The 57,500-nt window shown below is 57.6% G+C and carries 47 protein-coding genes, 2 rRNA genes and 1 pseudogene (1 of these 50 running past the window's edge); 12 read left to right on the plus strand and 38 right to left on the minus strand.

Annotation, left to right across the window (positions count from 1 at the left end):
- Positions 1 to 276 precede the first annotated feature (276 nt).
- The 16 genes from FJ145_01170 to FJ145_01245 form a co-directional block, all read right to left on the minus strand.
- Positions 277 to 1,290 carry a hypothetical protein gene (locus FJ145_01170; protein MBM4260033.1) on the minus strand — a complete coding sequence of 338 codons (1,014 nt, stop codon included), beginning with the start codon at positions 1,288 to 1,290 and terminating at the stop codon, positions 277 to 279.
- A gap of 27 nt (positions 1,291 to 1,317) precedes the next feature.
- A complete protein-coding gene (locus FJ145_01175; protein ID MBM4260034.1) occupies positions 1,318 to 2,445 on the minus strand; it encodes a hypothetical protein in 1,128 nt (375 codons plus the stop codon).
- 113 nt (positions 2,446 to 2,558) lie between these two features.
- Positions 2,559 to 4,328, minus strand: a complete 1,770-nt coding sequence (locus tag FJ145_01180) for a thiamine pyrophosphate-binding protein (protein ID MBM4260035.1) — start codon at positions 4,326 to 4,328, stop codon at positions 2,559 to 2,561.
- Between the two features lie 125 nt (positions 4,329 to 4,453).
- Entirely contained in the window at positions 4,454 to 6,220 is a 1,767-nt protein-coding gene (locus tag FJ145_01185; GenBank protein ID MBM4260036.1) for a thiamine pyrophosphate-binding protein, read from the minus strand.
- A gap of 311 nt (positions 6,221 to 6,531) precedes the next feature.
- The gene (locus FJ145_01190) at positions 6,532 to 7,236 is read right to left on the minus strand and encodes an ABC transporter ATP-binding protein (GenBank protein MBM4260037.1); all 705 of its coding nucleotides are present in this window, start codon (positions 7,234 to 7,236) and stop codon (positions 6,532 to 6,534) included.
- Between the two features lie 5 nt (positions 7,237 to 7,241).
- Positions 7,242 to 7,970 carry an ABC transporter ATP-binding protein gene (locus tag FJ145_01195; protein ID MBM4260038.1) on the minus strand — a complete coding sequence of 243 codons (729 nt, stop codon included), beginning with the start codon at positions 7,968 to 7,970 and terminating at the stop codon, positions 7,242 to 7,244.
- Positions 7,967 to 8,983: a branched-chain amino acid ABC transporter permease gene (locus FJ145_01200; protein ID MBM4260039.1), complete on the minus strand. Its 1,017-nt coding sequence runs from the start codon at positions 8,981 to 8,983 to the stop codon at positions 7,967 to 7,969. Before FJ145_01200 ends, FJ145_01195 begins: the two co-directional genes overlap by 4 nt.
- Positions 8,977 to 9,849: a branched-chain amino acid ABC transporter permease gene (locus tag FJ145_01205; GenBank protein MBM4260040.1), complete on the minus strand. Its 873-nt coding sequence runs from the start codon at positions 9,847 to 9,849 to the stop codon at positions 8,977 to 8,979. Before FJ145_01205 ends, FJ145_01200 begins: the two co-directional genes overlap by 7 nt.
- Before the next feature lie 123 nt (positions 9,850 to 9,972).
- Positions 9,973 to 11,193, minus strand: a complete 1,221-nt coding sequence (locus FJ145_01210; protein ID MBM4260041.1) for a branched-chain amino acid ABC transporter — start codon at positions 11,191 to 11,193, stop codon at positions 9,973 to 9,975.
- Positions 11,194 to 11,325: 132 nt separating this feature from the next.
- A complete protein-coding gene (locus FJ145_01215; protein MBM4260042.1) occupies positions 11,326 to 12,450 on the minus strand; it encodes a mandelate racemase/muconate lactonizing enzyme family protein in 1,125 nt (374 codons plus the stop codon).
- A 109-nt stretch (positions 12,451 to 12,559) separates the two neighbouring features.
- On the minus strand, positions 12,560 to 13,996 hold the full coding sequence (locus FJ145_01220) for an MmgE/PrpD family protein (GenBank protein MBM4260043.1): 1,437 nt from the start codon (positions 13,994 to 13,996) through the stop codon (positions 12,560 to 12,562).
- Between the two features lie 21 nt (positions 13,997 to 14,017).
- The gene (locus FJ145_01225; protein MBM4260044.1) at positions 14,018 to 14,698 is read right to left on the minus strand and encodes a class II aldolase/adducin family protein; all 681 of its coding nucleotides are present in this window, start codon (positions 14,696 to 14,698) and stop codon (positions 14,018 to 14,020) included.
- 125 nt (positions 14,699 to 14,823) lie between these two features.
- Positions 14,824 to 15,666: an alpha/beta hydrolase gene (locus FJ145_01230; GenBank protein ID MBM4260045.1), complete on the minus strand. Its 843-nt coding sequence runs from the start codon at positions 15,664 to 15,666 to the stop codon at positions 14,824 to 14,826.
- A gap of 103 nt (positions 15,667 to 15,769) precedes the next feature.
- Positions 15,770 to 21,214, minus strand: a complete 5,445-nt coding sequence (locus FJ145_01235; GenBank protein ID MBM4260046.1) for a CHAT domain-containing protein — start codon at positions 21,212 to 21,214, stop codon at positions 15,770 to 15,772.
- A 141-nt stretch (positions 21,215 to 21,355) separates the two neighbouring features.
- Positions 21,356 to 22,378, minus strand: coding sequence for an isocitrate lyase/PEP mutase family protein (locus tag FJ145_01240; protein MBM4260047.1), 1,023 nt, complete (start codon positions 22,376 to 22,378; stop codon positions 21,356 to 21,358).
- A gap of 149 nt (positions 22,379 to 22,527) precedes the next feature.
- The gene (locus FJ145_01245) at positions 22,528 to 23,211 is read right to left on the minus strand and encodes a class II aldolase/adducin family protein (GenBank protein MBM4260048.1); all 684 of its coding nucleotides are present in this window, start codon (positions 23,209 to 23,211) and stop codon (positions 22,528 to 22,530) included.
- A gap of 452 nt (positions 23,212 to 23,663) precedes the next feature.
- Here FJ145_01245 and FJ145_01250 point away from each other — a divergent pair, with 452 nt between their 5' ends.
- The 3 genes from FJ145_01250 (at position 23,664) to FJ145_01260 (ending at position 27,456) form a co-directional block, all read left to right on the plus strand.
- Positions 23,664 to 24,638 (plus strand): ABC transporter substrate-binding protein, encoded by a 975-nt coding sequence (locus tag FJ145_01250; protein MBM4260049.1) that lies wholly within the window; start codon positions 23,664 to 23,666, stop codon positions 24,636 to 24,638.
- A 162-nt stretch (positions 24,639 to 24,800) separates the two neighbouring features.
- Positions 24,801 to 26,474 carry an adenylate/guanylate cyclase domain-containing protein gene (locus FJ145_01255; GenBank protein MBM4260050.1) on the plus strand — a complete coding sequence of 558 codons (1,674 nt, stop codon included), beginning with the start codon at positions 24,801 to 24,803 and terminating at the stop codon, positions 26,472 to 26,474.
- Positions 26,475 to 26,478: 4 nt separating this feature from the next.
- Positions 26,479 to 27,456, plus strand: a complete 978-nt coding sequence (locus tag FJ145_01260; GenBank protein ID MBM4260051.1) for an ABC transporter substrate-binding protein — start codon at positions 26,479 to 26,481, stop codon at positions 27,454 to 27,456.
- A 1,050-nt stretch (positions 27,457 to 28,506) separates the two neighbouring features.
- Here FJ145_01260 and FJ145_01265 read toward each other — a convergent pair.
- Positions 28,507 to 29,034, minus strand: coding sequence for a methyltransferase domain-containing protein (locus FJ145_01265; protein ID MBM4260052.1), 528 nt, complete (start codon positions 29,032 to 29,034; stop codon positions 28,507 to 28,509).
- A 131-nt stretch (positions 29,035 to 29,165) separates the two neighbouring features.
- Between FJ145_01265 and FJ145_01270 the strand changes: the two genes are divergently transcribed.
- The 5 genes from FJ145_01270 to FJ145_01290 all read left to right on the plus strand — a co-directional run bounded on the left by FJ145_01270 (position 29,166) and on the right by FJ145_01290 (position 34,350).
- Positions 29,166 to 30,155, plus strand: coding sequence for an LLM class flavin-dependent oxidoreductase (locus FJ145_01270; GenBank protein MBM4260053.1), 990 nt, complete (start codon positions 29,166 to 29,168; stop codon positions 30,153 to 30,155).
- Between the two features lie 101 nt (positions 30,156 to 30,256).
- The gene (locus tag FJ145_01275) at positions 30,257 to 30,562 is read left to right on the plus strand and encodes a hypothetical protein (protein ID MBM4260054.1); all 306 of its coding nucleotides are present in this window, start codon (positions 30,257 to 30,259) and stop codon (positions 30,560 to 30,562) included.
- 62 nt (positions 30,563 to 30,624) lie between these two features.
- On the plus strand, positions 30,625 to 31,677 hold the full coding sequence (locus tag FJ145_01280; GenBank protein ID MBM4260055.1) for a hypothetical protein: 1,053 nt from the start codon (positions 30,625 to 30,627) through the stop codon (positions 31,675 to 31,677).
- Positions 31,678 to 31,861: 184 nt separating this feature from the next.
- On the plus strand, positions 31,862 to 32,914 hold the full coding sequence (locus FJ145_01285) for a hypothetical protein (GenBank protein MBM4260056.1): 1,053 nt from the start codon (positions 31,862 to 31,864) through the stop codon (positions 32,912 to 32,914).
- A gap of 242 nt (positions 32,915 to 33,156) precedes the next feature.
- Positions 33,157 to 34,350 (plus strand): cobalamin-independent methionine synthase II family protein, encoded by a 1,194-nt coding sequence (locus tag FJ145_01290; protein MBM4260057.1) that lies wholly within the window; start codon positions 33,157 to 33,159, stop codon positions 34,348 to 34,350.
- Positions 34,351 to 34,559: 209 nt separating this feature from the next.
- Here the strand turns inward: FJ145_01290 and FJ145_01295 are convergent, their stop codons facing one another.
- The 4 genes from FJ145_01295 to FJ145_01310 form a co-directional block, all read right to left on the minus strand.
- Positions 34,560 to 34,970 carry a pilus assembly protein gene (locus FJ145_01295; GenBank protein MBM4260058.1) on the minus strand — a complete coding sequence of 137 codons (411 nt, stop codon included), beginning with the start codon at positions 34,968 to 34,970 and terminating at the stop codon, positions 34,560 to 34,562.
- Positions 34,971 to 35,265: 295 nt separating this feature from the next.
- On the minus strand, positions 35,266 to 35,541 hold the full coding sequence (locus tag FJ145_01300; protein MBM4260059.1) for a hypothetical protein: 276 nt from the start codon (positions 35,539 to 35,541) through the stop codon (positions 35,266 to 35,268).
- Positions 35,542 to 35,583: 42 nt separating this feature from the next.
- Positions 35,584 to 36,765: a multidrug effflux MFS transporter gene (locus tag FJ145_01305; protein MBM4260060.1), complete on the minus strand. Its 1,182-nt coding sequence runs from the start codon at positions 36,763 to 36,765 to the stop codon at positions 35,584 to 35,586.
- Between the two features lie 141 nt (positions 36,766 to 36,906).
- Positions 36,907 to 37,329, minus strand: coding sequence for a hypothetical protein (locus FJ145_01310; GenBank protein MBM4260061.1), 423 nt, complete (start codon positions 37,327 to 37,329; stop codon positions 36,907 to 36,909).
- A gap of 108 nt (positions 37,330 to 37,437) precedes the next feature.
- On the opposite strand from FJ145_01310, the gene FJ145_01315 reads away from it, so the two are divergent.
- Entirely contained in the window at positions 37,438 to 38,613 is a 1,176-nt protein-coding gene (locus tag FJ145_01315; GenBank protein ID MBM4260062.1) for an extracellular solute-binding protein, read from the plus strand.
- A gap of 120 nt (positions 38,614 to 38,733) precedes the next feature.
- Positions 38,734 to 39,840 (plus strand): hypothetical protein, encoded by a 1,107-nt coding sequence (locus FJ145_01320; GenBank protein MBM4260063.1) that lies wholly within the window; start codon positions 38,734 to 38,736, stop codon positions 39,838 to 39,840.
- Between the two features lie 183 nt (positions 39,841 to 40,023).
- On the opposite strand, the pseudogene FJ145_01325 reads toward FJ145_01320, so the two are convergent.
- The 6 genes and pseudogenes from FJ145_01325 to FJ145_01350 all read right to left on the minus strand — a co-directional run bounded on the left by FJ145_01325 (position 40,024) and on the right by FJ145_01350 (position 44,434).
- Positions 40,024 to 40,431: pseudogene (locus tag FJ145_01325) on the minus strand (DUF488 domain-containing protein).
- A 4-nt stretch (positions 40,432 to 40,435) separates the two neighbouring features.
- A complete protein-coding gene (locus FJ145_01330; protein ID MBM4260064.1) occupies positions 40,436 to 40,972 on the minus strand; it encodes a hypothetical protein in 537 nt (178 codons plus the stop codon).
- Positions 40,973 to 41,004: 32 nt separating this feature from the next.
- Entirely contained in the window at positions 41,005 to 41,988 is a 984-nt protein-coding gene (locus tag FJ145_01335; GenBank protein MBM4260065.1) for an ABC transporter substrate-binding protein, read from the minus strand.
- A 139-nt stretch (positions 41,989 to 42,127) separates the two neighbouring features.
- The gene (locus FJ145_01340; protein ID MBM4260066.1) at positions 42,128 to 42,364 is read right to left on the minus strand and encodes a hypothetical protein; all 237 of its coding nucleotides are present in this window, start codon (positions 42,362 to 42,364) and stop codon (positions 42,128 to 42,130) included.
- A 400-nt stretch (positions 42,365 to 42,764) separates the two neighbouring features.
- Positions 42,765 to 43,154, minus strand: a complete 390-nt coding sequence (locus FJ145_01345) for a pentapeptide repeat-containing protein (protein MBM4260067.1) — start codon at positions 43,152 to 43,154, stop codon at positions 42,765 to 42,767.
- Positions 43,109 to 44,434, minus strand: coding sequence for a hypothetical protein (locus FJ145_01350; protein ID MBM4260068.1), 1,326 nt, complete (start codon positions 44,432 to 44,434; stop codon positions 43,109 to 43,111). Before FJ145_01350 ends, FJ145_01345 begins: the two co-directional genes overlap by 46 nt.
- A 602-nt stretch (positions 44,435 to 45,036) precedes the next feature.
- Here FJ145_01350 and FJ145_01355 point away from each other — a divergent pair.
- The gene (locus FJ145_01355) at positions 45,037 to 46,071 is read left to right on the plus strand and encodes an LLM class flavin-dependent oxidoreductase (protein ID MBM4260069.1); all 1,035 of its coding nucleotides are present in this window, start codon (positions 45,037 to 45,039) and stop codon (positions 46,069 to 46,071) included.
- A gap of 94 nt (positions 46,072 to 46,165) precedes the next feature.
- On the opposite strand, the gene FJ145_01360 is transcribed toward FJ145_01355, so the two are convergent.
- Entirely contained in the window at positions 46,166 to 47,125 is a 960-nt protein-coding gene (locus tag FJ145_01360) for an ABC transporter substrate-binding protein (GenBank protein MBM4260070.1), read from the minus strand.
- Positions 47,126 to 47,131: 6 nt separating this feature from the next.
- Positions 47,132 to 47,875, minus strand: coding sequence for an ABC transporter substrate-binding protein (locus tag FJ145_01365; GenBank protein ID MBM4260071.1), 744 nt, complete (start codon positions 47,873 to 47,875; stop codon positions 47,132 to 47,134).
- 280 nt (positions 47,876 to 48,155) lie between these two features.
- On the opposite strand from FJ145_01365, the gene FJ145_01370 reads away from it, so the two are divergent.
- The gene (locus FJ145_01370; GenBank protein MBM4260072.1) at positions 48,156 to 49,007 is read left to right on the plus strand and encodes a DUF4124 domain-containing protein; all 852 of its coding nucleotides are present in this window, start codon (positions 48,156 to 48,158) and stop codon (positions 49,005 to 49,007) included.
- Positions 49,008 to 49,051: 44 nt separating this feature from the next.
- On the opposite strand, the gene FJ145_01375 is transcribed toward FJ145_01370, so the two are convergent.
- From FJ145_01375 to FJ145_01415, 9 genes are all read right to left on the minus strand, one after another.
- Positions 49,052 to 49,366: a hypothetical protein gene (locus FJ145_01375; GenBank protein MBM4260073.1), complete on the minus strand. Its 315-nt coding sequence runs from the start codon at positions 49,364 to 49,366 to the stop codon at positions 49,052 to 49,054.
- A 405-nt stretch (positions 49,367 to 49,771) separates the two neighbouring features.
- Positions 49,772 to 50,614: a DUF3060 domain-containing protein gene (locus FJ145_01380; protein ID MBM4260074.1), complete on the minus strand. Its 843-nt coding sequence runs from the start codon at positions 50,612 to 50,614 to the stop codon at positions 49,772 to 49,774.
- Positions 50,615 to 50,839: 225 nt separating this feature from the next.
- Complete coding sequence (locus FJ145_01385) at positions 50,840 to 51,088, minus strand: hypothetical protein (protein MBM4260075.1); 249 nt, start codon at positions 51,086 to 51,088, stop codon at positions 50,840 to 50,842.
- Between the two features lie 252 nt (positions 51,089 to 51,340).
- Positions 51,341 to 52,303, minus strand: a complete 963-nt coding sequence (locus FJ145_01390) for a transposase (protein MBM4260076.1) — start codon at positions 52,301 to 52,303, stop codon at positions 51,341 to 51,343.
- Positions 52,304 to 52,421: 118 nt separating this feature from the next.
- Positions 52,422 to 52,715 carry a hypothetical protein gene (locus FJ145_01395; GenBank protein ID MBM4260077.1) on the minus strand — a complete coding sequence of 98 codons (294 nt, stop codon included), beginning with the start codon at positions 52,713 to 52,715 and terminating at the stop codon, positions 52,422 to 52,424.
- 21 nt (positions 52,716 to 52,736) lie between these two features.
- Positions 52,737 to 53,498, minus strand: a complete 762-nt coding sequence (locus FJ145_01400; protein MBM4260078.1) for an N-acyl homoserine lactonase family protein — start codon at positions 53,496 to 53,498, stop codon at positions 52,737 to 52,739.
- A 264-nt stretch (positions 53,499 to 53,762) separates the two neighbouring features.
- On the minus strand, positions 53,763 to 54,305 hold the full coding sequence (locus tag FJ145_01405) for a hypothetical protein (GenBank protein MBM4260079.1): 543 nt from the start codon (positions 54,303 to 54,305) through the stop codon (positions 53,763 to 53,765).
- Between the two features lie 192 nt (positions 54,306 to 54,497).
- A 5S ribosomal RNA gene (rrf, locus tag FJ145_01410) occupies positions 54,498 to 54,613 on the minus strand.
- 220 nt (positions 54,614 to 54,833) lie between these two features.
- Positions 54,834 to 57,500, minus strand: a 23S ribosomal RNA gene (locus FJ145_01415); it runs 332 nt beyond the window's last position.

The raw sequence follows: 57,500 nt of genomic DNA on the forward strand, positions 1-57,500 counted from the left end.
GCCGATGCTGGGCATTTCTTCGACCTTTCCACTGCGATTCGCAGAGCAGGGCGACCGCCGGTCGCCCCTACGAGGCGGCGTCGAAGCGGATATCTGTTGCCTTCGCTCCGGAAGAGTTTCACTTCGATCGCGCCCCAGCGATGAATAATCCGGGCTAGGAATGCTTCGACAAGCTCAGCACGAACGGATTTGTCCCGACGATTTCAACCTCTGATCCGTTCGCCCTGAGCTCAGTCGAAGGGCTCCAAAGAATTTTCAACAACCTGCTAAACTAGGCTAATGCGCCGCACTGTAGAGCTTGTCGATAAAACCGCTATCATCTAACTTTTTTACAAAACGCGGTTCGGCCAGATCCTCGACTTTAAGTGACGCAACTTTCGGGTTTTGCACCGCCATCAGTCTTTGCGCGTTGCGCAAACCATCCAACGATGGATAAGGTTTGCGATTCAGCGTCGACAACAGGTCTAGATACCCTTCTTCGGCGGCCTGTCGATCGGCCAGGCGCAGATTCTTCATCATCGATTTCAAGACCACCGGCTTGTTCGCCGGTTGCTGGGTAAAGACCAAACTTTCCGCCAGCGCGGCGATGACCTTTTCGATCATCGCGCCTTGTTGGTCGAGATAGTTTTTCGCGACGCCCAAACCCAAGCCGGGAAAAGCCACGTTGCTCTGCGAGAGATCGGTCAAGGTGGTAAATCCTTTGGCAGCCAATCGGCGGCTCAGTGCCGGCTCAAGCGCAGCCCCGTCGATGCGGCCGGCTTCGAGCGCATGGGCGGTTGTCACCGGGTCGCCGGTTTGAATGAAAGTAATATTGTCTCGCTTGGGCTCCAGGCCGAGGGACTCCAAAGCGAGCATCGAATACATCCAAGTGCTGCCGACAATACTCTGCACGCCGAGCCTTTTGCCGCGCAGATCTTGCGCCTGCTTGAGATGGGAGTTGGTCATCAATTTCCAACTGACGCGGCTGGAGATGGAGCTGAGCATCTTGATGTCGATGCCTTGTGCAGCCGCACCCAGCACCGACACGCCGGAGGTAAAGGCCAGCTGGATTTCCCGCGCCATGATACTGGCGACCAGTGTCGGTCCGCCGCGGACCAAGATCACTTGCGCTTCAATTCCATGCTTTGCAAAGATGCCTTGCTCCTGCGCCAGCCAAAGACTTAGCGCACTGCTGCTAACCGACGCCGTGCCGATGTTCACGCGCACCGGCGCTGATGCCACCCAGCTTGTGCCGCTCAGTACCATCGCAGAAAACCAGCAGAGAACCAGCCTTGCCAATCGAGATCTCATGATTTCCAACCGCTTTGCGACACGGCGCTATTTACCTTTCCTCAGTTGATCCAACAAGGCTTGGATCGGTTTGAAATCCATCCACTCGGGGCGGTTGATAAAAAGATACTCCTTGTCTTTGCGCCGGTGCGCCAAAGACGGCAGCACTTCCAGCGGCAGATCTTCGCGCAGCGAGCCGACCCGCAGCTCGTCGGTATTGGCGAGGCGAAACGCGATCTGCCCCTCCTGTGACAGGAACCAATTGATAAATACTCTGGCGGCGCTGGGGTGAGGATGGCGATTCATCAGCACGATGGAACCTGAGCCGGAGCCGATGCCCGGCGCTTCGGTGATCGCGTAGGGATTGAGTTCCTTCACGGGCAGTCCTTGCATCTGCGCGCGGTCGATGCGCCGACAGAGAAAACAGATGGGAAATTTGCCTTGCGACAGCCAGTCAGTGCCCTGGCGCAGGTCGCGGAAGAACGTCGGCTCCATGTCTTTGTAGATCTTCTCGATAAATTTCGGGCCTAACTGCGGGTGATGAAAAACATACGCCAACGCTGTCGAGCCCTGGTTGGCGTTCATCTGCAAGACTGCATATTTGCCTTTCCATTGCGGTTGCACCAAGTCCCAGGCGGACTTGATTTCTTTCTCATTGACGATGGAGGTGTTGAACGACAACGGCGGGCCGTAGAGAGCGCTTTCGTACATAAAATTGTATTGCCCCTCGGGGTCGACGTAGTGGTGCTTGCCCTGCCACCACTTGGAAAGATCGGTGACGTTGGGATGCACCAACGCCGGCGGCATGGGATCGAGCACTTTGGCAGGGTAGAGGTTCAAGTGCACCGCGGTCGGCCCGGCAAGAAAGACGTCGGCGAGAAATTTTCCGGCGCGCCGCTCGGTGAATAATTTCGGAAACAGATCGCTGCCGCGGCCGACGGAAGTACCGACCAGCTTTATCTTGGGATAGCGCTTCTGGAACGCGCCCCAGATAATTTGCGCGTGGCCGATGGAATCGGTGGCGTAGACGGAGACTTCGCCTTCCTCTTCGGCGCGTTTGACCAGCGCGTCCCACTCTTGGGCCGTGACCGGGCGGACCTCCGCGGCCCAAAGGTGGGTGGCGTGGACCAGGGCCAAAAGCGATACCAAGATTAGATGGCGCCATGGGGGTGTCATTGGACTATTTTTCTTTTTTTTGCGCCCTTTGCGTTCTCTGCGCGAGACATTCCGAGGTTTGTTGCGGAGGGGACGCGTCCGCGCTCCCGCGGGAGCGCGGACGCTCAGCGGCCTTACCCGTGATTACGTCGGTCGCAGATCGAATCGATCAGCGCTGGTTTGCCTTTTTTCACTTGCTCGATGGCGCGTTTCAGAGCGGCTTGCATATCGTCGCCGCTTTCGATGGGTCCTTCGGCGTACCAGCCCATCGATCTCGCCAACCCGGCGAAGTCGGGATCTGGCCCGTAAAGATCCATGCCGATGTGGGCGCGGTTGGGGTCGGTGCCGCGGGTGCGCGCCAAGACTAACTGGTGGTTCCAGTCGTTGTAGTAAGCGCGGTTGTTGAACATGACGACCAGCATCGGGATTTGATACTTCGCGGCGATCCAGAGTGCGCCGGCGTCGAACATCAAGTCGCCGTCGGGTTGTAGGTCTACCACCAAACGCCCGGTGCCTTTGTTCGCCAGCGCGACGCCGAGCGACAGACCGATCTGCGTGCCGGTGCCGAGCTCGCGGCCGCCGTGGCAGTAGGGCCGGTCGAAGTTCCACAGTTTTTTGCCCCAGGTGCCGAGATCGCCGGCGGTGAGCACCCAGTCTTCGCCCTTGATCGCCTGCCACACTTCGGAAGCGAGGCGCGGCACGGTCATCGGTTTTTGATCCCAGTGCTCCTGCGCCTGCTTTGCCCACTTGGCTCGGTTTTCCGCATGACGCTTGCCGATCGCCTCGGCGCGCTTGGCGATCTTTTCTTTGGAGCCGGGGATTTTGGCGAGGCGTTCTCTGACTAACCTAGTCAGCTCGGGCACAGCGGTGACCGGATCGGCGATCATGCGCTGCTGAGCATAATAGGGCCGCGCGTAGTCCATGGACCATTTGCTGGTCTCAATATCGGTGAAGCCGATGTCGATCCACGTCGCAGTGGCCGGCACTTTGTTGACGACGGTGCGTGTGGCGATGTCGCGCACATGGGTCGGCTTCTCAAAGTCGGCGATGTCGAGCGTCAGCACGGCGTCGACGCCTTCGTAGCAACCCTCGGGGTCCATGGTGAGATTGAGCCGATGATCGGTGGGGAAATTCAAGCGCGAGCCGACATCCCACACTGAAGCGCCGAGGGTCTCGGCGATGTCGATAATATGCTGCCAGCCATGGGGTGGCCGGGCCGCGAAATCGGCGATGATGGCGACGCGATTGGCGGCGGCGAGCGTGTCAGCCGCCTTGGCGAGCGCGACCGGATCGGCCGCCGGCGGCGTCGGCACGTCGATGGCACCGGGCATTGGCATCTCGACCTCGTGATCGAGTACAGCTTCCTGCAGACCGGCGTCGTAGCACATGTAGATCGGCCCCTGACGCGCGCTCATCATGATCGAATAGGCCCGCGCAAAGGCGCCGGGCACACCGTCGACGGTGGACGGCTGGTAATCCCATTTGACAAAGTTGCGGATCGCTTCGCCCTGCACGTTGGCGGTGTGAATCCAGTCGATGAACGGGCGGCGCTTCGGTTCGGCGAGCGGACCGGTGGCGCCGATGATAAAGACCGGCGCGCGGTCGAGGTACGAATAGTAAATGCCCATGGGCGCGTGCAGCAGGCCGACTAAATTGTGCACGATGGCGATCATCGGTTTGCCCTTGGCGCGGGCGTAGCCATGGGCGATCTGCACGGCGATCTTCTCATGCTGGCAGGTCAGCATCGGCGGCTTGTTCTCGCCGTAGTTTACCAGCGAGTCGTGCAAGCCCCGGTAACTGGCGCCGGGGTTGAGCGCGATATACTCAAAGTCATACTTTTTGATCATGTCGACGATCACGTCGGACTGATACTTCTTGTCGGATTTTTTGACTGTCTCTTCCATCCAGATCTCCTTCTTAGAAATCGTTGCTCGTTGATCGTGAATCGAGACTCGTTGATCGTGTTTCGTGGCTCGTGCTTGTTCGCTATCACCAACTACGAATCACGATCCACGATTAACGATCATTCCTACGCGTTTTCGCCGCGGCGCCAGACGATCGCGTCGACCAGCGCCGGCTTGCCGGCTTTCACCCGCGCGATAGCACGTTTCACTGCCGGGCCGACTTCGTTCGGGTCTTCGATCGCGCCTTCGGTGTACCAGCCGAAGCCCTTCGCGATATGCGCAAAGTCGGGCGGCGGTGCTTCCAGGTCCATGCCAATATATGCCCGCTGCGGATCGGTGCCGCGCTGGTGTGCCATGTGGATCTGGTGCGCCCAGTCGTTGTAGTAGGCGCGGTTGTTGTACATGATGATCAGCATCGGAATGTTGTATTTGATCGGCGTCCAGAGCGCGCCCAGGTCGAACATTAAATCGCCGTCCGGCTGCAGGTCGACGACGATTTTGCCCGTGCCTTTGTAGGCCAGCGCCGCGCCAATCGACATGCCGATCTGCGTGCCGGTGCCAAGCTCGCGCCCCAAATGACGATAGGGTTTGTCGAAGTCCCAAACCTTGTGCACCCATTCTTTCAGCGTGTTCGCCGTCAGCACCCAATCTTCGTCTTTGATCACCTGCCAGATTTCGTACGCCAAGCGCGCCTCGGTCATCGGCTTTTCGTTCCACTGCTCTTTGACCTGGTCCTGCCACTTTTGCCACTGACGGTCATGCTTTTCACCGATGGCTTTCTTGCGATCGGCTATTTTCGACTGCAAAGCCTTGTTGCCGTCGACGCGTTTTTTCACCGCCGCGCTCAGCGCGGGGATCGTCAGCGTGCTATCGCCCAACACGCGATGATCCCAATTGTGATGCTTATTGTAGTCGGTGGCCCACTTGCTGATCTCGATGTCGGCCAGGCCGATATCGATCCACTTGCAATCCAGCGCAGTAACAACGGTGATCTCGCGCGTCTGCGTATTCAACTTATGCGAGCCGCGCGTCCAGTCGACGACGTCCAGTGCGGCAATCACATCGACGCCATTGAAAGCGTCACCGTGGAAGCTCACGCTCAGCGGATGTTTGTTGGGGAAGCCCAGCCGCTTGTTAATGTCGAACGCCGAAGCGCCGACGGTTTCAGCCAGCTCGACGGTCGAGGTAAAGCCATAGGGCATGCGTGCGGCGTATTCCGTTAGCAATAGAGGATTGTTAGCCGCGACGAGCATATCGGCCGCCTGCTCAATGGCCGCCGGCTCGGGCGCCACGCGCGACGGCACTTTCACTTTGTAGTTTGGCACGTCGACTTTTTCTTTGAGCGGCGCCTCCTGCATGGCGGAGTCGTAGACCATATAGACCGGCCCCTGCGGCTCGCTCATCATGATCGAATAGGCGCGCGCGAAAGAGTCCGGCACGCCGTGAATACTGCCGGGCTGGTAGTCCCATTTTGTGAATTGGCGCACCGCGTCGCCCTGGGCGAAGGCCGTGTGAATCCAGTCGATAAACGGCCGGCGATATTTTTCGTCCATCGGCCCAGTGGCGCCGATGATAAACACCGGCGAGCGGTCGATATAGGAATAATAAATTCCCATCGGCGCGTGCAGCAGGCCGACGACGTTATGCACAATCGCGATCATCGGCTTGCCGCTGGCTTTGGCATAGCCGTGGGCGATTTGCACCGCAATTTTTTCATGTTGGCAGAGCAACATCTCCGGCTTGTTCTCGCCGTAGTTCACCAACGAGTCGTGCAAGCCGCGGTAGCTCGCGCCGGGATTGAGCGCGATGTAAGGGAAGTCGTACTGCTTGATCAGGTCGACGATAATGTCGGATTGCCAGCGGTCTTTGGATTTTTTGATGTCGTCGGCCATATTAGTACCCTCGCCAATGTCGGGGCGATTCATGAATCGCCCCGACGAGATTTTCTCCGAGCCTCTTTAGTTATCTGGGAACGGGTGGCGGTTCAAGGGTACCCAGCCGGTAGAAACCCTCCAAGTTCCCGTAGGTTGGGTTAGCGCAGCGTAACCCAACGTCCCCTCCATAACCGTTCATCGGAGTCGGGTTACGCGTTGCTAACCCGACCTACACTCTGTCATTCTGAGCCAAAGGCGAAGAATCTGCTCCATGCAAATGCGCGAAACAGCAGATCCTTCGCTTGCGCTCAGGATGACACTTTCCACGCTTACAACCCCAGATAAGCCCGACGCACTTGCTGATTGTCGAGCAGCTCATTACCGGAGCCCGACAACACGATTCTGCCATTTTCCAACACGTACCCGCGCTGGGAGATTTTCAATGACGCCGCAACGTTTTGCTCTACCAGCAAGATCGTCATCCCCCTTTGATTGAGCGCAGCGATGGTGCGCAACACCTCCTGCACGACTGTCGGGGCCAGGCCGAGCGACGGTTCATCGAACATGATCAGCTCCGGACAGCCCATCAGGCAACGGCCGATAGCAAGCATCTGCTGCTCGCCGCCGGAGAGCGTGCCGGCGAGCTGCTTGCGGCGCTCGGCGAGTCGTGGAAACAGGACCAAGACTTCTTCCATTGTTTGCTTCGCTTTCGTCCTGGCTCGGGGAAGCTGCGCGCCCATGGACAAATTTTCCAGCGTCGTCAGCGAGGGAAAGAGCTGGCGCCCTTCGGCCACTTGGCCGATGCCCAGATTGCAGATCTCGTGTGGCTCACTCCCGGTGATGTCAGAGTTATCGAAAATAATCCGCCCGGCGTGGCTCCGCTCGATGCCGGAAATTGCGCGGATCAGCGAGGTCTTGCCGGCGCCATTGGCGCCGACGATGGCGACGATCTCACCTCTGAGAACATCGAGCGACAGTCCTGCGAGCGCCTGCGCGTCGCCGTAGTACAGATCTAAATCGCGGATTTCCAGCAGCGCGCTCACGACACGCCGCCCTCGCCAAGATAGCTTTCAATGACAGCGCGATCACGCACGACCTGCTCCGGCGTACCCCTGGCGATCGCTTCCCCGTGGTGCAAGACGATCACTTTCTGGGCCAGCGCCATCACGGCGCGCATGACGTGCTCGATGAGAAGGATCGTAATGCCTTCGCGCTGGTTCAGGTCGCGCAGGAAATCAACCATCTCGTCGCACTCCGTTGGTCGCAGGCCAGCCATCACTTCGTCGAGCAAAAGCAGTTTTGGCCGCGTCGCCAGGGCGCGTGCCACTTCGAGCCGCTTGCGGTCCGGCAGAGTCAACGCTGACGCCGGCGCATCGCGCTTGGCCGCAAGGCCGAGCCGTTGAAGCACGGCATCGGCATGGCGCCGTGCTTCGGCAACGTTCGGCGCGCGCAGCAGCGCGCCGATGATCACGTTATCCAGGACGGTCAAACCGGCGAACGGTTTGACGATCTGAAAAGTGCGGCCAACGCCGGCGGCGCACACCTGCTCGGGCCGCAGTCCGTCTACGCGCCGATCCGCGAAACAAATTTCACCTGAATCGGCGGCGAGCGCGCCGGCGATGAGATTGAACAGCGTGGTTTTGCCCGCGCCATTGGGACCAATCAACGCAGCGATGGCGTTTTCTTCGACTTCGAAAGACACGTTCGCCACCGCGCGCAGTCCGCGAAAGGATTTGCTCACCTGTTTGACTTCTAACAATGAGGTCATTTTGAATCCAAACTCTGCGCCCCGGCGTCTCTGCGCGAGACATTATCAATCCCCAACTTCCTGGCCAGCGGACTCCACACACCGTGCGGCAGAAAAATAATCACAAAGAGCAGAATCACCCCGTAAACCAGTTGTTTCAATCCGGCGAACTGCCAGCCCAACGCGGTCATCAGCTCAGTGGCGATTTCCGCGAGCAGCGTCAACAGCGCCGCGCCGATCACCGGCCCAAAGAGCGTGCCGAGCCCGCCGATGATCGGCCCAAGGATGATCTCGATGGAGCGGCCGATGTGAAAAATCTGCTCCGGGAAAAGATTGTTGTAGTAAAGCGCGATAAACACCCCGGCAACGCTCGTCAGCGCCGCGCTCAATATCATCGCCAGCATCTTCCATTTGAAAACGTCGATTCCTAGCGCCCGCGCCGCTTCTTCGTCCTCGCGGATCGCCTGCCAGTAAAAGCCTGGGCGGCTTTTGAGCAGCCACGAACACAAAACCAACGCCGCGCCAGCTAACATGAGTGCGCCGTAGTAGAACATTGCCGGCGGGCCGCGCAGGTTGAGGAGATCAAGACTTTCGCGTTGGGTAACTTTCAAAAACAGCCCACCGGAGCCGCCGACCCAAGAGAAGTGATCAAAGCCGATGCGAGTGAATTCGGCGAAAGCGATCGTGAGTAGCGCAAAGTAGACACCGGAGATGCGATAACGAAAAGCAAGAAAACCGATGAACGCAGCGATCAGCGCGCACAGAAAAATCGCCAGCCATAAACCGAGCCACGGACCGATGCCGTAGTGAAAATACAGCGCTGCCGCGGCGTAGCCGCCGACGCCGAGGTAGAGCGCATGGCCGAGAGAGAGCTGACCGGCAAAGCCCATCAAGATATTCCATGCTTGTCCGGTGTAGGCGAAGAGCAGAATCAGCGTCGCCAGCGACAGAACGTAGCTGCTAGCAAAGGCAGGAAGCAAAAGCAGACCGGCAAAGAGGGCGATCAGCGCGCCCGTCGCGCGCGCGTTCACGATCTGTGGCCAAGCAAACCTTGCGGGCGAAACAGCAGCACGACGATCAAGAGAGCGAAGCTGAACATCGATTTCGCCGACGGCACGATGAAAAGGCCCGCTAGAGCTTCGCTGACACCGATGAGCACACCGCCGAGCAACGCACCGGTCATAGAGCCCAGGCCGCCGACGATCACGATGACAAAAGCGAGCAGCGTATAGGCAGGTCCGAGGTTAGGCGTCAGATCGACCAGCAGCGTCATCATGCAGCCCGCCACCGCCACACAGGCGGAGCCAAGTCCAAAAGCGAGAGCATAAAGTTTTTTTACGTCGAGGCCGACAACTCGCGCGCCGAGCCAATTGTCCGCGCAGGCGCGAATCGCCGTGCCGGTAAACGTAAAACGAAAAAAGCCAAACAGCGCCGCAGCCGTCGCGGCAGCTACCATGGCCGCATAAAGCTTGCCGCGATCGATCAAAAGCGGCCCGATCTCGATCGACTGGAGCAGCGCGTCAAGCTGCACGCTGCGCGCGTCGGGCCCAAAGAGGATCAAGAGCAAGTTCGTCATGATCACCGCGATGGCGAGCAGCAAAATGAATTGCGAGTGCTCCGGCCGAGTGATGAACGGTTGGATCACCGCACATTGCAAAAAGTAGCCGAGCACACAGAAAGCCGCGGCAATGGGAATGACGGTGATAAACGGATCAAGCTTAAGTCCCGCAAATAACATAACCGCCGCGTACATCGCGATGGTCATCATTTCGCCGTGGGCGAAGTTGACGACGCGGGCGACGCCGAAGATGACGGACAGGCCGAGGGCCATGAGCCCGTAGACGAGGCCGGTGAGGACTCCGGAAATGATAACGTTAGTAAAGTTGATCGGATCGAGCATTATTGCCACACCGGCAAAACGCCCTCACCCCAACCTTCTCCCATCGGAATGGGCGAGGGAGTCGGAGGGTCCGAGTTCCCTCGCCCGCGCATCGCGGGAGAGGGCGGAGGGTGAGGGCAATTCCTACGCGCGTTTGTAGTCTGCCCACGGAAAGTTTGGTTTAGCTTCGGCGGACGCGGATGGCAGCACCACCACCGGCTTCTGCCCTTGATTCTGTATGCACGCCGACAAATTCCCTTCGACCTGCCCCTTGGCGTTGAACTTGATCGGCCCGCCGATCATCATCCGATTCTTTATTTCAGTCTGGCGGATCGCTTCGGTGAGCGGTTGGGCATCGGTGGATTTCGCTCGCTTAAAAGCATCGGCGGCAATCAAGATCGCCTCAAATGTATAGCCGACGTTGAGCGCGTGAAAGCGCAGCTGATCCTTGGGATTTTGTTTGCGAAACGCCACGTCCACTGATTTCGTCAGTGCTGCTTTGGGATCGAACCACGGTACGTTGGAGATGCAGCCCTCGGACAATTTGCCGAGGGTTTGAAAAAATTGATTCTCGTACATGCCAGGAGAGCCGGGACTGATGATGCCCATGATGTTCCAGCGCTGCTTGATGATCTCGCGCCGCAAAATGATCGCGTCGTTCAAGCGGCAGACCAGCAGTAGAAAATCGGCCTTGGTTGCTTTGGCTTTGGTTACTTCGATGGCGAGGTCGTTGGCGGCAGGATCGTAGGAGATGGTTTCGACGATTTTGAACGGCAGATTGAGCTTTGGCGCGATCGCACCGATCGCTTTCGCATTGGCTTGTCCGAAGGTGTCGTTGACGTGCATGAACACGGCGGTGCGCGGCGTCGTGCCAGAGGCTTTGAAGAGGTCCTCGCTCAGCGCGAGGCCATTCTGCACCAGCTCGGTGGCGATCGGAAAATTCCTGAAAACAAACTTGTAGCCCTGCTCGGTGATCTGCGGCGCTGCGGCGATATTGATCACGAACGGCACGCCGCGCTGCTCCGCGACCTGCGCGATGGCAGCGGCGGCGCCGGAGTCGAACGGACCGACGAGGCAATGCGCGCCGTCTTGAATTAGCTTCTCCGCTCTCGTGCGCGCCGTGTCGACGTTGGTCTCGGTATCGGCATTCATCAATTCGACGTCGACACCGAGTAATTCTTTGATCACGCCCGGCGCGAGATCGGCGCCTTTTTGGCAGGACTGGCCGATTAGGCCCTGCAAGCCGGATTTGGGCAACAACACGCCAATTCTTAGTTTGTTCGATTGCGCCTGGACGATATTGAACGGCGCCAAAGTCGCAGCACCCGCGGCGAGAAGCAGTTTGTTAAATTGTCGGCGATTCATAGTCAACCGAAACAGTACTGACGCAGAAGTTTGCTGTCAATCTAACGATATCTACGGATGGTTTACGTGTGTGAATTGGTTGTCTTCGTAGGGTGCGCCGTGCGCACCCTGTTGCCTCTTGCCTACTGCCTTTTAGATTCTGAATTCCTTGACAGCATCGTCATTCAACTCGACGCCGAGTCCCGGCTTCTCGTTCATGGTCACCCAGCCGTCGGCCAGCTTGGGCAGCTCTTTGTAAACGGCGTTGACCGTCAACCAATTGTTGACGTGGATCTCGGCGCGCCAACCATTGGGCACGGCGGCGTGCAAATGAAAATCAAAATGATCGCCGTTGCCGATGGGCAAATTAAAGGCTTGCGCCAGGCCCGCAGCCTTCATGCCCATCGTGAAGCCGCCGACAGACAGCACATGGATGTTCAAAAAATCCACTGAATCTTGCCGCACCATGTCGGCGAGCTTATAAAAATTCTCCCACTGGCCGGCGGCGATCGGAATGCTGGTCTGCTTGCGTAATTGCGCCAAAAGATGCGGATCATTGTGCACGATCGGCTCTTCGAACCAGGTGAGATTCAACGGTTCGAATGCTTTGCACCAACGCACCGCGGTGTCGAACTTCATCAGACAATTGCTATCAGCCATTAACTCGACGTCGCTGCCGACGGCGTCGCGCACGGCTTTCATGCGCGAGACATCTTCCGCCGGATTGTCCGATCGATGCTCGGCACTGGCGCCGCCAGGGTCGCTTTCGCCGCGGATGTTAACGCGGCCGACTTGAACTTTGAGCCGGCTCTGGCCGCTGGCAACCCAATGCTTCGCCGCGGCTGCCAACTGATCGCGATCATAAGCACGCAAGCCGAACGTGATGTACGCGGGAATCATCTTTTGCGCGCCGCCAAGCAGCCGCCACACCGGTGTGTTGTAATGCTTGCCTTTGATATCCCACAGCGCCACGTCGATGGCGCTGACCGCATAGTTCCAAACGCCGCCATGGGCGCGGGTGTTGAACTTCCAAAGCATCTGATGCATCAGCCGCTCGTTTTCCAACGGATCTTTGTCTTTCAAGAACGGCAAAAGCTCCTGCTTGATCGCCGCGACGGTGGCGGCGTGCAGAAAACCGCCGATCTGCGAGAGGCCGACGAGTCCGGTATCGGTCTTGAGTTGGAGCAGCCGCACAGCGGTGCGCAGCGGCTGCTTGAACAGCGGTGGCGTGACCGGGATGTTTTGCAGTTCGATGATTTCGATGTCGGCGATTTTCATTTGTGTTCCCTTCTCGACAAGAGCATCTATCCCAAGTGCATCGCTTCGACGGCCCTCACCCTAGCCCTTTTCCAGAGCACGAGGCAACTCGGAGGCAACGGAAACTCGGCTACTCTTCGACACAGTTGAGCAACATCATGAGCCGACTCGCGTTAGCTACTTTGGCAACTCCCCAGCCGGCTTCGACTAGCTTTCCCTGCCGGCTCTCATCCATCACTCCTTCACAACACGAGCTTACTTTTCCTTCCAAATCTCCATCGCTGATCGGATTCTCCGGGCCGCCTCGATAACGCTCGTCGGCCCAGCCTGCGACTTGCTTGCCGCTTTTCAACTGAATCGCAATACGCGAACGCATTTTGTCGAAGCCCATCTTTTCGATCTCGGGATCGAGCTCAGTGGTGATCTTCTTTTGCATGGCTTGCATCGCGGCGGAGCCGACGAACTCGTCGGAAAATTCTTTCTTGCCGGCTTTGCGCGCGAGCGCGATCATTGCCAGCGCCGCCGGTAGAGAAAACTTCGCTTGCAGGTGATTCGCCGCGATTGGGTATCGGATGGGGTTCAGGATATTGGAACCAGCATAGACTTTCACGGAATCGATTTCTTCTGGTTTGATGTCGTTCTCGCTGACCAGATTCAACATCAAATCGATGGTCGGATGCGTCAGGACGCCGCAGGGATAGGGCTTGATCGACACGCCCGGCTCCACAATCGTCCAGGTTTTGCCGAAGCTCTGCGAAACTTTTTCCGGACTCACTCCGCCACCGGCGACGGCGAAATAGCCCCAGGGGCCGTCGAGCGCGTCGGGATCGGCGGTAAATCCGCGGGCGGCGAGCAGCGCGGCGGTGACGCCGTTCTCGGCGGCGCGGCCGACGTGCAGCGGTTTGGTCATCGTGCCAAAATTGCAGCGGATGCCGGCGGCAAAGCTGGCGGCGATGCCGAAGCCGCTTCGAAGCTGATCCCCTTTCAAACCCAAGAGTTTCGCTGCGGCGGCAAACGCGCCGAAGGTGCCAACCGTGCCACTGGAGTGAAAACCACGCAAGTAATGCTGCGGCAGCATCCACTCAGAAATCTTGCACTCGACTTCGAAGCCGGTGAGAAACGCGAGCATAAACGTCTTGCCATCGATGTTGCCGAGCTTCTGCGCCATGACCAGCGTGCTGCTCAGCGGCGGAATCGTCGGGTGGGTGAGCAACCCGTACACGTGGGCCGGATCGATGCTCACTTGGCTATCGTCCCAATCATGCGCGTGACCCGCCGTGCCCAGTACCCGCGCCGCCATCGGCGCCGGCACTTTAGTTTTGCCGCGGCTCAAAAGCAGCGCATCGGGTCGGCCGCCGATCTGTTCGGCCTCTTCGACGAGAATCTGCACCGTATGTTCTTCGGAGCCGGCAACGAACAGACCCAGTCCGTCGAGCAAACAGCGTGTGCCAATGCGCACCGCTTCGGCTGGAATTGCATCGAATGTTACACTCTCGACGAAGGCTGCGGCCGCAGCCGTGGTCTTGAGACCCGCAGGGATGGCGGCAAAAGGATTGTTATCTGCCATTGCGAAATTCTTTCTGCATAATCAGTCGACAACTTCGGAAATATAATAATCCAAAAACCGCCGGTGCACGTCGGCGCGCCGTTCGTTGCGCGCCATTTCTTCGCACTCCTGTAATGAGTGGGTTTTCACTTGGCCCAGCGGCGCGGCGATGATTTGCAGCCTGGCGCTGCGCACCAGATCGATGCCGTGGCGCAGGAGCTGATCCAAGCTCGTCGCTACCACTGTGCCACCGTGGCCGCGCAGCAGCACAGCGACTTTGTTGCCCAGGGTCTGCGCCACTTTGTCGCCGAGCCCGGCGTTGCGGATCAACACCGGCGAATCGTAGATCGGCGTGCCGCGGTAAAACGCCACACCGCAGTTGCCGATGACTTTAATCTGTTGGCCGGTAGCGGCGACAGCGACCAACTCGTCAGCATGGTAGTGCAAAATGCACTGGACGTCGGCCCGCGCTTTGTAGATCGATGTATGCATGGCGGTTTCGCCATTGGGCACGCCGAAGCCGTCGAGTTTGTTGCCGTCGGCATCGAGAATGATCAAATCGCGCACCGCCACTTTACCCGGCGGCATGTGCGGTGTGCTGAGGATTTTATTGTCTGGCAACCGCGCCGTGATGTGGCCGTAGCCGTCGATCAGGCCTTGGTGCTGCAATACCTTCGCGACCATTACTACTTTGTCTTTGAGTGCGTCCAGGGGCTCGATCATCTATTCCTCCGGGGAAGATTATTTAACCGCAAAAAGCGCGAAGCGGGCGCGATGAATCGCACCCCTACATTTACCCGACTCTCCCTTTGCGTCCTTTGCGCCTTTGCGCGAGGCATTCCGATTCTTTACACAACGTTCGAGCGTTTCAGAAAGTCGTCCCACAGCTTGGCCATGTCGCTGGCTTTGGCGTCCCACTCTTCGCGCGGGCTGAGCGGCTCGTCGTAGTGTTTGGGAAATAGGATGTGTACTTCGCTTTTCGGGATCAATTTACCGAGCGTTTCACCGGTCAGACGGCCGTGGGTGAGATCGTTTCCCGGAATAATGCACGCCGGCACTTTGATGGACTTAAGCTCCGCTTCGGTGGCGCCGATCACCGGCAGATCGATGCCTTTGAGAAAATAATCTTTCCAGTGCGACATCACTTGAATGAAGCGCGCTGGCTCCATTTTCATAAGTACATCGCGATTCTGCGGCCGCGCGGCGATGCGCTCTTTCCAGTGCTCCATCTCGCATACCGCGGCCATGCCGCCTTTTTGCGCTGCTGCGATGAATTGACCGTAATATTCCTCGGCAAGCCGCTCACAGGCGAAGCGGCCGCCGGTGACGCGCCAGAGCAAGAGCGCGCGCACCGATTCCGGATGGCGCAACGCGAACAACAGCGCCGTGCGGCAGCCCGAGGAGCTGCCGCCAACGATCGCCGGCAAGGCGCCCTGCTGCTTCATCAACTCGTGGACGTCGTCGGCCCAGATTTCATATTCCGACTCGGTGCCATCGATGCGCACTTCCGACGCCCCGGTGTTACGCCGGTCGAAGATCACGACTCGATAACCCTGGTCGGCCATTTTCTGCGCTTGGTATTCGATGCCGCTGATATCGCGCCTGCCGCCGGGGGACAAGGCGACCCAGGGACCGCTGGTGCCGACTATTTTGTAGTTCATGTTGACGCCGCGAACTTTAGCAATGGGCATTGGACACCTCCTATATTGGTGCAGTTGCGGTTGTTATGTCGCCGATTCATACGCAGCGTAGCGAACTTTACAAGTTTCGATCAGATGCGCTGCATGCAACGGCTCATTTCGTGATTCGTTCAATGATTTTCTCCAGGGCCGATTTCGCGCGGCGGTTGGCTGGTGATGCGCTGGCCACAGCGACGGTGTCCTGCAGAAATTCGAGCTGGTCAAGTACTGAGCGAAACTCGCGCGGCGATGCGCCTTGCCTGGCTTCGAGATAACCTTCGACGATGTCATCGACCTGGGAAGATAAATTGTTGTCCGCGAGACACCGCAACAGCTTGGCATCGACGGCGGAAACTGCATCCCAGCCATTGGGATTTGACTGGTTTCGTTTGCTTGCCTCGGCCTCCGCTTGCGCAAGTTTTTCGTGCACAGACCGAAGACTGGGTCTGCCCCCTTGAAGCTTGCTTAGAAGAATTTCACCGGCGAGCCAATTGTTGAGAGGATAGACCTCGATTGTCTTGCCTTCCTTCGACTTAAGCTTGTAGGCCCGCTCGTAATGGTCGCGCATTTCGGCGACGCTTTTGGCCTTGGCAGCGCGCGTCGTCGCCAGTCGCGCTTCCCGTTTCGCGGCGCTGCCGAGTAGACTACGGCGCTCGCCGCTGTCTCCGAATAGCTTGATCAGCGCATCGACGCGTGATTTCGCATCCTCTATTGCTTGTTTCGCTTTCGTGTCGTCTAGTTCCCGTGCACTACGGACCAGAAGACTACACAACTGTTCAAACACAGCGATCGGCGCACGAGCCTCTTCGGCACCCAGGCTTTTCTCGTACCACTCGATCGCGGTTTTAAACGCGCTCAACTCGCCGTAGGCTCTGCCCATGCAGGCTTGAACATCGCCTCGATCGATCCAATTCGCAGGAGTCTTGGCACGGATGCCGTCGACCCGTTGCTGGATGTCCGCGACTTGACTCGCGGATGCGGTGGCGGCGTCTTCAGCGATGTTTTCCAACTCGACGAGCACTTCGCTGACCGAGGCGTAGCTGCTGTCGCTCTGTCCAGCGCCAGTGCGACCGTCAGTGCTCGCCAGGCTGAAGGACGGATCGCCGTAGCATTGATAGGCGCCCCAGGTGTTGACGTCGCGGTAGGCGTCAAAGATTTCACGGCGCGCCTTGTGCACGGCGGCGCCGAAGGCGGTCCCCGATAGAAATACGCTGTAAAAGATCTCGGCGAATTTTTGCGCCGCCTCATCATCCACCGCCCAGCCGGCCGCAACGACGGCGCGCACGCCCATGCGAATCAGCTCGGTGGCAAGGTTGGCCGCGAGGCCGGGAAAGTTGATATCCGCGGGCTTGCTTTCGGTCTTGCCAAGATGACAGCAGTTAACAAACACCAGCTCGGGAACAACCCGCATCTGACGAATCACCGCGGCCGTGAGAAATTCGTTCGTGCCGATCACCATGCCGCTGATTTTTTCGGACTTTTTGCATGGATCTTGTTCTTTTTCAGCGTCCATGACGAATTCGTAAACGCCGTGGCCGGCAAGATGAACAATGCGGTAATCGTCGGCGTAGAGCTTTTTGAGTATCTCTTCGGCGAGCTCTTTAGGCTTGTCATCGTCGGCCGTGACGGCGTCCAGGGCGCGAATGACCTCGGCAACCTCGTAGCCTACTTTTTTCAGTTGCGCAGCAACACTCATGGCTTCGTCAACCGCGCCGGGCAAAGCGACAAAGGCGCTCGGCGGATCGCCCACCACCAAGGCTTTCTGGCCCTGCGCTGTCAACACGCGCTCGCGAAACTGGCTTGATTGCAATTGACGCAGCATGCCGGCTTGCACCGACAAAGGCTTGGGCGCCTCCAGCGCGCCATTGCGATTGTTGGGATGGCGCTCCTGCATAAGTTCCCAGGGATAGCGCGCTGCCGCGTCGTTTAGAATGAGCACCATGTTTTGCTGTTCGGGAGCGCGTTGTTTTAATTCGTTTGGCACCAACATTTCGAACAGCGTCACCGCCACCGCCGGATCGGTGCTCGTATGACTAACCGCCTCTTCAATAAAACCGTCGACAATTTTTCGCTGCGTAGGTTGCAGGTAAGCCTGGGTGCGCGCTCGGTCGGTCAGCAGGTGATAAGCCAGGCGGCATTGGTCATCTTCGACGATCTGCAGCCGCTGCCACCAGCCGGGGTCTTCGCCAAAGCTGACGCGGCGGCGTCTCCCGCTGCGCGGAATGACCACCAGGTTACGGTCGATTTCGAAGCGGCGCGCCAGATCGGTATCGTTGCTCATGCGCCGTAGCGCGCGCACCGCCTGGATCGCCCGGTCCTCGTAAAGCTCGATGATCTCCAGCTCGTCAATGTAGAGGGAATTTCTTTCTTGATTCGCCGTCAGCGCTTCGTTGGCGTTGGCGACGCCGCGCAGGATCGCCGCCACCGCGTCATCGATCGAAACTCCGCCAGCGCCGGTGCCGATCAGGAGCGCGCTCAATTTGAGATTGTTTTGCCGCAGTTGCTGCTTGTCCTCCGCCACCGCCACCGCGTAGGCGCGCGCGCCGCGCGACACCGCCCGCCCCAGGCCGCCGGGAGAAAGTTTGCCGACCTGCCCGAGTCCGATAATGACGGCGCCCCTTGGCCGGGCCGCCGGATTTAACAGCACGATTTCGCTGTCCACGGGTCCAGCGTAGAGCCCTAGGCGCAGGCGCTCGCGCAAGCGCCCGTCGAGTGAACGATCGAGATGCGCCTCGGCGCTGACGATGGTATCGCCTTCGTAGTGCCCGACCATGACCGGATGGCGGGCAAAGCCCAAGTTGCTGTGGACGACGGTCACTTGCGCTCTCGGCAACTCTTTGCCGCAAACCTTGCGCTGCTTGCCCAGCGCGCTGCGAATCAGGGTCTCGCCATCGGGATGCATTGGCGATCTCTCTTCGCGCAGCTCGAAGCTCGCCGGCACGCCACGGCTGGTCGGCGCACTCATGGGCAGCTTATCGGTCTGACCGGATTCGATCAGATCCTTTAATGCTTGAAACGCTGGCTCATGGTCGCACAAGTCGCCGTGCGCCGCCTCCATGTACCAGGTCTTCACTTCAGGCAGCCGTCCCGTCGACCACGGTACCCGGCCGTCGCCGTCGGGCGTCGCTTCGACTGAAATGTGTTTCTGGCCCGCTACATCGCTGACGATCTTCATCGCCATCGGCGTCGCTTGCGCATGGCCGGCAACGTAGAGCATGCGCTCCGGCACGACAGTTTCTTTGTTGTCGAGGAGATTGCGCAGGACGCGGCCCGCGTCCAGAACCTCTTTTACCGGCGGCGTCCATTTACGGCTCTTCTCGTCCGCCGCGCGCAGATCATTCCAAGTTCCGGACGCGAAAAAATCCATGCTGGTTTCGCCCGCCGGCATCATCTGCGCGAGCCCGGGATAGAAGCGCAGCACGTCGAGCAAATCGGTTTGATCATTGCTTAGATCGAGCATGGCAAGCTGCTTGACCATCGATTCGCGGGCAGTGAATACGAGCGGCACGATAAACGAGCCGCCATTGGGCGTGCCGAGCATGATCAAGCGCGCGTCTTTGTGTTTGCACATGCGCTCCCACGTCTCGCGATGCTGCGCGATCATCGTGCGGGCGAGCAGCCCACCCATGGAATGGGCGACGATCGTGACGGGATGATTGCGCTCTTCAGTTTCGTCGAGCTTCTTTTTGAGGGCGTCGGCCAAACGCGCGGCTTCCTCCAGAAGCGAGATGCGCCAATCATACGGGAACGGCACAACCTCATGACTGTGGCTGAGAAACTTGATGAAATCGCCGTAGGCGAGCCCCACCGGCGCTTCGGCGATGACACCTTTGGCATCGATCTTCAGCCGCGAGAGCCCGCCCAACGCGAGGTCAACCGGATCGATCCAAATGCGATCTTTACCGACGGCAAGATGGCTGCCCATGATACCCGGCAGGAGAAAAACCACCGGCCTGGGTTGCCCGTCGTCGCGCTTGTAGACCGGCAGCGCGGTGTCCGGATCGTGCACGCGAAAGTCGTTGAAGCCGTCGTCGGCCTTGTCTTTGCGCGCGATGGCGCGCAGCAATTTCGTGGCGCTGTCCTGGTTGGCGAAGTAGCGGAAGTGCGACACCTGGGAACCCTGGTGCAAAGAAAATTTTGCCGCGCCCTCGGCGCGCTCCGCGCCGCCGAACATGGCCGGCGTGTCGACCACCAAGTCGTGATCGCCCAAATAAAGCGGGTCGGTAACCAACGCGCCCAGAGTCGACGCAAGATTTTCACCCTCGATGTCCCCGGCGATCACGCGCAGCTCGCCGGCGACGCTGGCATCCGGCCGGTTCAGCAAACGAATCAATGGCGAGTTGGGAATCATCGCTTCGAGGCCCGGCAGCACATCGGGCTCGGCGCGCTCCTTGGCGATCGCCATGATCAATTCGCTAAAAACATCGATGGCGGTCTGCAGCACTGGAATTTTTTCAATCAGATTGAAGACGACCGACAGATAGAGGTCGAGTCTTTCGGAGGCGAGCGTCGTGCCGCGCGCCGGGCAGGCGACGCGCACGAAGCGCTCGACCCGCGGCGCCTGTGACTTGAGCAGCTTGTTAAGTTTATCGAGATCGCCGCGCTCGCCCTCCGGGTCGTTTTTATTGAAAAATTGCAAATCGGTTTTATCGAAGGGCTCGCGCCCGCCGGCGATGCTGGCGCGGCACAGCAGCTCTCCGACCAAGCCGCCGCGCGAATGTGAGATTATATGGAGCTGGGCGTTCTTCGGTAATTTGCCGAGCAACTCGATCGCATTGTCGATGGGGCTTTTCGACATTGTCTGATGCTCGAAGGCGAACACATTGCCACCGTAGCGTTCGAACAAGCCCGCCCGGATGTCACCGCTGTCCCAGAGCTTGCCAAAACTTCCTGCCGTCGATGAGGCCGCACCATGCAAGAACAATAAAATCGGCCGATCGTGCGGGATTGCGCCTGCCGATATGAGATCGAACTGGTCTTTCGTGTCGCAGCGAAACAACTCGCCGGGTTTTTTGAGCTGGTGTTTTTCGACGAGGGCGGCAATTTTTCCCGCGGCGAGCTTGGGCACGTCGATGTCGAAGAATCGCAAGGCTTTGATCGCCAGGCTGCCGATCACGCCACGCGCAGGAGTGCGCAGCGGCAGGCTCGGCGGGATGACCAACGCCCCATCAGCGCCCCTGTGCGTGGTGTCGGGCAGCACCTCTTCGCACAAGCGCCCGCGGGTGGTCCAGAAACGGGAGCCATCGGTCAATTCGATCTCGACGACCTCGTCGCGTGCCGTTGAAATCTCAACGCCTTTGGCCTGCTCGCCGCGCTGTGCGCCGATGGCAAAAGAGCGCTGCTGCTTAATCTTGATAACCTGGGGTTGCAGTGTTGGCTCGCTGATCGGTGTGCCAGGGATGTGCAGCTTTCGCTCTTGCGGTTTTCTCGCTTCAGCCATGCGTGGTGAACTCCTTTTCGCGGGCCTGGGGAAACCTCGACCGCGACCATAACCGATCCTCCGCTGGACACGCAACGGTTTGGGGCCCATCCATTGACATTCGCTGAGCGCGCATGGCATGCACCGCTCATGTCCTCCACTCGCACTTTCTTTGCAGCCATTACTTTGCTGTCCACTTTCACCGCTTGCGGCAATCTCGGTCGTGAAAAATGCAAGGGCGACCAGCCGGTCGCCCCTACATCGGACAGTTTGGATTTATGATTAGTATTTGTACTTCGCTTCCAGCGCTTTCAATTCGTCATTGCCCAAGTTGGCGTACCACTTGCGCGTGTCTTCGATGCCGGGCGTGCTTTTGAAATAGCCCGCCTCCGTGCCCTTGTCGCGCAGCTCTTCAAGCGCCATGCGCATTCCGTGCAGCGCTGCCACCTGCAGCACCGTGGGGATGCAGCCGATGCGGCCGCCCAACTCGCCGTAGCGCGAGATCGGCATGAGGCCGCGCGGCGGCACGCCGCACATCGGCTTGCCGATTTTAGCGAAGGCGCGAATCTCTTCTTCCGTGCGCGCGCTGACCCAGACAGCGTCGGCGCCAGCTTCGCAGCAGAGCGCAACGCGCTCAACCCGCTCCTGCAGGGAGTCTTTTGCTTCCGAGCGCGCGATGATGACTAAGTTTTTATCCTGGCGCGTGTCGCAGGCGGCCTTGATCTTGGCAACGAATTCTTCACGCGAGATCAAGCTAACATCGAACCCTTCATGGCCGGCGCGCTTCGGCGTCAACTGGTCTTCGATGTGCACCGCCGCAACGCCAGCTTTTTCCATTTCACGCATGGTGCGCACGGTGTTGACCGGATTGCCGTAGCCGGTTTCGGCGTCGCTCACGACGGGAATATCGACCGCGTCGCAAATCTCGCGCGCCTTGTTGACCATTTCGGTAAGCGTCAGCATGCCGGCGTCGGCGAAGCCGAGCGAGCGATGCTGCCCGCTGCCGGAGATATGCACGAGGGGAAACTTCAGCCACTCGACGAGACGGGCTTGAATGCCATCGCTGCAACTCGGCGCGATATGACAGACTTGTTGTTGCACCATCTGTTTTAGTTTTGCTCTTTTTTCTGCTGCCGTTGCCATTTTATTTTGTCCTTTCTGTGACTCGTTCAATTCTATTATAGAGATTTCTCTCCACCTATCTGGTGTTTCCTCCCCCGCCTGAGACTGTGTCGTAATGCGCAAAATTCCCGGGTTTGTCATCCTGAGCGCAAGCGAAGGATCTGCTTTTTCGCGCATTTGCATGCAGCAGATTCTTCGCCTTCGGCTCAAAATGACAATTGCGAAACAGTCTCCCTTCGGGGAGCACCAAGGTGGGGGCCAAATCTCCGCTACCTTGCGGCCCCCATCCTAACCCCGAGGCGGGGGAAGGAATAAGATTCGCGGTGCGGAAATCAAGCGCGCTGCACGCCAGCCTTGGCGAACTCATCTCTCCGCCCCACCGTCGCTTTTAACAGCTCCGGCGGGATCAGTTTAGCGCCGCCCAACACTTCGGCGAAAATCGCCATCTGCGCCGCCTCTTCGACGATTAGATTGGCCCGCGCTGCCGCCGTCGGGTTGGCGCCAAAAGCGAGCACGCCATGGTTCTCCAATAACACACACTTAGTGTTTTTCGTCGACCGGAGTGCATCGGCGATATAGTTGACCGACTCTTTGGAGCCGCGCGGACCATACTTCGCAAGCGGCACGCCGCCGGTCATTTCGTTGCGCACCAGCGCTTCGGAGGAGCAACCGAGCGCCTTGCTCGCCAAGGCGAAGCTGGTCGCATAGGTCGAATGCGTGTGCACCACCGCGCCGGTTTCGGGCCGTTCTTTGTAGACGATCGCGTGCATGTGCACGATCTCCGCGTTGGTCGGGTTGATCTCGCCTTCGACCAGTTTGCCGTCGAGGTCGAGCAGCGCGAGATTTTCCGGCTTCAAACTGTCGAAGGAGCTCGACGCGGTCAGCAAAATCGTGTCGGTATTGGGCACGCGCACACTAAAGTTGCCGTGATGGCTCATGGAAAACGCGCCCATGCGCACGAGAAAGTTGGCGTTGTCGATCACCGCTTGGCGTAGCTCGGCGTGTTTGAGTGCCATAAGACCTCCAAATTTTTTCACCACAGAGGCACAGGAGGCCACAGAGATGGGAAAAGAAAGTTTCTCTGTGTTCTCCGTGTCTCTGTCGTGAGTAATCCTAACCCATAACTTCTGTCAAGCTGCGTAGGATGGGTTGAGCGAGAGCGATACCTATCATCTCCCCCCTCGGTGGGTATCGGCTATCGCCTCAACCTACCCTACAAAGCCGTCAAGCGCGGGGTCCGTTTGCGCTTTCCGTTTTCCGCGTTTCATAATTTTGTTCCGCCCGGCTGCTGAAATACTCCCACGCTCTATCCGAAACCTCCGTGCCCGAAACCTTCTTTGAGCTGTTCGAGATCCATGCAAGACCCCTAAACCGTGCAACCGTTTCATCTCCATACGCCAGCCCCAGGGTTTCTTCAACGGAAATTAGGCTGGACATTTCCTTTCACCAAAGATAATGAGAGGCGACGATGAAGATCGCCGCGATAACACTGCTTTGCTGGTTGGCGCTTGCGGAAACCGTCCGCGCCCAACCGGTGGTTTTTGGCTACTCGTCTATCACATCGGTGTTCTTGCCACTGTGGATTGGCAAAGAAGCCGGCCTGTATAAAAAAGACGGCATCGATGTCCAGCTCGTCTACATCCCAACGTCGTCGACCATGGGCCAAGCCATGTTTGCGCGCGAAGTGCACATCTCCACGGTGAACAGCACCACCGTTGTCCAAAGCGGGCTCCAAGGCGGCGACTTGGTTTTGATGGGCGCGCTCATCAACACCACGGCGTTCTACATCATGGCGCGCCCGGAAGTTGCCACGGTGCAGGACCTGAAGGGCAAACGCGTTGGCGTCACGCGGCTCGGCTCGTCGTCGGACTTCGCCATGCGCGAGTACTTGCAGAAAAATAAATTGCAGCCGGGCCGCGACGTTAACATTTTGCAGATCGGCGGCATGCCGGAGCTCGCTGCCGCGTTGAACAGCAACGCCATCAGCGCCGCGCCGATCTCTTCGCCGATGTCCTACGTCGCCGAGCAAAGGGGCAACAAAATTCTCGCCAACCTGGCCAATGAGGGCATCTATTTTGTCATCGCCGGCATCTCAACCTCGCGCCGCTTCATGCGCGAGCGGCGCGCCGATGCTAAAGCGTTTCTGCGCGGCTACGGCCGCTCGGTTCATTACATGTATCAGCACAAAGAAGAATCGAAAAAAATCCTGCGCAAGTACGTCAAAATCGACGACCCCGGCGCCCTCGAAGGTAGCGTGCAATACGCCTACGATTTCACCGAAAAAATCCCGCTGGTAAAACGCGAAGGCGTGCAGGTCGTGCTCGATCAAGAAGCGCCGAAAAATCCGCAAGCGAAGTCATCCAGCGCCGAGCAGTTCTACGACAACAGTTTAGTGCAGGAGCTGATCAACGAGGGTTTTTACCGATCGCTTTGGGGCCGCTAGGGTTCTGTAGCAGCATGAACGGACTTTACTCAGCGATTTCAATCTTCGATCCGTTCGCCCTGACCTCAGTCGAAGGGCTCCGAAGAATTTTTCAGCAACCTACTAGTGAGCAAATGACAGTCCTCTGAGCGCGAAACTGATGTCGAGCTTCCCCAAGATCCCATGAACATCCGCCAGCTCCGCCTCGTCACCGGCGTCATCCTGTTTACCTACCTAACGACTCATTTGTTGAATCATACGCTCGGCTTGATCTCGCTCGACGCCATGGAGGCCGGGCGCGTGTGGTTTTTGGCGCTGTGGCGCAACTGGCTCGGCACTACTGCGCTTTACGGCGCGTTGCTAACGCATCTGGGCCTGGCGTTTTACGCACTCTATCAGCGCCAACATTTGCGCATGCCTTTGACCGAAGCGCTTCAGCTTGCCCTCGGTTTGACCATTCCGATTTTGCTCATCATCCACGTCGTTTTCACGCGACTGGCGCACGAATGGTATGCCGTCAATGATTCCTACGCATCCATCGTCCTGACGCTCTGGCACGCCGACCCTTGGGCCGGTCTGCTCCAGGAGAGCGTGTTGATTATCGCCTGGCTGCACGGCTGCATCGGTCTGCACTATTGGCTGCGGCTGCACCGATGGTATGGCAGATACAAGACCGGTTTTTTGATCGGTGCCCTGCTGCTGCCACTGCTGGCGCTGCTGGGCTTTGCCGATGCGGGCAAGCAAGTCTCCGATTTCATCGCGCGCGACCCCGAGTGGATCGACAAGACCTTGCAAGCCGCCAACGCGCCGCGCGGCGCGGCACGCGCTTCGCTGATCGCCACGCGCGAGTGGCTGCTGCAGGGGTTCGTTGCGCTCCTCGTGCTGGTTCTTGCCGCTAGACTGGTGCGCCAACTCTATCAACGCCGCCACCGCATCAAGATCAGCTACCCCAGCGGCGTTGAAGTCGCCGTGCCGCGCGGTCTCACCGTGCTCGAAGCCAGCCGCCTTTGGAACATACCGCATACTTCCATTTGCGGCGGCCGCGGCCGCTGCTCGACCTGCCGCGTGCGCGTCATGGCCGGCGCCGATTTGTTGCCGCCGGCCAAACCCGCCGAGCAGCGCGTGCTACAGCGCGTTGGTGCACCGCTCAATGTACGCCTCGCTTGCCAGCTGCGCCCGACCGCCGATCTCGCCGTGGCGCCGCTGATTGCGTCGGCGGATCACGTGGCCAGCCACTTGAACCAGCCTGGCTACGCCGCCGGTGAAGAACGCAACATCGCTGTCTTGTTCGCCGATCTGCGCACGTTTACCGGCCTGGCCGAGCGCAAACTGCCCTACGATCTTGTGTTTATCTTAAATAGCTACTTCAAAGTGGCCGGTGAGGCGGTCACCGGCGCCGGCGGCGTCGTCGACAAATTCATCGGCGACGGCGTGATGGCTCTATTCGGCCTGGAAACCAACTCCGCCGAAGGCTGCCGCCAAGCTCTCGCCGCCGCCAAACAGATGTGTCTCGGCATCGAGACTCTTAACAAAAACCTCTCCGGCGAACTGCACGAGCCGCTGCGCATCGGTATCGGCATTCATCACGGGCCCGCCGTCGTCGGCCGCATGGGCTACGGCGCCACCGTGCATCTGACCGCCATCGGCGACACGGTGAACGTCGCCAGCCGGCTGCAAGATTTGACCAAAGAGTACGCCTGTCAGCTGGTGATCTCCGAGCAGGTCGCCCGCCACGCCGGCGTGGAGGTTGCAAAGCTGCCGCGCCATGAACTAAACGTGAGGAATCACAACGAGGCTACCAGCATCTACGTCGTCGCCGATGTGCCGGCGTGGATGCCTACATCAAAGGAGGGATAGTTTCGTGGTCAAACTCTTATTGACCTTTGCCTGCCAAAACTACGATCACACCCGCGCACTCGCCGATGGCAGCGTTACCCTCGACGGGGTCGAGTTAAAATGTGTGCACATCTCGCCGCCGTCGCAGATCTTTTTACGCATGTTGAACCAAGAGGAATTTGACGTCTCGGAAATGTCGCTGTCGAACTATTTGATTGCCCTCGGCAACGATGACAAACGATTTATCGCTCTGCCAGTTTTTCCGTCGCGTATGTTCCGCCATTCGTATATTTGGATCAACACCCACTCAAGCATCGAAAAACCGGAGGACTTAAAAGGCAAGCGCGTCGGCATCGCCGACTACTCGATGACCGCGCTGCTGTTTGTGCGCGGCCTGTTGCAACATGAGTACGGTGTCGCACCCGAGGATATTCACTGGTTCCGCCGCCGCAAGGAGCACTATGCGATCCGCTACCCGCCCGGCATCAAGATCGACAGCATCGATCCCGAGAATACCCTCGACGACATGCTGGAAGTGGGTTTGCTCGACGCGGTTGCGCTCACCCAACCGCCACGTGGGTTTAGAGAAGGCTCGCCGCAGATCGCCCGCTTGTTTCCCGATGTGCGCGGCACCGAAGCTCTGTACTACCGCAAGACCAAGATATTTCCGATCATGCACACCGTAGTCATCAAGCGCTCGCTCTATGAGCAGAATCCGTGGCTCGCCACGGTCCTCACCCAAGCTTTGCACGCCGCCAAGGAGCAAGCGCTTGAGCGTCTCGAAGAGGGACTCTGCCCCATGCCCTGGCAAGATTTGGACATTGAATATGCCCGCAAAAATTTCGGCCACGACATTTACCCCTATGGCGTGAAGGCGAATTTGCCGACGCTGGAAGCTGCAACGCTTTATTCATATGAGCAGGGCTTGTCGCCGCGCAAGTTTGACGTCGCCGAGCTGTTCGCACCCGAAACGTTGAACCTTTTGGAGAATGAATCGGATTGATGCACAAAACTTCGCGCGGGCTCAGCCACAACCGGATTGGGCAATAGATTTAACCGCAAAAAGCGCAAAAAGAATTCTTCTAATGTACGAGCGCGATTTATCGCGCCCGCAAACGGCGAGTACCGCAGTGATTTCTCGGGAGACCCAATGGCCACCATCAAATTCTTGTGCTGGAACGTCGAGTGGATGAACGACTTGTTTGTCGCCGGCAATGGACCGGCGGCCTATCGTCTCGACAATGAGAAGCCTGCCCATGGCGGCAAAGGCGCGACAATCAAACTACGCCGCGAACATCTCTCCGGAGTCTTGAAAGATCTGGCGCCCGACGTCGTCGTCATGTGCGAAGGGCCGTCGCGCAAAGAAGAGTTGGTGCTCTTCTTTACCACGGACGTGCCCGGCACTTGGAAAATCGAACTCCAGCGCAGCCCCGCCCGATCGCAAAACTTGGCCATCGCGGTGCGCACCGATACGGGAAAATTTGCCGATCCGGCCGTCACCTTCCGCGACACCGTCGATGACAGCCGCTTTAACCCCTTCATGGTCGACACTGACAGCGACGACATCAAAGAACAGCATAAATTCGAGCGCCGTCCCCTGCTCGCCGAGGTTTCTCCGCTGGGCGGCAAGTCGTGCACGATCTTCGGCGTCCATCTCAAGAGCAAAGGCATCTTCGACGCGCTGGAGTGGAGCAAGTGGTGGGACACCGCCGACGCCAATCGCAAGAAAATTCTCGCCCAAGCAACCCAAATCCGCACGAAATTTCTCGATCCATTTTTGACCGAGGCCGCCACCGCCGCCAAACCGTTGATCGTTTGCGGCGACATCAACGACGGGCCGGGGCTCGACGCGAGCGAGCGCCGGCTGTTCGGCAGTGGTGTCGAACGACTCATGGGCACCATCTGGAATCCCCAGGCCTGCTTGGGCAACGCCCTGTTCGACACTTTGAAACCAAAAGCCAAAGAAGAACTGGATTTCTCCGGCATTCACACCACCAGCTTCAGAGATCCGATTTTCGAAGGCGTCTACCAAAAGGAGTGGATCGACCACATTTTATATTCGCGCAACCAAGCCAACCCATGGGTCACCGGCGGCCAAGTGCACATCAAGCTGCCCGACGGCAGCACGATTTACGACAAGTACAAGCACGCTTCGGACCACTTTCCGATCTCGGTCGATGTGACGACGTAACCCATCGCTGCACTCACACTGCCTGTCGCCCTGCTCGACCTCGATAGCCGCAGCCTCCTGCGCCGCAGCGCGCGCCGCTTGACGAATGCATTTCTCTTCGGCATCCATGGCAATTAAACGATTCGGCGCAAAGCGCTCGATCAAAAGTCGAAACGCATTGCCCTGACCGCAGCCCGCGTCAAACACTACCGAATAAGAGCGCCGGCGTTCGGGAATCAGTTTCTCAAAATTTGTCAGGGTCAACGCCTGCACGTGATGCGTCCAGGTTCGGGTGCCGAGAAACCAAAAGCCGATCTGGGTTTCAGGGGAAAAGTCGATGTCGCCGCTCGACGGAGGATCGTCAAATCGAGACAAACTTGCGGAAGTAATTTTTGGACTCTTGCTGACCATTCGTTAGTTCGACTGTCGACGTATTCCCATCCGCTTTGTATACGAGAGCCCCCTTGTCAATTCACTTTCTAAAGTTGGGCCGAAAATTTCGCTCTTGAACGGAGCTTCCGCTTCGGTCTATCTTCGCGGCCATGGGACACGCAACGTTCGGCTTGACCTTGTCTAACCGTGCCATCGTCACCAAGAATACGCCGGTGAAGGAACTGATCGACCAGGCGGTGCGCGCCGAGTGTTCCGGTTTGGTCGACGCGGTCTGGGTGGGCGACAGCATCATCAGCAAGCCGCGCTTGGAATGCGTGCCGCTTTTAGGCGCCATCGCATCCCATACCGAAAAAGTTAGACTCGGCGTCGCCTGCATGGCGACCATCGCGCAGCGCAATCCGGTCTTGTTCGGCTTACAGTGGGCAAGCTTGGACGTATTGTCCGGCGGGCGCACGTGGCTCGCCGCCTGCATGGGCTATCCGGCGAGCCAACATCCCATGGCGGCCAAAGAATTAGACGTCATGGGCGTCGCCAGCAAAGAGCGGCCGCGGCGCATGGAGGAAATGCTCCAAGCGCTGCGCCTGCTCTGGTCGAGCCAGCACGCGACGTTTCATGGCAAATATTATAACTTCGACGACGTCGATCTGTTGCCGAAACCGGTGCAGCAGCCCTGCCCTATCTACATCGCCGGCACGCCGCGCCCGACCGCGATCGGCGACGCCGGCGTAGAAAAGGCGCTGCGGCGCATCGCCCGCTATGCCGACGGTTGGATGACCAACCAGATTGAGCCGGAGCTCCTCAAGTCACACTTGGCGCGCTTAAAGGCGTTGCTCGTCGAAGAAGGCCGCGATCCGAGTAAATTTAAAACCGTGCTCTACTACGGCACGAGTGTGAACCGCGATCGCGACGAGGCGTTTCGTCAAGCCAAAGTTTTCTTGGACGCCTACTATCAAAAAGATTTCACCCGTCCCGGCATCGAGATCTGGACCGCCTGCGGTCCGGTGGAGCACTGCGTAAAATGCATCAAAGAATTTTTAGACCTGGGCGTCGACCACGTCGCCATTCGGCCCATCGGAGATGATTTGGAAAAGCAGTTTCGCATTTATCTCGAAGAGCTGTTGCCGGCGCTTGCGGGATAGAATCCGGAATTTCACGCGCAAAGCATGCCCTGAGCCTAGTCGCAGGGGCGCAAAGGGCGCAAAGATGCTTCGCCCTGACCGCAGATAATTTAGAAAGGGAGTTGAATTACCTTGTATCAAGAACGACTAAACCGCCGCTATTAACCGAAGGCGTCGGTGAAGTCGGCGGCAGCGTCGTCATCGTCAAAGGCGCGCCGCATCCGAACACCGCGCTACTATGGGCGCGCTGGGTCGCCAGCGAAGAAGGTCAGCGTGTCTTCGCCCAGGCTGGAGAAACCCCGGTGCATCCTAAAGTAGAGCCGTCGGAAAAGGTCCGCCCGGCCAACGCCTACATGCTTGGCCAAGAGGACGTCAAAGAGTTTCCTAAGTACGAAAAGATGTGGAAAGAAATTTTTCAGCTCAGGTAGTCAAGGATTGACGGATAAGGCCGACCCATTCGCAGCCAGCCGGGCCAACCCAGGAGGCGAACATGAGAATAACCGTACTCGCGGCGATCTGCTTTCTTTCTTGCGCCGCTCAGGTCATCAACAGCACTGCCGACGCCCAAACACCCTACTATCAGGGTAAGACGATTCGGTTGATTCAGGGCCGCAACCCCGGTGGCTCGGGGGATGTGCGGGCCAAACTGGTCGCACCCTATTTAAAGAAATACATTCCCGGACACCCCACCGTCATCAGCGAGTACATGGACGGCGGCGGGGGGCGCAAAGCGGCCAATTATCTTTACAGCTCGGCGCGGCCGGACGGCCTGACCATCGGCCATGTGAGCAGCGGCATTGTCACCAGCGCCGTGTTGGGCGAAAGCGGTGTCCAATACGACATCGACAAGTTCATCTGGCTGGGCGCCACCGACAGCGCCTTTCACTATGCGCTCTTGGTGCGCAAAGAGTTGGGACTCACGAGCTTGGAAAAACTCCAGGGCCACTCGGGCCTGCGCGTCGGCGCCACTTCCATCGGCCACACGACGTATACGTTTGGCCGCACCTTCGCCTGGCTTTTGGGGCTCAAGGACGTAAAGTTTGTCCTCGGCTATGCCTCAGTCGAGATCGACGCCGCCATTGAGCGCGGCGAGCTCGACGCGCGCAGTAACAATACAGCAGAAGTGTTGCGGCGCTATCCCGATGCCTTCAACACGGCGCCGTTCAACATTCTCGCGATCTTCAAAATTCCGCGCGAAGACAAGGACCCAGCCTTCGACCATCTGCCACAAATAGACAACTTCGCAAAATCTGAAAGGGAGCGCCGGTTGCTAACGTTGATCCGCTCCACACGGCAGGCCGGAACGCCGTTTTTGATTCCGCCGGGCACGCCCAAAGAACAGGTGCAGATTCTCCGTGAAGGAATGACCAAGACCTTTCAAGACGCTGAGTTCCAGAAAAAATATCGCAAGATTACCCGCGATGACTTGAGTCCGATGACGCCCGAGGCGCAGCAAGAAACCATCCGGTCGATTCCCCGGGACCCCGAAACCATTGGGCTGTTCAAGCTCATCAACGGCGAAAAACCATTGCCGTCGCGATGAGACGTAGAGGCGTTTGCTCGCATAGTGTCAGATTAATGAGCGTGCTTATCGTTGAAATGGCTTGTTTGTTTTTCACCACGAAGATCACGAAGGGGCACGAAGTTCGGAAAAGAATTTACTACTTTCTTCTCTTACCTTCGTGTACTTCGTGTCCTTCGTGGTGACATCCCGCGGGAGGATAGCGATGGCGCAGACCGTGCTTTTGATCTTCGCGATTCTAACGGCCGGGGCAGTTTTCCCTGCGCATGGCGCCGAAACGCCCTATTTCCAAGGAAAGAACGTGACCTTCCAGGTTGGTGCCCAGGCGGGCGGCCGGCAGGACCGCATTGGCCGCGCCATGGCCAAGTATTTCACCAAGTATGTGCCGGGCCAGCCGACGTTTTTGATTCAAAACAAAACCGGCGGCCAAGGCATTCCGGCGATGCTCGCGCTTAGCAAAGCTCCCACCGACGGCAGCTTTCTGTCGATGGTGATCTCGTCCTATATGGAAGCGCCCTACTTCGGTGCGCCCGGCGCCACCTACGATCCGCGCAGCTTTGCCTACATCGGCGCGCCCAGCACCGGCAAGCAGAGAAACATCTTGGTCATGCACGGCCGCGCTGGCATCAAGACCCTCGACGACCTCAAAAGCCGCGAAGTCATCCTCGGTGCGCAAGGCGTTGGCAATCGCAGCTACTTATACGGACGGCTGATAGTCGAAGTCCTCGGCCTCAAGGTGCGCTGGGTGTTGGGCTACGACACCCTGCAGCTCCATGTCGCCATGGAGCAAGGTGAGATCCAAGGGCGCGTCAACGACGCCGCGTCGATGTTGACCGAGCGTCCTGAGTGGTTCGACAAGCGGGAAATAGTCCCACTTCTCGCCATGACCGTGCCCGAGGACTTGCCGCCCATCAAACATCCGTTGGTGGCCACCATCCCATCGATCATGCAGTTTGCCAAGAACGACGTGCAGCGCAACATCATTCGCAAGATCAACTCAACCAGCCGCCTCGGTGCCGCCATGGCCTTCCCACCCGGCACGCCAGAAAACATTCGAAAAATCTTCGAAGACGCGCTGCTAAAAATTGCCAAAGACCCGGCGTTCCGCACCGATTGGGAAGACATCGTCCTCGAAGGCCAACCCTTCGAGCGCATGTTTAGCGGCAAGGAAGTTATCGAAGATGTGAAGAGCTACACCGACTGGCGCCCTGAGATGATGAGCATGTACAAGCGGCTCGCGCACGAAGCACCGAAATGAGATGCCAGTGCGGCGTAACCGCGACCAGAGAATAGAATCGCCGGAAAAAACGCAAAACTCGGAGAGCAGGTTTTCACCACGAAGACCACGAAGATCACGAAGGTAAGAAAAACAATTAGAAATCTTCTCCGAACTTCGTGCCCTTCGTGCCCTTCGTGGTGAAAATCCCTCTTCGGGCTCCAGCCACAAATTTGGCATAACGTACAATCAGCGTGAGACAGTGCACTAGCGAGGATCAAACTATGAAACGGAGCACGGAGCGAATTCTCACCACCCACGTCGGCAGCTTGCCGCGTCCAACTGACTTGCGCGAAATGTGGGCGAAGCCGACGAGCGAAGCGGCACTGCAGGCGCGGCTGCGCTCGGCCATTGGCGAAGTCGTGCAGGGGCAGAAAAATACCGGCGTCGATATTCCCAACGACGGGGAGTTCGGCAAGCCCATGCGCTCGGCGGTCGACCGCGGCGCCTGGGGCAACTACATTTTCGACCGCCTCTCCGGCTTCACCGCGACATCGGCACAAACCATCGCACCTGATATGGCTAAACCGGGCGCGCCGATGCGCATCGTCGGCGTGCGCTGGGAGCAGCGCGAGTTCGCCGAGTTCTACGCTGACACCGGGCTCGGCGCGCCGAGCACACCGGCCCTGCGCCCAACCTGCACGGGGCCGATTACCTATACCGCGCAGAAATTTCTCGCCGAGCAACTCGCAAACTTAAAAGCCGCCACCGCCGCCGCAGGCATCGACGAAGCCTTTGTTAGCGCCATTGCCCCCGGCAGCCTGGAGATGTTCTGCCGCGACCAGAATACGTATTACCCCACCGTGGAGAAATTCTTAGAGGCAATCGCCAATGCGATGCGCGAAGAATACCGCGCGATCGTCGATGCGGGATTTATTCTGCAACTCGACGACCCTGGTTTACCCGGCGCCTGGGACATGCTCGATCCGCAGCCGAGCGTGGCAGAATACCGCCGCTACGCCGCGCTGCGCGTCGAGATTTTGAATCACGCGCTGCAGGGAATCCCGACGGACCGCGTGCGCTTTCACATCTGTTGGGGCAGTTGGCACGGCCCGCATACCACCGATTTTCCGCTGCGCGACATCGTCGACATCATGCTCAAGGTCAACGCCCAGGCGTACTTGACCGAAGCCGGCAACGTCCGCCACGAACATGAATACAAAGTCTGGCGCGATGTGAAGTTACCCGCCGGCAAAATCCTCATCCCCGGCGTCGTCAGCCACTCCACCGATTTGGTCGAACATCCGGAACTGGTCTCCGACCGCATCATCGCCTTCGCCGACGTCGTCGGCAAAGAAACCGTCATCGCCGGTACCGACTGCGGCCTCGGCGGGCGCGTGCACCCACAAATCGCCTGGGCCAAGCTGCGCGCCTTGCGTGACGGCGCGGCGATCGCGAGTAAGAAGTTGTGGGGTTAGGGTTTTACTCTTTAACCTTAGCGCGTCAATCTTATTTCTCCCGCGGGTCGTGTAGCTTCTCATCCGCGGCGTGATATTTTCCGGTGCGGATCAATTTCACCATGTTCGCCAACGCAAGGGCCGCGTTGCTCACTTCTTTGGACAAGTCCTTGTCCTTGTCTAGATCATGCCGGCCCAACTCCGAGTGCTCTCCCCTAAATTGAAAAGTTTCACCGCGCAACAGGAGGGCAGATGAGCGGAATTGCTTCACGCTTATTCCGCCGATAAATCCGGAAATCTTCACCGTCAACAGTGATGACACTATGGTGTGGGTAAAGCTCGCTCATGCGGATTATACATAGATCAGCGAGATCGGGCTGGCGATCACCGTAACGACTTGCGAGGGCTGCGAGTTGTGGCAAATGGTCTTGGCAGTCGAAAGCAAGGGCGATCAAACCGTCACGCATCATCGCTAGAACCAGTGGGACGCTGCGCAAATGAAAGGCCGTTTCCGCGAGAACGGCTTCGCAAGTTAGCAGCGGTTCAGTGACGCGGCTTGCCAGGTTCAGCGCCCATTTGTGATAACGGTCATTCCGATTAGCAAAACCGACAAGAAAGCCGGTATCGGCAATGCCTTTCACGAGCGGGAAAAGCCCTTGCGCTTGGAGAGATTCTTCGGCCCACGAACGGTTCCGGCTAAGCGCATGAAAGTCTGCGCGCCGTTGCCGGCTCTGGCTTTTTCTAATTGATCCCTTACGAGCTTTCCTTGCGAGACACCGCTTTTGGCGGCAGTGTCCTCTAACCAAGCCGCGAGATCCTTAGAAAGACGAATCGTGATTGTCTGACGCATTTGACAAAAGTGTACACAACTTTGAGCGCTGCTTCAACTGCGCGAATAAAACCCAGCGCCGTCAGCCGCTCGCGGTCCCGGTCCGTTCAGTCAGCAGCGTCATTTTCTTCTAAGGTTCCCACATCGGCCGTTGGGGCAAGGCTTTGTCCAGGTATGACTGCTTGAGAAAGAAAAAACCGTCGAAATGATCGCGCGGGTTGATTTCGACGCCGCTTTCGTAAGGCCCTGGGAAATTCTGATTTTGCATCCACCATTTTGAATGCTGCGCCAGAAAGGCAGCGCTCGACGTGAAGAATGAAAAAAGTGTGCCCGGCATCATGCAATTTCTTGTCGAGGGAGTTACTGGCAGTCGGTTTCTTCACCTTTGGCTCATCTATAAATGACAATGACGACACAATCGACACTTACCGCTTCGCGCGCACAGCCACCAATGCGGCGAGCAGCGCGCCGCTCACGGCGGCGAAATGCACCGCTGCCATTGGCACCCAGGTGCCGTCGGCGAGAAGTCCGGTGAGTTGTTGCAGCGCGGCGGGCCAAAAGAATTGCGAGAAAACCACCGCGCCCGAGGCGGAGCCGGTCAGCTCGCTGTCGACGGCCATGGCGCCGGCTTGAGCGTAGGGCATAGAGAGTCCCTGGGCGAGGCTGACGAAAATGCCTGGGACATAGAGCGCGGCCATTGAGATGCCGCCGAAGTAGAACCAGGCGATAAGCACAGCGCCATTAACGAATCCGAGCACGCCGCCCAGCAGGGTCATGAATTCGATCGAACGGCGAGCACCGATGCGGCCCGAGATGAAACTTCCCGTCATGAAGCCGAGCGGGAAGGCAAAAACCCACAGGCCGATCTTGGCGGCACTGGCGCCAAGATGTTCGGCGGCAAGAAATGAAGCCGCGGTCGCCTGGGTGTAAAAGGCCGCCGACTGCAGTCCCGGTTGCAGTATGAAGCCGACAAAGCGCCGGCGGCGCAGGAGCGACATGTAGCCGGCGAACACGCCGCGCGGCGCCGCAGCATTGCTGGCGCGGGTTTCCGGCACCGCGAAAATCACCGCAAAGATCACCACAAGCCCGATAATCGACGCAAACACGAACAACGCGCGCCAACCAAAAAGCGCCGTTAGCTGCCCGCCGATCGGCGGCGCCAGCATTGGCCCGAGCACGTAGGCGGCCGTGAGATAGGCGATCACTTGGGCGACGCGATCTTGACCGTAGACGTCGCGGGCGATGGCGCGCGCCAGCACGACGCCGCAACCGGCGCCCGCTCCCTGCAGCACGCGCCCCGCTAGCAGCATCGTCATGTTGGCGGCGGCCATGCAGCTGGCAGCGCCACAGGTAAATAACACGAGCCCGCCGAGGAGCACGCGCTTGCGTCCGTAGCGGTCGGACAACCCGCCATAGGCGACCGTGAAGAACGCCATGGTGAACATGGCGAGCGACATGGTGAGCTGCGCCGTTCCTGTCGAGACGCCGAAGGCCTCTTTCACCGCCGGCATGGCCGGAATGAAGAGATGGAGCGAAAGCGGCCCGATGAACGTAACGGAGACGAGCGCGACAAAAAAATACCAGCGCGGCCGGAAGGACATTGCCATGGTTTATCAGCTAGCGAACGGAAAAGCGCAACTGCTATGGCGCAGGGTTCTTTGTCACGATCAGAGGATAGCGCGCGCTGCTTCATCTAATGCCCGGGCAGCGGTCCAGCGCCGGCAATTTTCTTAAGTAGCTCGACGTCTTCAGAGTTGCGCGGCAGCTTCTTGATAACCCCGTCGAATTCGTTCGGCAAGATTGGCGTCGGCGAGATCGTAGTCTACGCCAGTCTCGTTCAGCACCGCTGCCATGATGAAACCGCCCGGCGGAAAACCCATCGTCAAACCAGCCGCGCGCGCGGTTCTGTAGATATAGTTGGCCGCCTTGCGCCCGCCGCCGCCCGCCATGTATTCGACCATGACGTTGGGCTGCCCAGGAATATGTTTGCGCAAATAAGGCAGCATCGCGCGCAGCCGCGCTTCGCCCGAGCCGCCCGGTTGCTGGCCGCTGATAATGGTGATGGTCTTGCCGCGATAAAATTGCGCTTGCGCCAGCGCGACGCTGGACGCTAAACCTAACAGGCAGACCGAGATCGCAGCTAAGACGCTAGCTTTGTGTTGGGTCGTCATCGATTTCTCCTCAAGGATCGTCGGCACGAGAATCCGGCTTTTGCATAGCTCGATTGTTCGATGGGAGTCAAATACCGCGCTGTGTCTCTTGAATCGACCTAAACTTTCATGATCTGTTGCCGTCGTGAGCGACGCCGAATGGGAGGGTCCGTGAAACGATCGTCACGCGCAATCGCTATCCTGTTTGCCATTCAAGCCTTGTTATTTTTTGCTCCGCACGGCGGCGCAGCCGAGAAAGCGGCTTGGCAGCTCGATTGGGAGAAAACCGTGCGCGCGGCCAAGCAGGAAGGCGAAATTCAAATCTACGCGGCGATCGGACCGTACGATCCTGGCATCTTCTCGGAGTTTCAGAAGGACTTCCCTGAGATCAAGCCAACTGTCATTCACGGCAACAGCAACCGTATCTCGCCGCGGCTGATGGCCGAACGGCGCGCCGGCAAATATCTCGCCGACGTCTATCTCGGCGGCCCAAATTCACTCTATAGCTTTTACCGCAACAAACTGTTCGATCCATTGTCAGGAGTGCTCGTCTTGCCGGAAGTGCTCGACACCTCGCTCTGGTGGGAAGGCAAGCACCTCTACGTCGACCCCGAGCGCAACTTTGTTTTTATCAACGAAGGCAGCGTCGCCGGTTTTGCCATCACCTACAACACCCAGCTCGTCAAGTCGGGCGAGTTCAAGTCCAACTGGGACGTCTTGCAGCCCAAGTGGAAAGGCAAGATCGTCAGCCTCGACGCCCGCGACCCAGGCTTTGGCGGCAGCGAGCTGCGCTTTCTTTATTATCATCCGGAACTCGGTCCAGAATTCGTCCGCCGCCTCTTCGGTGAGATGGACCTGACGCTCAGCCGCGAGCACAAACAGGCGATGGACTGGCTCGGCCTGGGCAAATATGCACTCTGCGTGTTTTGCCGTGACGGTTTCGCGACCGACGCGAAAGCGCAGGGATTACCGGTAGACTACATTCCACCGGCCAGCCTGAAAGAGATGCCGCGCCTGAGAGGTAGTTCCAGCGCCATCGCGCTGATCAACCGCGCGCCGCACCCCAACGCTGCCAAAGTATTCATTAACTGGTATCTTTCAAAGCGCGGCCAGATGGTGTACCAAGAGGCCCATGGCGACCGCGATTCATTGCGCATCGACATCGCCAAGGACAAAGTGCCGACAATGCTGCGCCGCGTCGCCGGGCGCAAATACTTTTTCGTCGATAACCCGGAATATATCGACTTAAAACCGGCGGTGAAAATTATCGACGACGTGCTCGGTGCCAAGGGGCGAGCGCAGTGAGATGGCAGAACTTGGATCGGCGCTGTATTGACGGTTTGTTTCGAACATCACCAATCCGTCCTCCGTTCGTCCTGAGCCCGTCGAAGGACTCCGAGGAACTGGTGTGAGGAGTATGGTTCTGTGAACACAGATAAACAGCTCGACTACCCCATCATCGACGCCGACGCCCATGTCGTCGAGTCCGAACACACGTGGGATTATCTCGAACCGTCGGAGCAGAAGTTCCGCCCACTCTGCTTGGAGACGCGCGAAGACGCCGGCATCAAGCGCGAGTTTTGGCTGATCGACGGTAAAGTCTGCGGCTTTCGCCAGCCGGCATTTTCCCGCGAAGCGTTGGAGGAGTTGGCGCGAACCACCGGCCGGCGCTACGCCGTCGATCGCGACGCGCGCGAAATGGCCAATGTCGCGCTGCGCCTCGACTACATGGACCGCAACGGTGTCGCCGTCCAGGTGCTCTACAATACCATCTTCATCGAGCAGATCAGCCAGCGTCCGGAAGTCGAACTGGCGCTCTACCGCTGCTGGAACCGCTGGCTCGCCGATATCTGGCGCCAGTCAGAGAATCGGCTGCGCTGGGCCTGCATGGTGCCAACGCTGAGTATCACCGATGCCATCGAGCAAATCCGCTTCGCCAAACAAAACGGCGGCTGTGCCGCGCTGATGCGGCCGGTCGAAGGTCAGCGGCTGCTGTGCGATTCTTACTTTTATCCCATCTACGAGGAAGCCAGCCGCCTCGACATGCCCATCGTCGTGCACATCGCCAACGGCAACCCCTGGCTGTGCAGCCTTTACGATCATCCGTTTCGCCTCGCCGGCACGTTTCATCGTTTCCGCGTGCCGACAGTGGCCGCTTTTAATGACGTGCTGCTGAGCGAAATTCACGACGTCTTTCCAAAACTGCGCTGGGGCTTCATCGAAGCCAGCGCCCAGTGGCTGCCGTGGATCCTGCGCGAAGCCAAGAGCCGCTTCAGAAATCTCGGGCGCGAGTGGACGAACAACGTCCCGCGCCAATACAACATGTTCGTCACCTGCGAGAACAGCGACGATGTTACCTACGTCGCCCGCGACGCCGGCGCGGATTGCCTGGTCATCGGCACGGACTACGGCCACACCGACCCGTCGAGCGACATCAATGCGATCAAGATCTTTCGCGAACGGGACGACGTCGATGCGAACGTGAAGCGGAAAATTTTGAGCGACAACGCCCGGGCGTTGTATGGGTTATGAGGTCTTTTTGGCTTTTGACGCCGAGTTCCCCTCTTTGAAAAAGAGGGGATAGGGGAGATTTTCGGAGCTTGTGCGGAGGGGTTCTTTTGAGCCCACAAAAAATCCTAACCTCCCTTCGCTAAAGGGAGGAACCGGCCAAAAAGGCATCCAAGAGAGATTCAGCTGTCGCATCCGAGTACTCCCTCACCCACTCGAATTCGCGAGGGTCTGTTTTTTCTTGGAACGTGGAGATTGCTTACTCCCGCTCTCTTGGAGCATTTCCCGCAGCGCCACGGCCTGATTATGCTGCTCATCATGCGCCGAATAGAGCAGCGTGACCGTTACCTAGCGGGCTTGCTGCTTCAACGAATCGATGATCTCCGTTCTATCGCGCAGCTCAGCGCGGTAGCGCGCACAAAACTCCTGCCACTTCGCCGGGTCGTGATCGAACCACTTTCGCAACTCGGTCGACGGCGCGATCTCGCGCAGCCACAGATCGATGCGGGCTTTCGCTTTCGAGATACCGCGCGGCCAGAGGCGGTCGACCAGCACCCGATAACCATCGCGCGGCGCCGCCGGTTCGTAGATGCGTTTGATTGCGAAGTTTGCCACCGAGCTAGATTCCCGACCCCAGACTAAAGTATTCTGGCAAGACTTTTCGCACTTCCGGATCTTCCAGCGAATAAACGTTCATGCGCACCAGCGGCGGTACATAGATGTGCACCGAGATGGCGCTGTGATCTTCGGCCTGAAGATTGGAAATTTGGTGAATCAACGAAGTCTCCTCGACTCGGCCGTTGCCAGTCGAATACACCGCCGAGCTGAGCGCTTTGATCATGCCGTTCGGAGCTTTTTCGAACAAACACTCCGTGATCTCGCCCTGGAGAATCTTAATGCCACCGAGCGAGCCGGCGTGGTCGTGAATCGACGATCGTTGGCCGGACTTCCAGCACATGATCATGATCTCGAACTCGTTGGTTCGGTGAACCAGATTGCGCGCGTATCTTTTATCGGAGAAAAACACGTAAGGTCTAAGCTCATCGTTTGAGATTAGAAGCCGGTCCAAGAGGTCCTGCATTCGCGCCGGATTCACCGCCGGCCAGTCGCGTTGCAATACTTCTATCAATGTTTGTAACGAAAGATCCGGTTTCATTCGCTATTGCCGCGGCATCGTCAGCGGACGAACTAAAATCGTCCTTCTTGTTCGAGCTTCTTAACAAACTTGTCGTCGACTAAATCTTCGGCTTTCAGGGCGCGAATTTTTTCATGGGTCGGTCCGAGAAAGCGGATCGTCGAGCGCACGCCGTCGACATTGGGATAGATTCTTCGCTGGTACATGTTCGCCAGGCGTTCGTAGCCGCCCAGGGCGTCATCGAGCCTTGGCAGCTTGAGTCCTCTGACCATGCTCTGCAGCACGCGCTCTTTGTTCTTTTGATCGAGCACAAACGTCACCGCCTCCGACATGGCCCGCAATAAGCGCTCGGTCGTATCGGTATTGGTGTTGACGTACTTGCGCAGTCCGAGCAGCGCCGTGTTCTGGTAAGGAATCTTCAACTTGGCCAGATCGGCAAGCACCGTGAAACCCTGGCGCTCCAGGACCGACGCAAAAGTATAGTTGAAATAGGCGCCGTCGATCACCTTCGCTGGCATTGCCTGCGCCAAAAGCGATTCATCGCCGACGACGCGAAAATTGATCTTATCGCGCTGCGGCTCCAGCCCCCAGTGCTCGAACGCGAGCATGGAGCGCATCCAGACACCGCCGCCCAAGCTTGTCACGCCGATGTTTTTGCCTTTAATTTCCGCCGCGGTTTTGATCTGCGGCTGCACGACAAATGTGCCTTCCAGGGTGTGAATCAGACTGGTGACAAACACCGCGTCCATGCCATTGCTTATTGCGCCAAGCGTCGACCCGGTCGCCGCGCCCATATAGAACTGCGCCTCGCCGCTCGCCAGCGCCGACAACGCCACCGCTCCATTGCGCACATGCACAGCGCGCACGTCGAGACCGTGCTTGGCGAAGAGCCCGTAGTCTTTGGCGACGAACATCGCCGTCTCGCGCTCGCTCAGGCTGCCGAAGGTGATGAGCAACGAGTTCGGCGCTGCGGCACCCTGGGCGTGCGCGGCAAAGAATCCCAGCACCAGGAACAGCGCGAGCGCTCTGATCGTCATAATGGCCTCCCCAATAGCTGCCTCGGTCTAAGATCACTTTTTGATTGCGGCTCCGGCGCGCTGAGCTCTTCGTCGTGCAATGCTCTTTCCGACCTTTGCGCCCTCTGCGTTCTCTGCGTGAGATGCTCTGATCCGATTCCTATCGTGCCGCGCCCTTCTGCTCCAGCTCTTTCTTCACTTCCGCAATCCACCTCAAGTCAAGAAACCGCTCCGCCGCCAGCGGTGTTTCTAATTTCAACGGCAAGCGCACACCATATTCTAAAATATTCCTCGCACCCTCAGCAGAAGGCATACCCGGCACACCCGCCGGCATGGCGCGCGACCAGTTCTTGATTGCATCGACCAGCATCGGTTTGGTGATCTTGCCGAAGGGCAATTTTCCCTCATCGCACCTCCATTCCACGAACGTGATAGATCACACGCGACGATTCAAAACTGAAAAGATAAACCACGAAACACACGAAACCGAGTTTTTAAGAGCACTTGAAAAAGACTGCAGCTTCTCAGAGACAGCGCCATCGCGATAAACTCATATCACAACGGCGCGGGGATAGCAGGGGAATTCAGAACTCAGACTTGTGATAAGGGTCGTTTTCTTGCCCGCGGCAACTTTTTTGATTTCCGGGAGCAATCAAGACTCTATCATTATAAGTAAACCCGGTGCTTCGGACTGCGCCCAAGTGACCCTCTAGCGTCCGCTCAAGCCGGCCGTCGCTGATTCGGTACAGGCGAATGATGCCGTCAGCACTGCCGATCGCCAATAAGTCGCCATCCCGCTAACAAGCAACGGAATAGACTCGAGTAGATGAACCGAGCTGCACCACCGGTTCAAGCATGTTGCGATCGAACCTGACAATGGCGGCGAGGCCCTTGGAGCGCGCCATGCCCGTCGTGGCAAACTGAGTGGTGTCATATCTTGCGTTAGTGAAATCGCAGTGGGTCATCACGCTGTCGCTGAAAACCGCGCCGGTGAGATCGGTGCCGATGAAGACGCCTTTTTCGAACAGGGTTTTTTCTGCGCGAACACCGCTGCGGTTGGCGGCGTGAAAGCAGCAACCGGTGCAGCGAGTTTGCGCCAGATTGGCTTTGCTAAGATCGGCACCGGTAAAATCGGCGTCATTTAGCTCGGCGCCTTCCAACACGACTTCCTGTAGCTGCGCGCCCATGAGCCGGGTCGCTGCCGGAATACGCCCGGCCAAGACCGCGCGCAGCTTGTTAACGGCTTGATTTCTTCTTCCATCCTGGCGCGAATGCGCGCGCTCCGATAGAGTACCTGCAGCGCATTTTCCGAGACGTTTGGCTGATATCCCGAAGTAAGAACCGACCGCAGCGGTTTTTGAATCACGTCGTTGCCGTCGAGCAGTGTCAGAAAGAAAACCACCTTGCGATCTAACTTCTTGGCGCCAAGCACCAACACATCGGGGTCACTGCGGCTCAGCTCGGCAAACCATTTGCGTGCTAGAAAGAACTCACCAAAAGAGCGGTGAATGAACTCAAAATCGCCGCCGTCGCGTCTGCGCCGCAGGAACGATGCGGCCTGGGCCTCGTTGACGATGTCTTGCACTTCCTCGTCACCGAACTCGATCTGCTTGCCGCTTTGCAGTCGGCTGACGAAGTCGGTCAGTTCTTTGGTCGTAAAACTAAACTTCTTGTCGCGCCACATCTGCAGGGCCAGCTCCATCATCAGCGCCAGCTTGGTCTCTTTGCTGAGCACAACCCGGCCTTTGGAAAAATCGCGGTCGACCCAGGCGTTGGTGTAAACGCTGTAAAGACTGGCAGCGTTGAGCGTTTCGCCCTCACGCAGGTTGGGCAGACTTTTCACGATCATGTCGAGCAGCAGCGGCCGCTGCGCCAAATCGCGCAGGTTGTAAATCTCCTGTATCTTTTGCCAGTCGTGGTCTGCCTGCGCACCGCGCGTCTTGCGCAAATAGGCGCGAATCTGCTCTTCGTTGAACTTTTGGAGATAGACAACTTCCGCGCCGGACTGCCGGCGCAGTTCTTTGTAAAGCGCGGTTTCCGCAACGGTGATCGACGGCCCTTGGCCGATCAGCTTGCTCTGTTCGTTGCCGTCTTTGAAGTAATGGGTTCGACAGGTCAGTAACACTTTCGCAGCGCCTTCGGCCGCGCCGCGCAACTCTTGAAAATTGGCCTGAGTGACTTCCCACTTGATGCGGTCAGCCATTTCATCGAAAGTGTCGAAAAATAAAACGATCTTGCCGAGACGCAGCAGATGCTCGAAGCGTTGAAAGTTGAGCCCGGTAACGCCGCGGTCGCGGAAATGTTTGATGACGATGCTTTTCAGGGCGACTTCTTTGCGCACTTCGCGCAGCGGAATCAGCACCGGCGCCGGATGGCGCAGCGGATCGTCGCGAAAACTGCGTGCAAGCTGATAACCCAAGAAACTCGCGAGGGTCGTCTTGCCAGTGCCCAAATCGCCAACAACCACGAGAAGATTGGAGCGAGAGTCGCCGAGCCATTTGGAGAGGTACTCGATGGAGTTATGCCGTTCGTAGGCGATGTCGGTCTCGACGTCTGGGCGAATAAAAAAGCTCTAGTTGAATCTAACATCGGCCACAAATCGACGTTCAATCCGCGCTTGCCGATGTTGCGTAGTTGCGCAATTGCGCAACTACGCAAATGACCAAAGACCAATCGCGCAACCTGCATTTACGGCGGTGGAGACTGTCACATCAACTTAGCGTTCAAATCTTCGGAGCCCTTCGACATGGCTCAGGGCAAACGGGCTGAAGGGTTCTGTTTGGAGAAAGTCCCATCTGGCAGTTTGGTGAATTGTGACTGCCGCTCGACGGTTTACGCTTGGTCGCTGCCCTCATCGCCCAACCCTGGCCCAGCCGCACGCCGCTCGAAGGTCATGAGCCCAGGACAGACTGGGCGAGCAGGCACAAGCGAAGATCGATTTCACAATCCAGGAGAAAAACGTCAATCGAGATCTTCTCCTTCATTCTTGCTATTTCTTGGCCCCACGGCCAATATGAGAGAACTGTGCGGGCTCGAGCGCGAGCACGCAATTCATCAAGGAGAAATGGCGTGAAGTTTGGTTACTACATTCTCAACACCTACGTGCCGGAAATGGACGGCGACAGCAGTGCGCTTTATTCCCATTGGCTCGAACAGATCGATGCGGCGGAAAGTCTCGGCTTCGATTCGTTGTGGGTTACCGAGCATCACTTTCGTTACTTCGGCGGCATGATGCCGAGCCCCTCGGTGATTCTCGCCGCGGCAACTCAGCGAACCAAGCGCATGAAGCTCGGTGCGGCGGTGTCGATTTTGCCGATGCACAATCCGCTGCGCATCGCCGAAGAATTTGCCATGGTCGATCAGTTGTCGAACGGGCGGCTCTTGTTCGGCGCAGGGCGCGGCATGCATCCGACCGAATACGTCACCTTCGGCTACGACTGGAACAACGCCCAGGAACGCTTACCGGAAGCCCTCGACATCGTCGCCAAAGCGTGGAGCCCCGACGAGTTCGAATGGCAAGGCGAGCACTACAAATTTCCCAAGCTCAACGTCTATCCCAAACCGCGGCAGCAGCCGCACCCGCCGATCTATGTGACCGCCAATCGTGAGCCGGAGAATTTCAAGATGATCGCCCGGCGTAATCATCATTTGATGACCCTGCCGTGGATCGCGACCAATGAAGACCAGCGCCCGCGCGTGGAGATCTATTTGAATGCGTTGAAAGAAGCGGGGCACAGCACGGCGGACAAAGACATTTTCACCATGTATCCGATTTACGTCGGCGAAAACGACGACAAAGCCAAAGTGGAAGTGGTCGAACACTGGCACCGCTGGCGCAGTTTTGCCATGGAAGCCACCGGCTCTTTTCCCGGCACACCCACTTACGAACCCAGGCTCGCGCATCTGAGCTACGACGCCATGGCCCGCGACAGCCGCGGCATTTTCGGCGGCCCGGAAACCTGCGTGCGCGCTCTCAAAAAGATCATCGACGTGGTCGGCACCAACCACATCGGCCTGACGTTCCACTATGGCGGGTTGAGTCAGGAGCGCGTGCTGAAGTCGATAGAGCGCTTTGCCAAGCACGTGCTACCGGCGGTGAGATAGGAATTTTCCACCACGAAGGGCACGAAGGTAAGAAAAGAAAATAATTATTCTCTATCCGAACTTCGTGATCTTCGTGCGCTTCGTGGTGATTTATTCATTTCAGCTTCTGCAGAAATCCTTCTTTCTCGATCTCATCCAATAAGCTCATATCGACGAACTCCGCCGGATTCTTTTGCGCCGAGTCCATCTCTTTCAAAATGTTCTTGATGCCTTCTAAATTGGTGCGCGGCGGCATATCGAAGCGTTTGGCGAAAAAGTCATAGGTTGCCTCAGTCGCTTCCACGTCATCGATACGCAGATACTTGCGCAAAATCTTGATGCTGCCAGCCTTATTGCTCCGCACGTAGTGAATCGCTTCGATCTGTGATTTGAGAATATTCTTCACCAGCGGCCGCTGTTTCTCGAGCATGGCGCGCGTGACGATCAGCGACGTGTTGGGATAGGCGCTGAAGTCGCCGATGTCGGCGAGCACGTTCATGCCGCGCTTCTTGGCGAGGTGAATTTCCGGATAGGAGAGAATCGTCGCGTCGATCTGCCCGAGCGTCAGTGCGGTCAGCCGCGCGTTGGTGGCGCCGGATTGTAAGACCGTCACCTGTTTGGGATCGATCTTCCAGCCGCGCAGCGCCCACTGAATGCCGGTGTCGTTGGAGCCGCCGAAGCGCAGAATGCCGATCTTCTTGCCGATCAACTGCTGCGGCGTTTTGATCTCCGGCCGCGAGATCACTTGCAGCGACATGCGATTTTCCAACGTGCCGATCAACACGATCGGCGCGCCGCGCAACGCTGCGCCGATCGCCGCCGATGCCGAGTTCTGACTGAGCTGCGTGCTGTTGGCGAGCAGCGACTGCACGCCCAGCGCGCCGCCGCTGATCAGCAGCGGCTCAATATTGATGCCGTATTTTTTGCCGATCTCCGCCTCTTTGTTGACCCAGATCGGCAGCTGGTAGCCGGCAATGCCGCCGTAGCTCGCGTGTATCAGGGTCGGTTCGGCGGCGTGGAGATTTGCGGCCGAGAAACAAAGCAAAAAAGCTATCGCGAAAAATCGATGTGCCACGTTAGACTACTCTCCTACAATCGCTCCATCGCCTGGGCCATGCCGCGCAAGCACTCGCCGAGGGCTTCGCGCCATTGTTGTGCTTTCATGGGATACCTCCTTCAAGATGTCGGGATTCTTTTGTAAAAAATCGCGCGTGACTGCGAAGACGTTCATCGCAAATGGAATGTCCAAATCGGCCGCATTGAGCAACGCGCGGGCCGGCGCCCGCGGTTTAACCGCCGAGACGATCGCGGCAACTTGTTTTTCTTCGAAGGCAGCCTGCATTTCCGGCGTGCCGCCAAGCGGCTGCATCGGCGCGACTTTTTCCAATCCCAGCTTGCGCAGGACCAGCGTCGTCACCGTGTGGCCGGTGGAATTGTAGCGCGAGATGCCAACCGTTTGGCCTTTGAGCTGCTCGGCGCGGGCAATTTCCGGCTGGACGTAAAGCGTCATCGACGGCCGATTGGTCATCGCCGCAATCGACAACACCGGCGCGCCGCGCGCCGCCGCCAACACGACGCCGCTGATGCCCGGCGCGCTCATATCGAGACTGCCGCCGAGCAAAGCTTGAATGTTCGTGCCGCTTGACGGGATGTAGATTAGCTGAACGTCGAGGCCGTATTTTTTGAAGGTCCCGGTTTCATGCGCCATCCAGACACCGGCGACCGTCGGACCGACCGCGGAACAGGACAACCACAGCGGCGCGGCGAATACCGCTCTCGAGCCAAGCACATAAAGCCATAGAATCGGGACAACCAGTCGTATCATCCTTAAGAGACGCCTCTTTATGACCGCTAAAATAAGGCCATTGCGGCGCGAGCGTCAAGCGGCGAACAATTTCGCGATGGCCCGTCAGATAACGGTGGGTTCCACAGGAGGCCAAGGCTCTCACTTGTGCACGCCTGCGGGGTTCAACACTTCAGGTGAAACAGAACCTTAGAGAAACTTACTCTTGTTGCGCATCAATCCTGCCGATAATTTTTAAAAGCCTCGGGTCAAGTCAATTCGACCGCGGCTTGGATAAAGAGAAGTAACTAAGGAGGATTCGATGGGCCTGCTGTTTGTTCTTGCTGTTCTAGTGTTTCCAACCGCCCTGTCCGCCCAGACCTTCTACAAATGGAAAGATGAAAAGGGTCAATGGGTATTTTCGCAAAATCCATCGGCCGTAGGTAAAGCCACGGAGCGTGTCGACATGCCCGGATCGACGGCTGATACCAGCGCCGCGAAAAGTGACAACTGCGTGCCGTTCAAGCTCGGCGTGACTCGTGCCAACAAGGAGTTTTCATCTCGGGGTTCTTCCATCCTCGTCGAAGACTTCCAGATCAAGCTCCTGGACCAGACGGCAGCGAAGACTCAACTCAGCTGGTCGGCGCGGTTGCGCAATGTCGGCGGCTCGGTGGAGCCATTGAGTCTTATCGTCGATGTCTCCGACTGCCAGGGCTTTAAGCTCGGCAGCGGCGAGCGTGACAGCACGCTGGACCCACGGCAGGTAATATCGGTCTCGGACACAGTGCTTCTGACTGGCCCCTCGGCCGCAACCGTCGGCCGCTTTGCGCTCCGCCTTGGCACTGCGAAGACCGCTGAATCCAGCTCTGCGCCAAGCCAGTCCGTATCCAGTGACGCAAAAGCGGACGTCGTCTTGATAAGTCATCGCATCCAATCGGACAGCGAAGGTTTTTGGTTGGTGGGTCGAGTCCGTAACCGCGGCCGCATACCGGCGCGCAACGTTAGGTTAACCTACAAGTTGCGGGAAACCGGCGGCGCACGAATACCAGGAGGCTTGTTCTACCTGGACGGGTCCGAGCTCGCGCCGAGCGCCCACGCTGAGTTCCGCCAGCGGCTGCCCCAACTCCATGCCCGGTCAAGAGTCACGCCCAGTGTCGACGTCGAGTGGCAGTAAATTCGATTAACAGTAGCTCTATTGTGCAAAACGTCCATGCGAGGTTAGTGCGGCCGCGAGCGGACCTGCGCCCTCCTGCAATCGTTATACCGGGGAAACGAGCCGCCGCGGCTTTTCAATAACCCCACAAGCGTCCCATCCGGAGCTCTGACGACGTGCCTCAGCGGCTCACTGCGAAGATCGCGGCGCGTGTTGTCGCGCATCATTTGGCTCGTGCGCCGCCACAGCTGCGGTCCGCCTCCTCCACCGACATTGGGCGTGATCAACACGTTGGGCAGATTCCACAGCGGGCTCGTCGCCGGTAGCGGCTCCTCAGCCAAAGCATCGAGCCCGGCCCCTCGGATGCGCTCAGCCCCCAACTCCGGTGGTCCCCTTGCTTGTAATCGGGTGGGTCCCTAAAGTGAAATCGAGCAGCAACGTTTAGTGCAGAAAAGCTAGTCGCTCTGTTGGCGCGGGTCGGCTCGTTCTCGATGACCTGCTGTACGGCCAATGCATTCGACATCACACGGCCCGATGACGCACCGGTCGGCCTCAAACCATCGGCTGTCTCTTTCGCACAAACGATCAGGTGGTATTGCTTGCCGTTCATCGACGATAAAAGCCGGCGGGCAAAACTAGCGCGGAAGTGAGTGTATTTCAGGTCGTTGCATTACCGCGCTTGGGATGGCCGGATGGAACTAGTGAGCGGAAGCTGTTCGAGTTGCAAGTGCACCGGCTTTTCCAAAGCACGCTAAAGTTTGTCACCGGCTAAATGTTTTGACTAGTTAGCGCGCGGCCTCCGCGATGACATTGCCATTGCCCAAATTGGAGACGCTGGGCTGTCCGCCGCCGACACCTTCTTGCCAGTCGAGCCGATTGTTATTGCCCACGACGGCGATGCTGCGCGCAGCTTCGAGCGCGACGGTGTTGCGATTGCCCTGAACGTTGACTTGGCCACATGCACCGCGAAACGTGAGCGCATTGTCGTTACCCAGGATGTCGACATCCTTGCCGCGACACTCGACCGTGCGCTTGTCTCTATTTTGCAAGACGACGATGCGCTGGCTTGGGTCATTGCTTGGCGCTGCTTTAGTCTCTCCGCCAGCCGGCGCACCGGGTTTTCCCGCCTGCGCATTTGATTGGACGACTACATTACCCGCGCCCGTATCGCTCAAGCGCGGCGGCTGGCCGTTGAAGGCCTTCAGCCAGGTGACGTGATTGCCGGGACCCGATACGATGATTTCAGATGTGGACTCGACAACGACCACGTTCGACGGACCCGAGATATTCACGACGCCGCAAGTGCCTTGCAATGTAACGTGATTGGCGCTGGATTGGACGTCGACATCCATGCCTCGACACGAGACAGTGAGCTTGCGATTGCCTTCAGGGCCCACGACAACGCGCTTGCCCGAGGCTTGCAGGTCGCGCCTATTGGATTCGTTTTCCGGCGCCGCGTCAGTTTTTCCAGCGGGCGGCTTGACGGTTATGGCTGAGCCATCGCCTCTCTTGACGGTAATGCCGCCTGGCTTCGTGATAGTGACGGAGTCCGCCGCCGGTGCGTTATTGCACACGAGCCAGGGGAAGAGCAGCACCGCACCAGAAATGGCACAACGGTGGGTCTTCATGACAGTGTCCTTTCATGGTGTGGAACTTTTGACTACCTTCTATAGTGAGAGGTCTACCCTATGAGGCCGCCGATTGTGTCGCTCAAGGATGGGGTGATCCTCTGTGAAATTCTCGTGGCTTTTTACAATTTCTGTCGCGTCGCGGCGATCAGTGCGTAAACCTTTTTCATTTCGCTTTTGCCAAAGCGCTCTTACAGAGCTCGCATGACTGCAGCTTTGTCGGCGTCAAGGGGACAGACCCAGACGCGCATATTCCTGCAACACCCGCTCTTTGAATTCGAACTCATGGCGTACAGACCGAATGCACTCGTCAATGTGCGGCCGGAACTTTTCGATGTCGCGCGGTTCGTATTCTTCCAGGAGCAGCGGCAACAACGATTCGTAATTGAGGTCGTCGCTGCTTTCGAGAATATTCCAGCAAGTCGCGGTGACGGCCGTTTGGTTGATGCCAAGCGCCCAGTGAATCGCTTCCACCGATTCCGGCTTGCACTTCCAACAGGTAACTTGGCCCGCAGGCTCCTCGACGTACCAAACAGTACCTTCGATCCCGGTTAACTTTTCGTCTTCGGTGGGCTTGTTGCGCCATGTGTTCCCCCGAGCGCAGCACGCGGCCGGGGAAGCGACCGAGTAAATAGGCGAGCGCTTGTTTTTCGGTTTTGGTGTCCGGAAATGTAATCGTTACCATCGTGAATCTCTCTGAAACAACCGGCAAGGATCAGTTTCGCTTTAGCTCTTTGACAACGCCTCTTCAATCTTCCGGGCTCTCCGGGAGAGCTTTCGTTCCTCGGCGATCCGCGATTTCATGCGTAAATACGCCGAGCTAATTGATGAGATTTTCTCCACCCCCACTGCTCTGCCAATTTCTCCGTGCCGGTGCCCGCCCAACTCTCGGCTTAAATAGATCGCCATCATCCGCGCCTCGTTTTCTTGGCCTCGCTTTCGTCCCCCGCGAATTTCTTCGACTCGTTTACCGTATTCCTTTGCGGTCGCTTTGACAATTTCAGCGATGCCTGTCCCAAAGATCTCCCGCGACTCCGGTTTCTCCGCTTCGACTCGTGCCTTATCGCCGAGCTTTTCGATCACTACTTCAATAAACTCTTTGCTTCCTAAGACTGGCTTCTGATACGGGCCTCGGTAAAACCGCTCGATCTCTTTCTCGACCCTGTCGTGCATGATTTTTTGGTATTCCTGCAATCCTCGGAACCGGGAAAGCACCTCACTTGTTTCCAGCCAGACCGGGCGTTGCTTCTTGTTCAAATACGACCAATGGCTGCTCCAGCGGTAAAAATCCACGTCCGTCACGATGCCGGCCGCTACTGGATTGTGATGAATGTAACGCACCACCGACAGAAAATGTTCCTCGGCGTCGATCAGAATCGCTTTGTAGCGGCCGCGAAACAGTGCACCGTCACGATGGTGCACCCGGTTGAACTTCTGAGTGTAAACGCCGTTTAAGTGGCGCATCGCCCGCGCTAGACCTGCCGTCGGCGTTGAGAGCAATAAATGGTAGTGATTGCTCATCAAGCAGTAAGCATAAATCTCAACCTTCCACAGCCGGGTGATCTCGCCTAGCAGATCGAGAAAACTCTGCCGTCCTTTGTCTTCGAGAAAGATATCGCGACGAGACTGCCCGCGGTTGATGACGTGGTAATACGCTCCGGGATATTCGATTCGCAGCGGTCGGGCCATGTGGAACGTCTATCGCAACGCGAGCAGGGAGTAAAGAGCTAAACATAGACTTGACCCCTTTTGGATTTCATCAAATAGTAAGCATAAATCTCAACCTTCCACAGCCGGGTGATCTCGCCTAGCAGTTTCCGCAATCGGGAATCAGCTCGAAGCCGCTGTGCAAGCCGCCGTGATAGCGCAGCCGCGTATTTTTGATTCTCTTTGTGCCGAGGCGCAGCCAATCCCAGGGGTCTTCTTTGTGCTCGCGCACGAATTTTTTCAAATTGCCGGTGTTGAAGAACTCCATCGGCTCGAAGCCGGCTTGATCCATGTGCGGCAGCGCCGGCAGCATCATGCCGGTGCGCATGGAAAGCGCCCAGAGACTTGAGTTGCCATCCCGCAAGGTCGTATCGACAATCTTGATTTCATCCATGGGGGCTTTCTCCTCGGCGCGTCAAACCACCCGCACGACTCTTTTTCCCTGCATGATCTCGGGGTCGTGATTGGGAAACGCCAGATCAGGCCGGGCCGCCGTTGCAATCGCGCGGTCGAGCGCGGCGACCGTGTCGCCGAGATCGTAGTACCAGCCCACCGGATGATGATCGCGGATGTTTTTGAAAGTGTAAGCGATGTCGCCGCAGAGCACCGCTTTGCCGGCCGCGGTGTCCAGCGCAATCATTTGCGAACCCGGCGTGTGGCCGCCGGCTTTGAGCAGATTCAACCCAGGGTAGAGTACGTGGTCACCGTCGATCAGCTCGATGCGCCCTTCTTTCTGTAGCTTCTCCAAGCCGGGCCGAACTTTCGGCCGAATCTGGCTGTCCAAAACTTTGTGGCGCATCCGTGGCCCGGTCCAGAACTCGAGCTCGGCGCGCTGAATGATAAACTTGGCACCCGGGAAATAATCGAAGCCCGTGAAATGGTCCTGATGAAAATGGGTGACAATGACAGTTTTGAGCTCGTCCGATTTGAGGCCAAGCTCGGCCAGCAGCTTCGGCGGGTCGATGAACTGTTTTCCTTGAGCCCATTCCGGCGCCACGTAGTCGGGATGATAGCCGGTGTCGACAACGATGGGACCGTTGGGTCCTTCAATGAACCAGAAAATATAGGCCACCGGTTTGTCCCGGTCCACGTCGCTGCGCAGGCAAGGCATGATGCCGGAGCGCCACCAGCTCTCGCTCATGCCCACCATCATCGCGTGCACGGTGTGATTTGCCATCGACACCCTCCTGAATTCTTCGGACTAACCGAACCATAGTCTGCTGCTACGAATTGCGTCAACTACAATCTCGGCACGCAGATCACCTTGAACGATCTGTCCAGCAAACATCTGGCGGGTGACATCGATCGTGCTCGAGTTTCACTTTAGGGACCCACCCGATTACAAGGAAAGGGACCACCGGAGTTGGGGCGATTTACGCTCGGTCCTCGTCAATCCAGTAAATTACGATCTCGTATTTCCAATTACTTTTCATCGCCGGAATCACGCGGTGAAATGAATTCGCTTTTGAGCGCGAGAGCCGCCGCCAACATTTTGACCGTGTGCGGCTTCAGCCCAGCGCGAAACACGATGTTGCCGTGGAACGGATTGCCGACTATCGGGCTTCTTTCGCATGGCAAGGGATCGGTGATCATTCTTACCCGGATCGAAGTTTCTTGAACGTCGGCAGTTAGAATCCGCGCGGCGCCATTTTGAACGCTCAATTTCAAGTTGGTCCATGGTGCCAGACTCGTAACGCTCGGACTGACCGCGAGAAAAAACGTAGTACCATCCGTAATCATTTGGATCGGCTTCGAACGTGAAACCCAGCCGACGATCTTTAAACGTCCATTCGAGTAAAACTGATCCGTCGTCCAATGCAGCCAATCTAAGCGGTGGGAACGAATTGTCTGCCGGGATGTACCGCGCAAGCTCGGTCAAAAAGACAGAGAATTTCTTTTCGGCGCGGTTCACATAGGTTTCTGGATTTCTCGTAAGCGGATCTAATGATGGGATGACGCAAGAATTTTGTTTCTTACTCGTCATCCCAAGATGTATTTGGCGCAGGGCTTTTCACAGTGGCCACCGATCTCTTGCTTATATTAGCCACTTAGCTATGCCGCGGCAAGTTGTCAACGTCGGCGGCAATTCGCCTGAACAAAATCCACGCGAAAATTTTCCGGCACCCAAAAACGCAAAGAGCCCCAACCTCTTTCGAAGTTGGGGCTCCTTTTTTAAATCCGGCAGCGTCCTACTCTTCCATAGGGCGACCCTATAGTACCATCGGCGCTGGAGGGCTTAACGGCCGAGTTCGGGATGGGATCGGGTGTGACACCTCCGCTGTTGCCACCGGAAACTGTTCGGCCGTTGAAAAGTCCACCTGCTTCGTTGCGCTTGGTCGACTCGCGTACTCACTCAGTACGCCTCAGCTCGTCTCCCAGCGCGCGCCTCGCACCTGGCACTTTTTGAACGGCCTCAAAAACCGTGCAAACCTTGCTTGCGCTCGCTTGCTAAGCTGTTCGCTCACAACTGAATACGGGAACGGATCTGCAATTACATCAGTAGCATTGATAAATATGGTCAAGCCGCACGACCAATTAGTACCAGTTAGCTTCAACCATTACTGGTCTTCCACATCTGGCCTATCAACCTCGTAGTCTACGAGGGGTCTTTAGAGGTCTTACGACCTGGGATACCTTATCTTGGAGGGGGCTTCCCGCTTATATGCTTTCAGCGGTTATCCCGTCCGTACATAGCTACCCGGCAATGCGGCTGGCGCCACAACCGGAACACTAGCGGTACGTTCTTCTCGGTCCTCTCGTACTAGAGAAAACTCTCCTCAAGTATCCTACGCCCACGGCGGATAGGGACCAAACTGTCTCACGACGTTTTGAACCCAGCTCGCGTGCCACTTTAATCGGCGAACAGCCGAACCCTTGGGACCTACTTCAGCCCCAGGATGTGACGAGCCGACATCGAGGTGCCAAACACCCCCGTCGATGTGAACTCTTGGGGGGTATCAGCCTGTTATCCCCGGCGTACCTTTTGTCCGTTGAGCGATGGCCCTTCCATGCGGGACCACCGGATCACTATGACCTGCTTTCGCACCTGCTCGAGATGTCTCTCTCGCAGTTAAGCCGGCTTATGCCATTACACTCGAAGGCTGGTTTCCACTCAGCCTGAGCCGACCATCGCGCGCCTCCGTTACAATTTGGGAGGCGACCGCCCCAGTCAAACTACCCACCATGCAATGTCCCCCAGCTGGATGACAGCTGTAGGTTAGAGTCCAAGGCCAATAAGGGTGGTATTTCAAGGTTGGCTCCACGAAAGCTAGCGCCTCCGCTTCAAAGCCTCCCACCTATCCTACACATACTAACCCTAGATCCAGTGCAAAGTTATAGTAAAGGTGCACAGGGTCTTTCCGTCCTGCCGCGGGTACCCGGTATCTTCACCGAGAGTGCAATTTCGCTGAGTCCCTGGTTGAGACAGTGGGGAGATTGTTACGCCATTCGTGCAGGTCGGAACTTACCCGACAAGGAATTTCGCTACCTTAGGACCGTTATAGTTACGGCCGCCGTTTACCGGGGCTTCGGTTCAAAGCTTTGCCTTGCGGCTAACCTCTCTCCTTAACCTTCCGGCACCGGGCAGGCGTCAGGCCCTATACGTCGTCTTGCGACTTAGCAGAGCCCTGTGTTTTTGATAAACAGTCACCACCCCCGATTCACTGCGGCCCTTCTTGGCTCCATGCGCGGGCACTTCACCAAAAGGGGCATACCTTCTTCCGAAGTTACGGTATCAATTTGCAGAGTTCCTTAACCAGAGTTCTCTCAAGCGCCTTGGTATATTCTACCCGTCTACCTGAGTCGGTTTACGGTACGGTCACCTATAGTACTCGCTACGAGGATTTTCTTGGAAGCGTGGAATCAATCACTTTGCGTCCCATAAGGGACTCGTCATAACCTCTCGGTGGTAACGGCCCGGCGGATTTACCTACCAGACCCACCTACAGGCTTGAACCGGGATATCCAACACCCGGATGACCTATCCTTCTCCGTCCCCCCTTCGCTGATAACGCACCATCGGTGGTGCAGGAATATTAACCTGCTGTCCATCACCTACGCCTTTCGGCCTCGGCTTAGGGACCGACTAACCCTGGGAAGATTAACTTTACCCAGGAAACCTTAGACTTACGGCGAATAGGTTTCTCACCTATTTTATCGCTACTCATGTCTGCAGAATCTCTTCTAGAACCTCCAGTAGTCCTTACGGTCTACCTTCGCAGGCGACTAGAATGCTCCCCTACCAGATAATATCTCCGCAGAGATAATAAATTCGCAGCTTCGGTAATGTGCTTAGCCCCGTTACATCTTCGGCGCAGACTCACTCGACCAGTGAGCTGTTACGCTTTCTTTAAAGGATGGCTGCTTCTAAGCCAACCTCCTGGTTGTCTGTGCGTTTCCACATCCTTAACCACTGAGCACATATTTCGGGACCTTAGCTGGCGATCTGGGCTCTTTCCCTTTCGACCACGGAACTTATCTCCCGTAGTCTGACTCCCGTGATTGGGCAAAACGGAATTCGTAGTTTGGTTAGGTTTAGTATCCCGGTAAGGACCTTAGCCCGTCCAGTGCTCTACCTCCGTCCGCTAAACACGAGGCTATACCTCAATATATTTCGGGGAGAACCAGCTATCACGGAATTTGATTAGCCTTTCACTCCTATCCACAGTTCATCCGAGAAGTTTTCAACCTTCACCAGTTCGGACCTCCATTTTGTGTTACCAAAATTTCATCCTGACCATGGATAGATCATCCCGCTTCGGGTCTACTCCACGCAACTGAATCGCCCTATTCAGACTCGCTTTCGCTGCGGCTTCACCTCAATCGGCTTAACCTTGCTGCGTAGAGTAACTCGCAGACTCATTATGCAAAAGGCACGCGGTCAGGCATATCCCGAAGGACATAGCCCTTCCACTGCTTGTAGGCACACGGTTTCAGGTACTATTTCACTCCCCTCACTGGGGTTCTTTTCACCTTTCCCTCGCGGTACTAGTTCACTATCGGTCACGAGATAGTATTTAGCCTTGGGAGATGGTCCTCCCGGCTTCCCGCGGGATTTCACGTGTCCCGCGGTACTTGGGAACTGCTTCCAGAAAGTCCAATACATTTTTCCTACGGGACTATCACCCTCTTTGGTTGGCCTTTCCAAGCGCCTTCAGATATGAATTGGTTTGGTAACTTT

This window comes from Deltaproteobacteria bacterium, assembly GCA_016874755.1.
GTDB lineage: Bacteria > Desulfobacterota > Binatia > UBA9968 > UBA9968 > DP-20.

Bases quoted from the DNA above. Each gene is read 5' to 3' on its own strand.
- FJ145_01285 (MBM4260056.1), top strand. From the start codon at position 31,862: ATGGCGCAGACCGTGCTTTTGATCTTCGCGATTCTAACGGCCGGGGCA.
- FJ145_01365 (MBM4260071.1), bottom strand. From the start codon at position 47,875: ATGATACGACTGGTTGTCCCGATTCTATGGCTTTATGTGCTTGGCTCG.
- FJ145_01250 (MBM4260049.1), top strand. From the start codon at position 23,664: ATGAAGATCGCCGCGATAACACTGCTTTGCTGGTTGGCGCTTGCGGAA.
- FJ145_01245 (MBM4260048.1), bottom strand. From the start codon at position 23,211: ATGGCACTCAAACACGCCGAGCTACGCCAAGCGGTGATCGACAACGCC.
- FJ145_01210 (MBM4260041.1), bottom strand. From the start codon at position 11,193: ATGAATCGCCGACAATTTAACAAACTGCTTCTCGCCGCGGGTGCTGCG.
- FJ145_01180 (MBM4260035.1), bottom strand. From the start codon at position 4,328: ATGGAAGAGACAGTCAAAAAATCCGACAAGAAGTATCAGTCCGACGTG.
- FJ145_01255 (MBM4260050.1), top strand. From the start codon at position 24,801: ATGAACATCCGCCAGCTCCGCCTCGTCACCGGCGTCATCCTGTTTACC.
- FJ145_01310 (MBM4260061.1), bottom strand. From the start codon at position 37,329: ATGACGACCCAACACAAAGCTAGCGTCTTAGCTGCGATCTCGGTCTGC.
- FJ145_01230 (MBM4260045.1), bottom strand. From the start codon at position 15,666: ATGCCCATTGCTAAAGTTCGCGGCGTCAACATGAACTACAAAATAGTC.
- FJ145_01195 (MBM4260038.1), bottom strand. From the start codon at position 7,970: ATGACCTCATTGTTAGAAGTCAAACAGGTGAGCAAATCCTTTCGCGGA.
- FJ145_01290 (MBM4260057.1), top strand. From the start codon at position 33,157: ATGAAACGGAGCACGGAGCGAATTCTCACCACCCACGTCGGCAGCTTG.
- FJ145_01380 (MBM4260074.1), bottom strand. From the start codon at position 50,614: ATGAAGACCCACCGTTGTGCCATTTCTGGTGCGGTGCTGCTCTTCCCC.
- FJ145_01280 (MBM4260055.1), top strand. From the start codon at position 30,625: ATGAGAATAACCGTACTCGCGGCGATCTGCTTTCTTTCTTGCGCCGCT.
- FJ145_01265 (MBM4260052.1), bottom strand. From the start codon at position 29,034: ATGGTCAGCAAGAGTCCAAAAATTACTTCCGCAAGTTTGTCTCGATTT.
- FJ145_01220 (MBM4260043.1), bottom strand. From the start codon at position 13,996: ATGGCAGATAACAATCCTTTTGCCGCCATCCCTGCGGGTCTCAAGACC.
- FJ145_01215 (MBM4260042.1), bottom strand. From the start codon at position 12,450: ATGAAAATCGCCGACATCGAAATCATCGAACTGCAAAACATCCCGGTC.
- FJ145_01225 (MBM4260044.1), bottom strand. From the start codon at position 14,698: ATGATCGAGCCCCTGGACGCACTCAAAGACAAAGTAGTAATGGTCGCG.
- FJ145_01270 (MBM4260053.1), top strand. From the start codon at position 29,166: ATGGGACACGCAACGTTCGGCTTGACCTTGTCTAACCGTGCCATCGTC.
- FJ145_01185 (MBM4260036.1), bottom strand. From the start codon at position 6,220: ATGGCCGACGACATCAAAAAATCCAAAGACCGCTGGCAATCCGACATT.
- FJ145_01315 (MBM4260062.1), top strand. From the start codon at position 37,438: ATGATCTGTTGCCGTCGTGAGCGACGCCGAATGGGAGGGTCCGTGAAA.
- FJ145_01235 (MBM4260046.1), bottom strand. From the start codon at position 21,214: ATGCCATGCGCGCTCAGCGAATGTCAATGGATGGGCCCCAAACCGTTG.
- FJ145_01395 (MBM4260077.1), bottom strand. From the start codon at position 52,715: ATGGATGAAATCAAGATTGTCGATACGACCTTGCGGGATGGCAACTCA.
- FJ145_01370 (MBM4260072.1), top strand. From the start codon at position 48,156: ATGGGCCTGCTGTTTGTTCTTGCTGTTCTAGTGTTTCCAACCGCCCTG.
- FJ145_01400 (MBM4260078.1), bottom strand. From the start codon at position 53,498: ATGGCAAATCACACCGTGCACGCGATGATGGTGGGCATGAGCGAGAGC.
- FJ145_01240 (MBM4260047.1), bottom strand. From the start codon at position 22,378: ATGCAAATGCGCGAAAAAGCAGATCCTTCGCTTGCGCTCAGGATGACA.
- FJ145_01175 (MBM4260034.1), bottom strand. From the start codon at position 2,445: ATGACACCCCCATGGCGCCATCTAATCTTGGTATCGCTTTTGGCCCTG.
- FJ145_01170 (MBM4260033.1), bottom strand. From the start codon at position 1,290: ATGAGATCTCGATTGGCAAGGCTGGTTCTCTGCTGGTTTTCTGCGATG.
- FJ145_01335 (MBM4260065.1), bottom strand. From the start codon at position 41,988: ATGACGATCAGAGCGCTCGCGCTGTTCCTGGTGCTGGGATTCTTTGCC.
- FJ145_01205 (MBM4260040.1), bottom strand. From the start codon at position 9,849: ATGCTCGATCCGATCAACTTTACTAACGTTATCATTTCCGGAGTCCTC.
- FJ145_01330 (MBM4260064.1), bottom strand. From the start codon at position 40,972: ATGAAACCGGATCTTTCGTTACAAACATTGATAGAAGTATTGCAACGC.
- FJ145_01345 (MBM4260067.1), bottom strand. From the start codon at position 43,154: ATGGGCGCGCAGCTACAGGAAGTCGTGTTGGAAGGCGCCGAGCTAAAT.
- FJ145_01390 (MBM4260076.1), bottom strand. From the start codon at position 52,303: ATGGCCCGACCGCTGCGAATCGAATATCCCGGAGCGTATTACCACGTC.
- FJ145_01305 (MBM4260060.1), bottom strand. From the start codon at position 36,765: ATGGCAATGTCCTTCCGGCCGCGCTGGTATTTTTTTGTCGCGCTCGTC.
- FJ145_01405 (MBM4260079.1), bottom strand. From the start codon at position 54,305: ATGACGAGTAAGAAACAAAATTCTTGCGTCATCCCATCATTAGATCCG.